Source organism: Phreatobacter aquaticus (genome assembly GCF_005160265.1).
In the GTDB taxonomy this organism is placed as follows: Bacteria; Pseudomonadota; Alphaproteobacteria; order Rhizobiales; family Phreatobacteraceae; genus Phreatobacter; species Phreatobacter aquaticus.
On record NZ_CP039865.1, the window covers coordinates 513,625 to 568,861 of the forward strand.

Sequence of the window (55,237 nt, forward strand, 5' to 3'; positions counted from 1 at the left end):
AGCGATACTGACCCGGCTCCAGATCCTCCGGCAGGTCCAGCCCGCCCACCAGATCCCGGTGCAGCGCCGTCACGTGATTGCCCAAAGCCGCAAACATCCGCCGCACCTGGTGGTAGCGGCCCTCATGCACGGTGACATGGGCGCTCACCGGCGAGATCACCTCGAGTTCGGCCGGGAGCAGCGGCTTGTCCTCTCCCTCCAGCATCAGGGTGCCCGATGCGAAAATCTGGGCTTCGTCGCCCTTCAGCGGCCGGTCCAGCGTCGCCAGATAGCGCTTCGGCACATTGCTTTTCGGCGAGATGATCCGGTGCAGCAGCGCGCCGTCATCAGTCAGCAGGATCAGGCCTGACGTCTCCTTGTCGAGCCGGCCAACCGTCGAGATCGCGGGGTCGCGCCTGCGCCAGCGGTCGGGCAGCAGCGAATAGATCAGCGGCCCGGCCTCCTTGTGCGAACAGGTGACGCCGAGCGGCTTGTGCAGCATCAGCGCCATGCCCGGCGGCGGGTCGAGTGGGCGGCCACGCACCACCATACGGGACGAGAGATCGGGCGTGATGGCGATGCGCTGGTCGGCATCCTGCATCACCACGCCGTCGAGCTTGACCAGGCCGGCATCGACCAGACCCTGCACCTCGCGGCGCGAGCCATAGCCGAGATTGGCCAGGAGCCGGTCGAGCCGGAGATTGGCGGGTCCCTTGCTCATGTCCAAGCCTTGATCATATCTGCGCCTCGTAGACCTTGTAGGCTCCCGTCTCCACCCGCATCGTCACGGTCTTGAACAGGGGCTGCAGCACGCTTTCGTAAGGCAGATGACGGTTGGCGACGAGCAGGCAGCGCCCGCCTCGCCGCAGCAGTTCGGCGGCGCGGCGCACGAACATCTGGCCCAGCGCCTTGTCCTCGGCGCCGCCATCGTGGAAGGGCGGGTTCATCACCACGAAATCGAGGCCGCGCAGATCCGGCAGCGGCTGGCGAAGATCGGCCCAGATGCGGGTGGCGCGTGAGTCCACGACATTGAGCTTGGCGGCCTCCAGCGCGCGGCGGTCGACATCGACCATGGCGAGGCTGGCGACCGGAGCCGAGGTCAGGATCTTGCGCGACAGCACGCCGATGCCGCAGCCGAGATCAGCGCCCCGGCCGGCAAGCTGCGGCAGATGCTCCATCAGGAGCGCGCTGCCCGGGTCGATCCGGTCCCAGGAGAACACGCCCGGCTGCGACCAGAGCCCGATCGCCTCGACAAGCCGCGGGGCGCCCTCGGCGATCGCCTCGTCAAGTCCGGTGACTTCGGCCGGCCGCGCGACCGTGCAGATGCGGTGATGCCTGCGGGCATCCTCCTCCACGCTGCAGCCGAAGGCTTCCAGTTCCTTGCGCAGGCGGGAGCCGCCCTTGTCCTTGGGGGCCAGAATGGTGAGCTCGCCGCCGGCCTTCACCGCGCGCAGCGCGCCGGCAACGACCGAACGCCGTTCGATCGTCGCGGGCGGCGCCAGCACGATCATGCCGGAGAGCGACCCCGCGGCGGCAGACGCCAACACGTCCGATCCGGGGATGACGGGCGAGTACTGGAGGGCGCCTGCCGGGACATCGACGAGTTCGGCAGGCGGTTGGCCATAGAGGCCGAAGGTCGGGGCGGCGGGTTTTGTCATGGCCGCTTCTTATCGTGCCCGGCCCCGCCGCGCCATGCAGGGGCTGCAAAATGAAAACGCTCCCCGCCTGGGGCGGAGAGCGTTCTGATGGAAAGTGGTGAGAGATCAGTGATTGTCCCGCGGAATCCCGCGCTTCTGCGCGATCTTCTGGTATTTCACCGCCGGCTTCAGCACCATGCCGTCGGAGAGCTGGCTCACCATCGAGCGCTGGATCTCCTGCCAGGGCGTCTGGCTCTTCGGCACCTTGTAGCCCCCGTTCTTCTTCAGCTCGGCCATGCGCGCCGCAAATTCCTCCTCCGAGATGAGGATATTGGCAGAGCGCTTGTTGAGGTCGATGCGCACGCGGTCGCCGGTCTTGAGAACCGCCAGACCGCCATTGGCGCCGGCTTCCGGCGAGGCATTGAGGATCGACGGCGAGCCCGACGTGCCGGACTGGCGGCCGTCGCCGATGCACGGCAGATCGCGGATGCCGGCCTTGAGCAGCGCCGAGGGCGGCTGCATGTTGACCACCTCGGCCGAGCCCGGATAGCCGAGCGGGCCGACGCCGCGCACGAACAGCACGCAATGTTCGTCGATCTTCAGCGAGGGGTCGTCGATCCGGTGGTGATAGTCCTCCGGCCCATCGAACACGATGGCGCGGCCCTCGAAGGCGTCCTTGTCCTTGGGGTTCGACAGGTAGCGTTTGCGGAAGTCCGGCGAGATGACGCTGGTCTTCATGATGGCTGAATCGAACAGGTTGCCCTTCAGCACAATGAAGCCGGCATCCTTCACCAGCGGCTTGTCATAGGGCCGGATCACGTCCTCGTCCGAGATCGTCGCATCCTTGACGTTCTCGGCCATGGTCTTGCCATTGGCAGTGATCGCATTGCCGTGGATCTTGCCGGCCTTCAGCAGTTGGTTCATCACGGCGGGCAGGCCACCTGCGCGGAAATATTCCTCGCCGAGATAGGCGCCGGCCGGCTGCATGTTGACCAAGAGCGGCACCTCGTGGCCGACCTTCTCCCAGTCGTCGATGTCGAGCTTCACGCCGATATGCTTGGCGATCGCGTTGATGTGGATCGGCGCATTGGTTGAGCCGCCGATGGCGGAATTGGCGACGATCGTGTTCTCGAAGGCTTCGCGGGTGAGGATGTCGGAGGGTTTCAGATCCTCCCACACCATGTCGACGATCCGCCGGCCCGTCGCATAGGCCATCTGGCCGCGCTCGCGATAGGGCGCTGGGATCGCGGCGCAGGAGGGCAGCGACATGCCGAGCGCCTCGGCGAGCGCGTTCATGGTGGAAGCCGTGCCCATCGTGTTGCAATGGCCGATCGACGGCGCCGACTTGGTCACCACGTCGATGAACTCGTCATAGGTGATCGTGCCGTCGGCCTGCAGCTTGCGGGCCTCCCACACGACCGTGCCGGAGCCGGCACGCTTGCCGTTCCACCAGCCGTTCAGCATCGGGCCGCCGGAGAGCACGATGGAGGGAATGTTGACAGTGGCCGCGCCCATCACCATGGCCGGCATGGTCTTGTCGCAGCCGGTGAGCAGCACGCAGCCATCCAGCGGATAGCCGTAGAGGATCTCGACCAGCGAGAGATATTGCAGGTTGCGGTCGAGCGCGGCGGTCGGGCGCTTGAGCGTTTCCTGGATCTGGTGGACCGGGAATTCCAGCGGAATGCCGCCGGCATCGCGGATGCCGTCCTTCACGCGCTGGGCGAGCTCGATGTGATGGCGGTTGCACGGCGAGATGTCCGAGCCGGTCTGGGCGATGCCGATGATCGGCTTGCCGCAGGTGAGCTCTTCCACCGTCAGGCCCCAGTTGACCGTGCGCTCCAGATAGATCGCGGTCATGCCGGGATTGTCGGGATTGTCGAACCACTGCTTCGAGCGCAGGTTCTGCGGCTTCATCTTCCGGCGGGCCATGTGCATTCCTCCAGTTCGCGCCCTCGGGCTTCAAATCGATTGAATCGGCCTGAGCGTCGTGATTGAAGACAAGATGAACCCGTTGCCGCGGGGAAATCAACGAGGAAACCGGGCAGCGCCCATGCAGGCGTAGAGCCCGTCGCTCAAGGAAACGTCCGCATGGCCCTTCGCACCGTCCCGAACTTCGACCGCATCGGCGAGGAAAACGCCTTCGCTGTGCTCGCCCGCGCCACGGCGCTGATGCGCCAGGGCAAGGACGTGATCAATCTCGGCATCGGCCAGCCGGATTTTGCCACCCCCGCCAACATCACGGAAGCCGCGATCAAGGCGATCCGCGACGGCCATCACGGCTACACGCCGGCGAATGGCATCCTGCCGCTGCGCGAGGCGGTGGCCGCCGATCTCGACCGCCGCTTCAAGGTCTCCGTCTCGCCGGAAGAGGTGATGATCGTGCCGGGCGGCAAGGTCACCATGTTCATGGCGATCCTGATGTTCGGCGAGCCGGGCGCGGAAATCCTCTATCCGGATCCGGGCTTCCCGATCTATCGCTCGATGATCGAATATACCGGCGCGACGCCCATTCCGGTGCCGATCCGCGAAGAGAACGGCTTTGCCTTCTCCGCCGACGAACTCCTGTCCCTGATCACACCGGCGACCCGCCTGGTCATCGTCAATTCGCCCGCCAACCCGACCGGCGGCGTGACGCCCAAGGCGGAGATCGACAAGCTGGTGAAGGGCCTGGAGAAATGGCCCGACGTCGCTATCATGTCGGACGAGATCTACGACCAGATGATCTATGACGGCGAGGAGCATGTCTGCCTCCTCTCCTATCCCTCGATCCGCGACCGGACGATCCTGCTCAACGGCTGGTCCAAGACCTATGCCATGACCGGCTGGCGGCTTGGCTATTCGATCTGGCCGGGCAAGCTCTACGAATATGCCCGCAAGCTCGCGGTGAACTCGTTCTCCTGCGTCAACGCGCCGTCGCAATTCGCAGCGCTGGAAGCCCTCACCGGCCCGCAGGACGAGGTGAAGCGCATGGTCGCCGAGTTCGATAGCCGCCGGAAGCTGGTGGTCGACGGGCTGAACAAGCTGCCGGGCGTCTCCTGCATCGTTCCGAAGGGCGCCTTCTACGCCTTCCCGAACATCAAGGAGACCAAGTGGAAGGCCAAGCCGCTGGCCTCCGCTCTTCTGGAAGATGCGGGCGTCGCGACGATCGGCGGACCGGATTTCGGCGTGTTCGGCGAGGGCTATATCCGGCTGAGCTACGCCAATTCGGCGGAGAACATCCTCAAGGCGCTCGACCGGATGAAGAACTTCCTGGAGCGGCGCAACGCGCCCTGACGTCCGGCCTCAGCGGCCGCCGAGCAGCATGTAGCCCCAGGCCGACAGGAAGGGTAGCGGCAGCGATGCCGCGACCCTGAGCCAGACAACCCGCGCGGGCATGACCGGCAATTCCCAGACGAACAGGCGCTGGACCGCGAACAAGGCCCAGGCCGTGACATAGGCGACAACGGCGGGCGAGCCGGCGCCGCTCTTCAGGGCGGTGGAGCCGATGGCGAACCCGACGACCGGCCCGCCCGGCGTCAGCGCGCCGGCAAGCGAGGCAAGCATCAGGCCCGCCGGCCCCGATTCCGGGCCGAGCCACGAGCGGATGACATCTTCCGGCAGCAGGGCTGCGAGGAAGCCCGAGCCGATGATGCCGATGGCAAGCCGGGGAATGAGATAGACGAAATCGAGCCCGCCCGCCTTCAGGCTTGCCGGCAGCAGGCCGCCGCCGCGGCGCCACGCGATGAAGCCGAGCACGACGACCAGCGCCCAGAGGGCGAAGGTGAGCACCAGGACAATCATCGCGGACCTCCCGGCACATAGCGCGAGAGGAGATGCGCGCCGAGACCCGCCAGGATCGGCAGTGGCAGTGAGGCCAGCGCCCGCACCACCACGAAGTCGATGCCGAAGAACGGCAGTTCCCAGATCACCGCGCGGTTGAAGCCGATCAGCGTCCAGCTCGTCACGAAGGCGACGGCCGGGCCGACACCGGCACCGATCGCCAGGAAGGCGCCGGCCAGAGGATAGATGGTGAAGGGACCGCCCGGCAGGAACGCGCCGATGGCGGTCGCGATGATCAGGCCGACAAGGCCGGAATCCGCCCCGACCCAGCGCGCCACCAGTTCGCGCCGCACGAGGGCCGAGGCAAAGGCGCCGATCAGGCAGCCGGCCAGCACCTTCGGCAAGATGTCGACGAACAGCCAGCTGTCTTCGGCGAGGATATGCCAGACGCCGGCAAGCCCGTCGCGGCGATAGACGAAGCCAGCGCCGATGAGCACGAGCGCCAGAACCACCAGGGTCGAGACATCGACGAAATTGCGGTGCTTTGCGGGAGGATTGGAAGGCGCCAAGGGATATGAGCCGGAGGGCGCGGCGGACGCGCCGCGCAATGTCGGCAACCTAGCGGTCCGGGCGGCCCGGACAACACGGAACCTTGCGGGTCAGTGTTGCGCCGAACCGCGCTTTGGCCGCTCAGGCGGCAGCCGAGGCCTTGGCTTCGGCGGCGGCCTGGTCGAGATGGGCCACCAGCTGGCTGTCGAGCCCGAGCGCCTGGGCGAGATTGCCGAGGAACTGGGCTTCGGCGGCGGTGTCGACATGGATCGCGAGATGGGCGGCGAGATAGGCCTGCGCCTTCAGCTCGTCGGTCTGGCAGAGAGCGGCAATCGAGCTGACATCGTCGGGATGGTTCAAGAGCCCGTCGAGATAGGCACGCTCGTCGGCGCCAAGGCCGAGGCCGTCGAGTTGGCCGACAATCGCGTGACGCTCGTCATCGCTGAGAACGCCGTCAGCGAAGGCCGCCGCCACCATCGAGCGCACGAGAACCTCGGCGGTCGCATCGGCCGAACCGGCGGCCTGGGTGAAGCCCGCGGGCGGCTGCTGGCCGCCGTTGAACAGCGAGGTCACGTCGTTGATCGTCCCCTGCACCACCGGCCTGCCCGCCGTGTAATTGCGCAGCGCGACATAGGCGAGGCCGCTGATCGCGGCGAGCCCGCCAAGGGTCGCCGCCGAACCGGCGATGCGGCGCCCGGCACCGGTGCCGAGCAGCAGACCGGCAAGCGTGCCGGCCGCAGCGCCACCGGCGAAGCCGCCGCTCTGGTTGCGCAGCACATCGGCCGCCTGGCCCAGCAGGCCGCCGAGCCCGCCCTGGGCCGAGCCGCTCTGCAGCGCATTGGTGATCTGCTCCAGGAAGCCACCGCCCTGCCCGGGTGCGATGGGTGCCGCACCGGTCTGAACCGACGGCACGGAACTCGGACCGCCCCGGCTGCCCTGCGCTTGGGCGATCGCCGCCTTGACCTGGTCGATGAGGCTGCCGCCCTGGCCGGACTGGCCGCCGCCAAGGCTGTTCAGGATGGCGCCGATGCCACCGCCCTGTCCGGACTGGGCACCGCCGGCCAATTGTCCAAGCAGGCCGCCCTGGCCGCCGCTCTGCGTGCCGCCCGACAGGACGGCCGTGAGAATCTTGGAAATATCGGTCATGGGGCGCCCCTCGATGTCGGCAGCAGGATAGTGGGAAAGCGCGACTGTCCTGCGACAAGACGGCGGGATTGCGGCCTGCCGCTGCGGCGTCAATGTCGCAGGAGGGCGGCCTCGCGGGCGAGCGTTTCGATCCGGGCGAAGTCGCCGGCCTTCAGCGCGTCATCCGGCACGACCCAGCTGCCACCGACGGCCCCGACATTGGGAAGCGCCAGATAGCCCGGTGCCTTGGCGAGATCGATGCCGCCGGTCGGGCAGAAGAGCAGGTTCGGCAGGGGGCCTGAAAGGCTCTTCAGGAAGGCGATCCCACCCGAGGCTTCGGCCGGAAAGAACTTCAGCGCGGTAAAGCCGCGCGCGGCAAGCTGCATCGCTTCCGTGACGGTGGCGCAGCCCGGCAGGACAGGAATCGCCACTTCCGACAGGTCGCGGGCGAGATCCGGCGGTGTGCCGGGCGAGACGAGAAACCGCGACCCAGCAGCCAGGGCATGGGCGATATCGGCGGGATTGAGGATCGTTCCTGCTCCGACAATCGCATCCGGCACGTCGTGAACGATCGCCTTGATGGCGGCCAGCGCCTGCTCGGTGCGCAGCGTCACCTCGATGACCGGCAGGCCGCCCGCGACCAGCGCCCGGGCCAGCGGCACGGCGCTCGCGACATCGTGGATGGTCAGCACCGGAATGACCGGGCTACGGGCGAGAATGGGACGGCCGTCGTGACGCATGGCAAAGCTCCGCTCGGAGCTTCGGAGCTACCATACAAGCCCTGCGGCGGATAGGGCGTCGGCGCCGGACAAACCGGCGCCGCACTCAGCTCATTCCGAGCCGTGGGTATTGGCAGCCGCCATCCGCTTAGCCTCGTCCGCCGACACCATGCCGTTGAAATAGAGATTGAGCGCCACCGCGCTGATCGCCGACAGCAGGATGCCCGAATGCAGGAGCGGGCTCAGGTCCTTCGGCATCGCCTTGAAGAAGTCGGGTGCCACCAGCGGGATCATGCCGAAACCGATCGAGATCGCCACGATGTAGAGATTGTTGCGGTTGGTCTTGTAGTCGACGCCGGCGAGGATGCGGATGCCGGTGGCGGCCACCATGCCGAACATCACGATCCCTGCGCCGCCCAGCACGAAGAGCGGCACGGATTCGACCAGCGCGCCAAGCTTCGGCACCAGCCCCATCACCAGCATGATGATGCCGCCGGCCACGCAGACGAACCGGCTCTTCACGCCCGTCACCCCGATCAGCCCGACATTCTGCGAGAACGACGTGTAGGGGAACGTGTTGAAGATGCCGCCGATCAACGTGCCGAGACCATCGGTGCGCAGGCCGCGCGTCATGTCGTCCTGGGTGATCTCCTTGTCGGTGATGTCGCCGAGCGCCAGGAACATACCGGCCGATTCGATCATCACCACGATCATCACGATGCACATGGTGATGATGGCGATCGGATCGAATTTCGGCATGCCGAACTGGAACGGCAGGATCAGGCCGAACCAGGCGGCTTCACCCACCTTGGTGAAGCTCATCTTGCCGATGGCAAAGGCAATGACGCAGCCGATGACGATGCCAAGCAGCACCGAGATATTGCCGAAGAAGCCCTTCACATATTTGGTGATGGCGAGGATCAGCACCAGCACGAAGGCGGCCACCGCCAGGTGGGTGAGATCGCCATAGCCGGGCAGGTTCGGCGCGGCGGCCCCCGCGGCCCAGTTGACGCCGACCCGCATCAGCGAAATGCCGATCATCAGGATGATCGTGCCGGTGACGATCGGCGGGAACAGTGGCAAGAGCCGCGAGATGAACGGCGCGACCACGATGGTGAAGATGCCGGCAGCAATGACCGAGCCGAAAATGCCGAGAATGCCGAGCTCCGGATTGTTGGCCATGGCGACCATCGGGGTCACGGCGGCAAAGGTCACGCCCATCATGACCGGCAGGCGGATGCCGAAGCCGGGAATGCCATAGGCCTGGATCAGGGTCGCGATGCCGCAGGCGAAGAGATCGGCATTGATCAGCAGCGCCACCTGTTCCGGCGACAGCTTCAACGCCCGCCCGATGATCAGCGGCACGGCCACCGCACCCGCATACATGACCAGCACATGCTGAAGCCCGAGTGTCACCAGTTGCGGTGCTGGCAGCACCTCATCGACGGGATGGACGGATGGATTCGACATGGGGCCCCCTCAGGCGTGCGCGTAACGTCACCCCTGCATCATCGGGGCCAACCGGGGCGGAACAAGCGAGAGAATCTACGTAAGCAAGGTGGAGTTTCGGCACGCTCTGGAGCGTTCAACGCTCCAGTGGCAGGCGCGGATCGTCCTTCAGAGTGTCGAGCACGATGGACGAGCGCACCCGCGCCACGCTCTCGTGCGGCAGCAGAACGTCATTGACCAGCGCCGACAGGCCTTTGAGATCGCGCACGACCAGCTTCAGCAGGTAATCGGCATCGCCGGTCATCGCATGCGCTTCCTGCACTTCCGGCATCATGCGCACGAGGTCGCGGAACCGCTTGGCATTCAGGCCCGAATGGGTGGCGAGCGACACGAAGATGAACACCACGACCCCGAAGCCCAGCCGCATCGCGTCGAGATCGGCCCGGTAGCGGCGGATCACACCAGTTTCCTCGAGGCGCTGGCGGCGGCGCGACACCTGGGATGGCGACAGCCGTACGAGATCGGCCAGTTGCTGGTTGGTGCGTGCCCCGTCGGCCTGCAAGGCATCAAGCAGGCGCAGGTCGAATTCATCGAGCGTGATCGGTTCGGTCATCAATCAGCATAATCATGCACGAAACATGCGCACAAGAGTCGGTTCAATCAGATTTTCTCACACTCATTGCGCCCGATCTGCACGACACTGGCTTCTCGTCACCTTTGCCAAGGAGCCCCGCCATGGGTCCGTTCCCCCACGATGCCTTGCCCGCCGCCATCAGCCCGGAAAACCCTATGGGCACCGACGGCTTCGAATTCGTCGAATTCGCCCATCCCGATCCGGCAGAACTCAGCCGGGTGCTGGAGCTGATGGGCTTCACGGCGGTCGCCCGCCATCGCTCCAAGGCCGTGACGCTCTATCGCCAGGGCGACGTGAACTATGTCGTCAATGCCGAGCCGGACAGCTTTGCAGCCGCTTTCGCCGCCGAGCACGGCCCCTGCGCCTGCGCCATGGCCTTCCGCGTCACCGACGCCAAGCACGCCTATGAGCGCGCCCTCTCGCTGGGAGCGGAGCCTTACACCACCGCCGTTGGCCCGAACGAACTGGCCATTCCCGCCGTGCGCGGCATTGGCGGCTCGCTGCTCTATTTCGTCGACCGCTACGGTAACAAGGGCTCGATCTGGGATGTCGACTTCGTCTGGACGGGCGAGCGCGATCCCCATCCCGAACAGGCCGGCCTCTACTATCTCGACCACCTCACCCACAACGTTCACCGCGGCCGCATGGACCACTGGGCTGGCTGGTATGAGAAGCTGTTCAATTTCAAGGAAATCCGCTTCTTCAACATCGAGGGCAAGCTGACCGGGCTGATCTCGCGGGCGCTGACATCGCCCTGCGGCAAGATCCGCATCCCGATCAACGAGAGCCTCGACGACAAGAGCCAGATCGAGGAGTATCTCCGCGAATACAAGGGCGAGGGCATCCAGCACATCGCCTGCGGCTCGCGCGATATCTACCAGACTGTCGAGGCCCTTCGCGCCAATGGCCTGCCCTTCATGCCCTCGCCACCCGCCACCTATTACGAGAAGGTCGACGGCCGCGTGCCCGGCCATGGCGAGCCGGTGGACCGCATGAAGCGCGCGGGCATCCTGATCGATGGCGAAGGTGCGGTTGCCGTCGGCGAGAAGGAGGGCCGCATGTCGCGGGTGCTGCTGCAGATCTTCTCCGGCACGGTGTTGGGCCCGATCTTCTTCGAGTTCATCCAGCGCAAGGGCGATGACGGTTTCGGCGAGGGCAATTTCCGCGCCCTGTTCGAATCCATCGAGGAGGATCAGATCCGCCGCGGCGTCATTGGCGAAAAGGCGGCCTGACCGGGAGCCCCGTCAGATCAGCGGATAGACCACGCCGACCCAGGGCAGCGCTCCAGTGGCAAGCGCTGCCACAAGGACCCAGGGCCTGGACGCGTCGATATCGGACGCGTCCTCGATCGGGCCGGTCGTGGCGAGGATCTGCGCGGAGCACAGCAGCAGGAAGCACATCGCCACGTTGCCGAGATGGCGGGCATAGTCGAAGGTGATGAGGTTCGTCACCAGGAAGCCGCCGAGAACGGCGATGGCCACCACCAGATAGGCCTTCGCCAGCGTCGGATTGGCCGCGTGAAGGACGCGCTGGCGCCGCACCAGGAAGGCCAGGACCGGCCAGTGGATCAGCACAATGGCCGCATAGATCGGCAGCCGCGCGACGTGGCCTGGCAGAATGGCGAAGGTGCGCGGCAGTTCATCCGCAATGGTCGCGTACCACATGAAGGACTGGTCTTCCGGCACAGGCTGCAGGGCCCGCCCGCGGACCTGCTCGAGGAAGACATCGACCGGGACGGTCGGGACCGCGAAGCACAGAAGGTAGAAGAACAGCCCGATCAATCCGATGAGCGACGCGCCCATCAAGGCACCGTCGCGCATGGCCAGCCCGCCCGGCTGAGCGACTGCGCGCAGCAGCAGGATGCCGTAGATGGTCGGGATATAGATCGTCGCGTGGAGATGATGGATGAACAGCAGCGCCGCGCTCGCAACGGCGATCAGCACATGGGTCGCGGCACGCAGCGGCATCAGGACGGCCAGCATGGCGACGATGGCGCCGAGCACGTCGAACTTGCCGAGATTGCCGATGAAGTTCTTGAACAAGAGCGGCGAGCCGAACAGGAAGCAGGCGATCACCAGCGTGTCGACCCGTCGCGCGCGGAAGCAACGGCTGAAGATCAGGATGGCGAGGCCCATGCAGACGGCGATCGCAAGGCCGCCCTCGAGCCGCACGACCCAGGGGGCGACCTCTTCGGTGAAGCGCGCATAGATGTTGCCCACCAGTCCCCGGCGGATGAGCCCACTCTCATAGGTCACCAGGCGGTGGATATATTCGGAGTCCGGCACGGGCGTCAGCACGCGGTGCAGGATGATGATCGCGAACGCCAGCACGTTCACCCCGGCAACGCCCAGATAGGCGATTGCCGCGTCCAATCGAGGCAACGTAATCGACGACATGCACCTTCCCTAGCCCGGAAGGTGCGTAACAGTGTGTTTCTGGTATCGCAATACGCACTGCCACTGGGCGCGTGCCGATCGCCAGCGAGACTGCAGATCGGTATTGGCGCGCCGTGACCTGCGTACCGGTCACGTGACTTCAAACTGGTCTTGCGGCGTGCAGGATGGCAGGGTCTGGCCCAGGTGCAGCCCCCTTGTTACAGCAGCCCGATGAAATGTCTTAGCATCACCGAACGCATCGTCTTCGACTGGCCGCGCAGCCGGTTCCTGACCGTCCTCCTTGCAGCAATGCTGGTGAAAACGGGCATCTGGCATATCCCGAATCTCTACTACTCACTCAAAATCGCGCAGAATCCCTTTGCCGTCGCGATCGCCGATCCTGGCGGCCAGTACCTCACGACAAGCTGGCTGGCGCCGGTCATCGCAAGGCTGCTGGGCGCGACATCGGAAGGCCCGTTCCTGCTCGTGAACCTGGGCTTTGCGGTCGCGTTCACGACGCTTTTCCTGTCGCTGACCTTCGCGCGATTGGCGGAGCGCGAGGCTCGCATCGCCATCGTCATCTTTGCGGCGCTCCCCGTTTCCGGGACCGCCTATTTCTGGGTCGGCAATGACGGCCTGACGCTCCTGCTGCTGCTGGCGGTCATGGCTTTGGGCGACCGGGCTCTCGCCGCCGCAGTGATCGGCATTGCGCTCGGCATGCAGCATTTCGAACAGGCCATGGTCAGCCTGACCCTCGTGACAATCGCGATATTCGCGACCGAACGTTGGTATGCAGGCCAGGTCCATTCGTGGCGCACCGGCCTTGCCGCGCTTGCCGGAGTGGCTGCTGGAAAGCTGGCGCTGATCACGATCTTTCACCTGTCAGGGATGGAGGTGGCAGGGCGCGGCGCGTGGTTCCTCGCCTATTTCGGCATCCAGCAGGAGCAGTTCTGGCTGCATACCCAGGTCATCATCTGGTCCATCCTGGGAACTGGCTGGCTCGTGGCGCTGCGCTACGGCGATCGCGGCCGGACCAGCATCCCCTTCTTCATCTGCCTGCTTGGGATCCTGCCCCTGGCCGCCTTCGTTGGCGATCAGACGCGCGTACTGGCGATCGTCACCTTCCCGCTGCTTTACGTCTTCTGGCTCGCCGACCGGGATTTTCTCGCCAGCCTGACGCGGAAGGAAGTGGGAGGCCTCTTCCTGATCTGGCTGCTCGTCCCCTGGATCTGGGTCTGGGGAGGGGAACCGAAATGGTCGGTATTCCCCTATGGCATCGCCTATGCCATCGCGAAGTTCACGCCATTCTACCAGTTGCCGCCTATCGATATCGGCAACTGGCCGTTTGGGCTGAGGTGACCGGCCTCATGCCGCCAGCCGGCCCTCGCTCACCGCGTGGCAGGCGACCGTGCCGAACTGGTCAGTGACGGCTGCCGGCATTTCCGTCTTGCAGCGGCCATTGGCCAAGGGGCAGCGCGGATTGAACGGGCAGCCCGGCGGCGGCGTGATCGGATTGGGAATCTCGCCATCGACCGGCTTGCGGGCGCGGCCGGACATCTCGAGATCCGGCACGGCATCCAGCAGCATCCGCGTATAGGGATGGCGCGGGTTCTGGAACATCTCCTTGGCCGGTGCCACCTCGACGAGGCGGCCGAGATACATGACGCCGATGCGCGTCGCCATGTGCCGGACCACCGCCAGATTGTGCGAGATGAACAGATAGGTCAGGCCGAACTCGTCCTGCAGGTCGCGCATCAGGTTGAGGATCTGCGCCTGCACCGACACGTCGAGCGCCGAGGTCGGCTCGTCGCAGACGATGAATTCCGGCCGCGACGACAGGGCCCGCGCGATCGCGATGCGCTGGCGCTGGCCGCCGGAGAATTCGTGCGGATATTTGCCACCATCGGCGGGATCGAGACCCACCGTCTTCAGGAGTCGGCCGACCTCGGCCTCGATCTCCTGATTGTCGGTGATCAGGCCAAAGGCGCGGATCGGCTCGGCAATGATCCGATCGACCCGCCAGCGCGGATTGAGGGAAGCGAACGGCGACTGGAAGATCATCTGGATCTTCTTGCGCAGCGCCTTGAGCTTCGCCGGATCGTCCTTCTTCGCCATGTCGACGCCATCGATCACGACGGAGCCGGCGGAAGGCTCCAGGAGCCCCACCACCATGTTGGCGACGGTCGACTTGCCCGAGCCGCTCTCGCCCACCAGCGCGAAGGTCTCCTTGCGCCCGATGGTGAAGGACACGTCCTGCACGGCGCGCAGCAGCCGCTTCTCCTCGCGCTCCAGCACGCGGTTCAGCCAGGGCTTCGAGACGTCGAAGGTGCGCGAGAGGTTACGGATGGTGACGAGGGTGTCGGTCACGCCACGGCCTCCTTGTCATAGAGCCAGCAGGCGACCGCACTGTTGTCGACGGCGATGGGGTCGGGGCGCTCGACCAGGCAGCGCTCGAAGACCTTCGGGCAGCGCGGATTGAAAGCGCAGCCCTTCGGAATGGCGGTGAGCCGCGGCATCGAGCCTGGGATCTGCACGAGCCGGTCGGCATGGCCATCGAGCGTCGGGATCGAGCCCATAAGCCCCGACGTGTAGGGATGGCGCGCGCGCTTGATCACGTCCTGCACCGGGCCGATCTCGGCGATGCGGCCGGCATACATCACCGCCACGCGGTCCGCCGTCTCGGCGATCACGCCCATATCGTGGGTGATCAGCATCACGGCGGTGCCGTGATCCTTGCAGAGCTTCTTCAAGAGCGAAATGATCTGCGCCTGCACGGACACGTCGAGCGCGGTCGTCGGTTCGTCCGCAATCACCAGTTCGGGCTCGGCACAGAGCGCCAGCGCCAGCACCACGCGCTGGCGCATGCCGCCGGAAAACTGGTGCGGATAATTGTCGATGCGCTTATCGGGCGCCGAAATGCCGACTTCCGCCAAGAGGTCGATGGCGCGGGCACGGGCCTGCGCGGCGTTGAGCGGCAGATGGGTCTGGATCGTTTCGATCAGCTGCTCGCCCACCTTGTAGAGCGGATTGAGCGAGGTCAGCGGGTCCTGAAACACCATGCCGATGCGCTTGCCGCGGATGCGCCGCATCTGGTCGGGCGGCAGGTTGTCGATCCGCTCGCCCTTCAAGAGGATCTGGCCGCCGGCGATGCGGCCGGGCGGCTCCAGCAGGCCGATCACGGCCGTGCCGGTCATCGATTTGCCGGCGCCCGATTCACCCACCACCCCCAGCACCTCGCCGGGTGCGATGTCGAAGGAGATGTGGTCGACGGCCGTCAGCTTTCCCCGTCGCGTGGGAAATTCGACGACCAGGTCGCGGACAGACAGGACGGGGGTTGTCATCACAGGACTCAACGCAGTTTCGGATTGAGCGCGTCGCGCAGCCAATCACCAAGAAGATTGATCGACAAGGCGACCAGCACCAGGGCGAGAGAAGGGAAGAACAGAATCCACCATTCCCCGGAGAAAAGATATTGCTGTCCGAAGCGGATCAGCGTGCCGAGCGAAGGCTGGGTCGGTGGCACGCCGACGCCGAGGAAGGAGAGCGTGGCTTCCTCGATCACCGCGAGCGCCAGGTTGATGGTCGCGATCACCAGAACCGGGCCGACCACGTTCGGCAGCACATGGCGCAGCATGATGATGAAGGACGGCCGGCCCATGACGCGGGCAGCCTGGACATATTCCTTGTTGCGCTCCACCAGCGTCGAGCCGCGCACGGTGCGGGCATATTGCGCCCAGTGCGACAGGCCGATCGCCGCGATCAGCACCCAGAGTGCCACCTGCTCGTGCTGCGAGGCCGGGATGAGGCCGCGCGCCACGCCAAAGAACAGGAGGGCGATGAGGATGGCCGGGAAGGAGAGCTGGATATCGGCTACGCGCATGATGAAGGCATCGGTTCGGCCGCCGAGATAACCGGCTGTGAGGCCGAGCGCCACCCCCAGGACGACCGAGATCGACACCGCCGCGAAGCCGACGAACAGCGAGACGCGCGAGCCATAGAGAATGGCAGAGAACAGGTCGCGCCCCTGATTGTCGGAGCCGAGCCAATAGACCGTGTTCGAGCCCATGCCGGCATCGCCTGGCCGCGTATAGGCGTCGAGCAGGTTGAGCGCCGAGGGGTCGAAGGCATCCTGCGGTGCCAGAAAATTGGCGAAGACCGAGGCGAGCAGGATGACCAGCGTGGTGAAGGCAGCCACCATCGCCACCGGCGAATGGCGGAAGCTCCAGGAGAGATCCGAGTTCCAGGCCTTGGACAGGCGCTGGCGGAGCGTCGGACGGGCGATGACCGGTTCGGCCATGGTCAGTGCCCCCTCGCTGCGGCACCGCCGCGCAGGCGCGGATCGAGTGCGAAATAGAGAAGATCGACCGCGAGATTGGTCACCACGAAGACGAAGGCGACGAACATCAGATAGGCGGCCATGACCGGGATATCGACGAACTGCACGGCATTGATGAACAGGGCGCCCAGGCCCGGCCACTGGAACACGCTCTCGGTGACGATGGCGAAGGCGATGACGCCGCCGAGCTGCAGGCCAACCACGGTGGTCACCGGCACAAGCGTGTTCTTCAGTGCATGACGGAAGAAGATCGAGCGCTCCGGCACACCGCGAGCACGGGCAAATTTCACATAATCGGTGCGCAGAGCCTCGAGCATCTCGGCTCGCACCAGCCGCATGATCAGCGTCACCTGATAGAAGCCCAGCGTCAGCACCGGCATGATCAGCGACTTGAGGCCGGACACCGTCAGGAGCCCGGTTGTCCACCAGCCCAGATGGACCACCTCGCCGCGCCCGAACGAGGGCAGCCAGCGCAGTTCCACCGCGAACAGCCAGATCAGGCCGATGCCGATCAGGAAGGTCGGCAGCGATACGCCGACCAGCGACAGCGACAGGATCATGTGGGACAGGATTCCGTCACGCCGGATCGCCGTGTAGACGCCAAGCGCCAGTCCCGTCGCGAGTGCGAACAGGGCCGACAGGAGCGCCAGCTCGACGGTTGCCGGCAGCCGCTCCTTCAACAGGTCGATGACCGGCCGGCCCTGCCGGTAGGACACGCCGAACTGCAGCTGCGCGGCATTGGCGACGAAGCGCGCGAACTGCACCGGCACGGGATCGGCGAGGCCGAGGTCCCGCGCCAGCTGTTCCCGGTCAGCAATGGTCGCCTCCTGCCCCACCAGATTGGAGACGGGGTCTCCAACGAAGCGGAACATGGAGAAGGCAACCAGGGCCACGGCGAGCATGACCATGACCGCCTGCGCCAGGCTCTTCACGACATAGGCGATCATGATCGGATCCGTCGGGGAGCGATCACGAGCCCTGGAAGCGGAACAGCTTGAACCAGGCACCCGCGTCCGGATGCACCGCCATGTCGAGCCCGCCGCGCACCGCGTGGCTGATCGACTGGACGTGCAGCGGCACGTAGATCGCCTCGTTCTTGAGCTGGGTCTGGATCGATTCCAGCTCGGCATTGCGCCGGGTGACGTCCGGCATGGTCTGCAGCGCGATCATCCGGGCATCCAGCGCCGGATTGGAATAGCGCGTGCCATTCCAGGTGCCGTTGTTGGCCGAACGCGTGTGGTAGAGGAAGGTCAGCACATATTCCGCGTCATAGGTCGGAATGCCCCAGCCGACGAGGAAGAAGTCGAGCTCCTCGCGCTGCAGCTCAGGGAAGTGCTGCGCCGCCGGCTTGGCAACCAGGTTCACCTTGATGCCGATCTGGCCCATCATGGCGACGACCGCCTGGCAGATGTTCTCGTCCGACACATAGCGGTTGTTGGTGCACTGGAGCGACACCGAGAAGCGGGTGTTGGCCGCATCCGGACGGCGGGGATAGCCCGCATCGTCCAGGGCCTTGTTGGCGGCCTGCACGTCATAGCGCGGCACGGCGCCAAGCGCCGCGTTGTAGCCCGAGATGAACGGCGTCCCGATATAACCGATCGGCTGGCCCTGGCCGCGCATCACCACGCGGGTGATGGCGTCGCGGTTGACGGCGATGTTGATCGCCGCGCGCACGCGCTGGTCGGAGAAGGGATTGCGGCCCTTGAGATCCGACGATTTCAGCTCGGCCGGCGCCACGTTGAAGCCGAGGAAGATCACCCGGTTTTCCGGCCCGGTGACCACCTTGATGCCCTGGCTCTGCTGGAGGCGGGCAATGTCCTGCACCGGCACGTCATGGACGACATCGACCTCGCCCGACAGCAGCGCCGCGATGCGGGTGGCATCCTGCTGGATCGGCACGACGATCAGTTCGGTCACCTGCATCGGGAATTCGGTGCGGCCCCAATAGCCTTCGAAGCGGCGCATGACGGTGCGCACGTCAGGCTCGCGCGAGACCAGCTGGAACGGTCCGGTGCCCATGGCATTGCGGGTGGCGCCATTCTCCTGGCGCTCGCGGATGTTCTGCGGCTGCAGCGCATTGTTCGCGGTCGCCCAGGCCTTCGACATCATGAAGATGTTGGTCAGGTTCTCGAACAGGAGCGGATTGGCCGCCTTGGTCTTGATGCGAATGGTCGTTTCGTCGACCTTGGTGACGCTCTCGATCGAGGTCAGAAGGCCCCGGTAGTCGGAGGTCGGCATCCGCGCCCGCTCGAACGAGAAGACCGCGTCATCGGCGGTGAAGGCCGAGCCGTCGTGGAACTTGACGCCCGCGCGCAGCTTCACTTCCCACATGGTCGCGTCGTCGGGCAGGTTGCGCCAGGAGGTCGCGAGCGTCGGCACCAGCTTGCCGTCATAGCCGCGGATCACCAGCGGCTCGTAGATCTGATGGGCGACATTGGAGGTCGGCCCGATATTGGCCGACATCGGATCGAGTGTCTGGGCGTCGACCGAGCGCGCCCAGCGAACGGTGCGGGCATCGACCGTGGTCGTCGCGAGGCCCGCCACCAGCGCCATGGCGCCGGCCAGCATCAAGGTTCCGATACGCATGAAGTTCCCCTGCAATCTCTGTGACGGCCGGTTGGCTCCGGCCGATCTGAGGGGATCATATCCAGCGTCACACGCGGTGTCATCGACCGCGAGTGGACGAAATGACGCGGATTTGGGCAAGGACAGAAAATGCCCTTCCCCGCGTCAGCCGGTTACGGCTTGATCTCGATCTCGATGAAGGCGAAGTCCTTGCCCGAGGCATTGATGATGTTGTGCTCGGCGCCTTCCTTGCGGAAATAGGGCACGTTGAGCGTCAGCGTGCTTTCCGACTGCTGGCCGCCCGGCAGTTCGGCAATCAGCTTGCCGTCGGCGAGCGGCACCACGACATAATCCCAGCCATGGGTGTGCCAGCCGGTCTCGGCGCCATCGGTGAAGTTCCAGCGCGTCACCTTGACCTTGTCATTGTCGAGAAGGACGTCCGGGGTAGCCGGCGCGCGGCAGGTGAAATGGCTCATGGATCGGTCCTTTCGATGCGGTCGAGCCCGGCCGAGCGGCCGGCGACGAGCCAGTAGACGATGCCGGCGGCAAGACCGGCGATGACGTAGATCAGAAGGCGCTTCGCCGTGAAGGCCGGCTCCTCGCCGAGGAGCGGATCGGGGGGGTCATCACCGGCCTGCACGACCTGCCAGGCGAGCACGCCGCCGGCCACCGCCAGCGCCAGCGCGCCATGCACGAGAACCGAGCGCCAGCGCCGCCACTCAGCGACGCACTCGACAAGGATCAGTGGCCAGAGCACGGCCGCCGCCTGGAAGGTGATGAGCCCGACAATGGCGGCCCCCGCCAGTGCATCGGGAACCCGCCCCTTGTTGAGGTCGAAGACCAGCACGATGGCGGACGCGATGGCGAGCGCGCCGAGAAAGCCGAGCGCGACGCGGAACAGCCGGGTAGCGAGGAAGAGATAGCGATTCATCGTCGGCGACGTTAGCCGTCGGACCATCAACGGGGAAGCGCAAGGCAGGTAAGCGGGGCCGGCTTAGGCATTGTCATAAGTGTCGCGAACCGTACCGCCGGGCGGACCTGAGTCCCCTCCCCCCGCTTGCGGTGGGGAGGGTTAGGGTGGGGGGGTGGCTCCACCAAGCTCAAATGGCCCCCCACCCCCACCCCCACATGCCGCTTTCGAGAAGCGCACTGGCCTGTCGTCAGAATGACGCGCTGACAAGACCAGCGCGCGGCATGACACCCCTCACCGCACCACCGCGCCGTAGATCAGGTTCTTGAACAGCATGCGCGTGTGCCCGCGGTTCGACGGGCCCTGCGCCATCAGGATGCCGACGATCTGCTCGGTCGGATCGATGGTGAAGCTGGTGCCCCAGGCGCCCGCCCACATGGCGTCACCCGTCGAGCCCGGAGCCACTGCGAAGCCCTGCTGCAGGCGCACCGCGAAGCCGAGGCCGAAGCCATAGCCTGGTCCCGTCGAGGCCGCCGTGGTGCCGCCCATGCCGATCGTGTGGTTCGACAGCATGAACTCCACCCACTTCTTGGAGAGGTAGCGCCGGCCCTGGAACTCGCCGCCGTTCAGGATCATCTGGGCGAACTTGAAATAGTCCTCGGCAGTCGAGACCATGCCGGCGCCGCCCTTGAAATACTGGCCGTGATCCGCCGGGTTCTCGAAGATCCGGTAGGATTTCAGCATGGCCGCCTTCAAGGGATCGGCGTCCAGCGCCTCGGCCAGCCGCGAGCGGCGGCCCTCCGGCACGAACCAGCCCGAGTCGGCCATGCCGAGGGGATCGAGCAGCATTTCCTTGACCAGGACGTCGAGCCGCTTGCCGGTGACCCGCTCGAGCAGCAGGCCGAGCACATCGACCGAGATCGAATATTCGAAGGCCGTGCCCGGCTGATGGGCCAGCGGGATCTGGCCGAGCCGCCGCAGCATCTCGTCGCCCGTGATGTTCTGCTCACGCGCCTCGATGTTCTGGCTGTCGTAGAGCTCCTTGATCGCCGACGAGCGCACCGAGCCCGCATAGGAGAAGCCGGATGTGTGGCGCAGCAGGTCCTGCACGGTGATCGGACGCGCCAGCGCCACGTTCTCCGTGGTGGTGGTACCGTCCGCATTGGTCCGCCGCACCTCGACCTTGAGGTCGCGCAGTTCCGTGAGCCAGGTGGTGATCGGATCGGAGAGCTTCATTTTGCCCTCCTCGATCAGCATGACCGCCACCGTCGAGACGATCGGCTTGGTCATCGACGCCAGCATGAACACCGTGTCGCGGGTCATCGGCACGGTCTTGGCGGCGTCGCGGAAGCCATGGGCCTCGAAATGCACGATGCGTCCGCCCCGCGCGATCAGCGTCACGGCGCCGGGGAACATGCCGCGGTCAACCTGCTGGGTCATGGCAGGAGCGATGCGGCCGAGCCGCGCGCGGTCCATGCCCATGATCTGGCCACCGCCGCGCTGGTCCGGGCCGCGCCGGCCGTCCGGACCGCGCCGGTCTTCGAAGCCGCGCCCACCCTCCGAACCCTGTCGCGGGTCGAAGCCACGGGGATCATCGGGACCGCGGCCGCGCTCGAAGCCTGGGCTCGGCTGGGCGGACGCGGCGATCGGCAGGATGGCTAGGGTGGAGACGGCAAGACAGAGCGCAGCCGCGCTCGGGCGCCAGAACGTCATGGGATCCTCCCGGGATCGTTGGGTGTCGGTCAGGCCGGTCTTGGTGCCGGCATGGACCCAAGCTGACACCCGCGAGGGCGGAAGGGTCAAGCGCAGCCTATGCAGGACAGCGCATCGCGAAGGCTCGACCGCAGGGCGGCTGTCCCCACTGTCATGGCCGGCCTTGTGCCGGCCATCCACGACTTTGCCTCTGCACGCAGGGCCTCAAGACGTGGATGCCCGCCAAAAGGGCGGGCATGACGCGGGGAGTTTGGGAATGAAACCCCTGAACCAGGATCGCCCCTGAGGCACCGCCTCAATCGACGAAGGCCATCGCCCTGAAGGCGTCCTGTTCGGATTTCGACATCAGCTCGGCGCGATCCTTGGCGCGCAGGCGCTCGGTCTCGCTCTTCAGCTGGCCGCAGGCGGCGAGGATGTCGCGACCGCGCGGCGTGCGCACCGGCGAGGAATAGCCAGCCTCGAACACCACTTCCGAGAACTTCTCGATCTGCTCCCAATCCGAGCACTCATATTGCGTGCCGGGCCAGGGATTGAACGGGATCAGATTGATCTTGGCGGGAACGCCCTTGAGCAGGCGCACCAGACGCCTGGCATCGTCGATCGAGTCGTTGACGCCCTTCAGCATCACATATTCGAACGTGATGCGCCGCGCATTGGAGGCCGCCGGATAGTGCCGGCAGGCATCGAGCAGTTCGGCGATGCCGTACTTCTTGTTGATCGGCACCAGCTCGTCGCGCAGGTCGTCGCGCACGGCATGGAGCGAGATCGCCAGCGACACGCCGGTCTCGTGGCCGACGCGCTCGATCTCCGGCACCACGCCCGAGGTCGACAGCGTGATGCGCCGCTTGGAGAGCTGCAGGCCGTCCTGGTCGAGCAGGACGCGGATGCCCTGGACGACATTGTCGACATTGTAGAGCGGCTCGCCCATGCCCATCAGCACGATGTTGGAGACGAAGCGCCCGCCATCCTTCGGCACGAAGGCGCCTTCCGGTGCGCTCTGCCCCGGCCAGTCGCCGAGCTGGTCGCGCGCCACCACGATCTGGGCGACGATCTCGGCCGAGGTCAGGTTGCGCACCAGCTTCTGCGTGCCAGTGTGGCAGAACGAGCAGGTGAGCGTGCAGCCGACCTGGCTGGAAATGCACAGCGTGCCGCGGTCGCGCGTCGGAATGTAGACGGTCTCGATCTCGTGCCACTTCTCGCCGGCAACCGAGGGCGGGATGCGGATCAGCCACTTGCGCGTGCCGTCGGCTGAAACCTGTTCCACCACCACTTCCGGGCGATCCAGCGTGTAATTCTCTTCGAGCACGGTGCGCAGCGTCTTGGAGACGTTGGACATCTCCGAAAAGCTCTTCGCGCCCTTCTGGTAAAGCCAGAGCCAGACCTGGCCGACGCGCATGCGCATCTCCTTCGGCTCGATGCCGATGGCGGCCAGCGCCTCGGCGATCTCGGCGCGATCGAGGCCGACCAGCGAGCGCTTGGCCGGCAGCGGGCGCGGCGCCTCGGCGGGCGGGGCGACGGCGGCGGCAGGCTTGGCTTTGGACAGATCGAGCGTCGGCATGGCTTTGGGGGTTCCCGGCAAGGCGCGGCCTATAACACGAAAGGCCGCCCGAAGGCAGCCTTTCGACATCTTGGCCATGACGACGGCGTGAGCCGTCGGGGATCAGGCGATCAGGCGCATGCGCTCAACGGCATTCCTGGGCGACGCGATCGAGCGCCTGGCCAAGGCCGTTGAGCGAATAGGTGTCGGTGGTGGTGTTGCCGCGCCCCGAGGTGGAGCGCACGGTGAGCTGGGAACCGCCGCGCATGGCGGTGATCATACGGCCCTCTTCCGCGGCGTTCTTGATCCAGGCGCCCTTCTCCTGGGTGTAGAGCGCGAAACTGGTGGTGCCGACGGTGGCGGTGGCGTCGCCGCGCAGCGCGAAGCCGAGGGTCAGCGAGATCTCGTTGCGGACATTCTCACCGGGACGCGAGGTGATGAAGAAGAAGGCCGGATCGCGCTGCAGATTGCCGGGCGCGCGGGTTTTCGGCTGGGAGGCCGCGTAGCAGACCTTGCCGCGGGCCGTGGTGGAGGTGAACACACCCCAATCACCGAACTGGGCGACAGCGGCGCCCTGCTGGCCACCGGCCGCCGAGGCGGCGGGCCTGGCCGCAGTGCCGGCGGCTGGGCGGGCTGCAGCCGCAGCGGGCCGCGCGGGCTGGGTCGCCTGCGCTGGCTGTCGCGGCTGGGTCTGCGCCTGGGCCGAGGCCTCGGTGGCAATCCCGAGGGCGAAAGCCGGAACGGCGAGAAGGGCAAGAAGACGGATTGGGCGCATCGCGTGACTCGGCATGATCATGGGGCGCGGCAGCTCGAGGGCGCCAGAAAGGCGGCTCCGCCGGTAACACCCCGTAAGCTTTCGGAGATCAAGGTAAACATGCGGTAAAGAACGGCCTGATTCCTGACGAACGGGCGCGCAAAAGGCAAGACGGCAAAGCCTCGATCCAGCGCGTTGGATGCGCTAATCACCAGCCAAAGCGGGCAAGACGATGGCGGAACCGGTTCCCTAACGACAAACGCCCGGCCAGGGACCGGGCGCTTGCAGGAATAACGCGGCAACCAGGGATGCTGGAAGGTCAGCCCCAGCTGCGGATGTCGACGAAATGACCTTCGACCGCCGCCGCCGCCGCCATGATCGGCGAGACGAGGTGGGTGCGGCCCTTGTAGCCCTGACGGCCCTCGAAATTGCGGTTCGAGGTCGAGGCGCAACGCTCGCCCGGCTTCAGCTTGTCGGGGTTCATGGCGAGGCACATCGAGCAACCGGCCTCCCGCCACTCGAATCCGGCGGCGATGAATATCTTGTCGAGGCCTTCCTGCTCGGCCTGTTCCTTGATCAGGCCGGAGCCCGGCACGATCATCGCCGAGACGGTGGAGGCCACCTTCTTGTCGCGCACGACGCGAGCAACCTCGCGCAGATCCTCGATCCGCGAATTGGTGCAGGAACCGATGAACACCTTGTCCAGGCGGATGTCGGTGATCTTGGTGCCCGGCTTCAGGTCCATATAGTCGAGCGCGCGCCACTTGGAGCTGCGCTTGTTCTCGTCCTGGATGTCGTCGGGGTTCGGCACGGCGCCGCTGATCGAGATGACGTCCTCAGGCGAGGTGCCCCAGGTGACGATCGGCGGCAGGGCGTTGGCGTCGAGCACCACGGTGCGATCGAAATGGGCGCCCTCTTCGGTGAAGAGCGTCTCCCAGTACTTCTGCGCCATGTCCCAGGCCATGCCCTTGGGCGCCTTCGGCTTGCCCTTGAGATAGGCGTAGGTCTTCTCGTCCGGCGCGATCAGGCCGGCGCGGGCGCCACCCTCGATCGACATGTTGCAGACGGTCATGCGGCCTTCCATCGACAGCGCACGAATGGCCTCGCCCGCATATTCGATGACCGAGCCGGTGCCGCCGGCGGTGCCGATCTCGCCGATGATGGCGAGGATGATGTCCTTGGCGGTGACGCCGTCCTTCAGCTGGCCGTCGACGCGCACCAGCATGTTCTTGGCCTTGCCCTGGATCAGCGTCTGGGTGGCGAGCACATGCTCGACCTCCGACGTGCCGATGCCGTGGGCGAGCGCACCGAAGGCGCCGTGGGTGGACGTGTGGCTGTCGCCGCAGACGATCGTCGTGCCCGGCAGGGTGAAGCCCTGCTCCGGGCCGATGACATGGACGATGCCCTGGCGGATGTCGGCGGCGTCATAGTACTCGATGCCGAACTCGAGGGCGTTCTGGGCGAGCGCCTCCACCTGGGTGCGGCTTTCCTCGTCCTTGATGCCGAACTTGCGGTCGGGCGTGGTCGCGATGTTGTGGTCGACGACGGCGAGCGTCTTCTGCGGCGCGCGGACCTTGCGGCCGGTGGTGCGCAGCCCCTCGAACGCCTGCGGGCTCGTCACTTCATGGACGAGGTGGCGGTCGATATAGAGCAGCGCGGTGCCGTCTTCCTGGGTCTCGACGACATGGTCGTCCCAGATCTTGTCGTAGAGCGTGCGGGCCTTGGCCATGGATTGGGCCTCCGGATCAGCAAAAGGTGGCGGGTCTCATAGCCTTGAATGGTTCTCGAGAGAAGAGGCCTCAAGACCGATGCATGGCAGAGCCGATGTGGAACAGGAGCGAGGGCTCGCTCTGGCTGCTGGCGGCTGTGACGGGGAGATGAAAGAACCTCACCCCGACCCTCCCCTCACGAGGGGAGGGGGAAGGTCGCCCCTCACCGCGACCCGACGCGCTCGCAACGGCGGCGCACTGAGCCCCCTCCCCGCTTGCGGGGAGGGTTGGGGTGGGGTGAACCCCGTGAGATCAGACCCCGAAGCACCAGGCGAGCACGCCCTTCTGCGCGTGCAGACGGTTCTCGGCCTCGTCGAACACCACGGATTGTGGGCCGTCCATCACCTCGTCGGTGACTTCCTCGCCGCGATGGGCCGGCAGGCAGTGCATGAACAGCGCATCCGAATTCGCCGCGCTCATCAGCTGCTTGTTGACCTGATAGGCCTTGAGGAGATTGTGCCGACGGCCGGCATCCTCGTCGCCCATCGACACCCAGCAATCCGTCACCACGCAATCGGCCGCCGCCGCCGCATGATAGGGATCGGCTGACCAGGTTACGTCGGCGCCCTCGCGCTGGGCGGCCGCGATGATCTCGCGGCGCGGGGCCAGTTCCTCGGGCGTCGCGATGTTCAGCTTGAAGCCGAAGCGCGGCGCGGCCTGGATCCAGGATCCGAGCACGTTGTTGGCGTCACCCGTCCAGGCAATGGTCTTGCCACGGATGGGGCCCCGGTGCTCCTCGAAGGTCATGATGTCGGCCATGATCTGGCAGGGATGCGACATCTTGGTGAGGCCGTTGATCACCGGCACGGTGGCCGCATCAGCCAGCTCGCGCACCGCATTGTGGTCGAGCATGCGGATCATGATCGCATCGACATAGCGCGACAGGACCCGCGCCGTGTCCGAAATCGTCTCGCCACGGCCGAGCTGCATTTCGGCGCCCGTCAGCGTGATCGTCTCGCCGCCAAGCTCGCGCATGCCGACATCGAACGACACGCGGGTGCGCGTCGAGGGCCGCTCGAAGATCATCGCCAGCACCTTGCCAGCGAGCGGCTTCTCCGCCTCCGGGGTACGGCGCGTGCGCTTCAGGTTGCGGGCGCGCTCCAGGATCGCCTTGAGCTCGCCGGCATTGAAGTCACCGATATCGATGAAATGCTTGGGGGTTCCGGTGCCGGCGCTTCCGCCGACAACGGAGAGGGACTTGGCGGGGCTGGTCATTCGGCCGCTCCCCTGACAAGGCCGGCCTCGAGATGGCGCGCGGCGGTCTCCAGCCGATCGACAGCGAGTCCGATTTCCTCGTCGGTCACGGTCAGCGGCGGGATGAGGCGCAGCGCATTGTCGCCGGCCGGAACCGACAACAGGTTCTCCTTGCGCAGTTCCGCCGCGACCTCGGTATTGGCCACGACGCAATGTAGGCCGGTCAGCAGACCGAAACCGCGGACTTCGTCGAAGATCTTCGGATGGCGGTCGGCGACGCTGGCAAGCTTCTGCTTCAGAAGCAGCGACTTGCGCTGGACGTCGTCGAGGAAGCCGGGCGCCAGGACAATGTCCAGCACGGCATTGCCGACGGCCATGGCCAGCGGATTGCCGCCGAAGGTCGTGCCGTGGGTGCCGGGCGTGAAATTCGCCGCGCATTTCTCGACAGCCAGCACGGCGCCGAGCGGGAAGCCGCCGCCAATGCCCTTGGCGATCGACATGATGTCCGGCTCGATGCCGGCCCATTCATGGGCGAACAGTTTGCCGGTGCGGCCGACGCCGGACTGCACCTCATCGAGGATCAGGAGCAGGCCGTGCTTGTCGCAGAGCTCGCGCAGATAGCGCAGCTCCTCGTTGGACACGACGCGCAAGCCGCCCTCGCCCTGGATCGGCTCGATCATCAGGGCGGCGGTGTCCGGCCCGATCATCGCCTCCAGCGCCTCATGGTCGCCGAAGGGCACCTGGTCGAAGCCCTCGACCTTCGGGCCGAAGCCTTCCAGGTACTTCTTCTGGCCGCCGGCCGCGATGGTCGCGAGCGTGCGGCCGTGGAAGGCGCCCTCGAACGTGATGATGCGGAAGCGGTTCTCCTCGCCGCGCACGGCGTGGTACTTGCGCGCCATCTTGATGGCGCCCTCGTTGGCTTCCGCACCGGAATTGCAGAACAGCACGCTGTCGGCAAAGGTCGCGTCCACCAGCCGACGGGCCAGCCGGTCGCCATCGGGCACCTGATGCAGGTTGGAGACGTGCCAGAGCTTCTTGGCCTGCTCGGTCAGCACCTCGACGAGATGGGGATGGGCATGACCCAACGAATTGACCGCGATGCCGGAGCCGAAATCGAGCACTCGTCGCCCGTCCGCCGTCACCAGCCAGCTACCCTCGCCCCGCTCGAAAGCAAGTTCGGACCGCGCATAGTTCGGCATCAACGGGCTAATCACGTCGACCTCCTGTCGAAACTCCCGGGAGCTTCCAGATCAAACCGGTCGCCTGGAAAACCAGACTTCCAGAAACAATACGGCCGCCCTCAAGGGCGGCTCGGCACTGAAATTTATGCGGTCGAGACTGGTTAAAGTCAAGATTGGCGCGGGCTGCGAACGGCTGTCAGCCGCGGCGCCCCACCACCTCGCCGTCTTCCTTGACGAAGGTCTCGGGCGCCCCGTCGAGCAGTGCCAGCACCTCCTCCGAAGGCCGGCAGAGACGGGTCCCCTTCGGACTCTCGACGATGGGCCGGTTGATCAGGATCGGATGCGCCATCATGGCGTCGATCAGCTGGTCATCGGTCAGATCGGCCGCATCGAGGCCCAGTTCGGCATAGGGCGTGCCCTTTTCACGCAGAAGCGCGCGCGGCGTGAGGCCCATGGCCGCGATCAGCGACACGAGCTTCTCCCGGCTCGGCGGGGTCTTCAGATATTCGATCACCACCGGCTCCTCGCCCGCAGCCCGGATCATGGCGAGCGTGTTGCGCGAGGTGCCGCAGGAGGGGTTGTGATAGATCGTGATGGTCATGATGACACCTTTTCATGGGTGTTCCGGGAGCCAAGAAGCCAGCCCATCACGGCAAGACCGATGAGCGCGCCGGCAAGCTCGGCGCCGATGAACCCCGGCAGATCGACCGGCCGGATGCCGGAGAACGTGTTGGTCAGCGACCGGGCGATCGCCACCGCCGGATTGGCGAAGGATGTCGAGGCGGTGAACCAGTAGGCGGCGGTGATGTAAAGGCCGACCAGCCAGGGCACCGCATGGGACGCGAAGCGGATCCCGCCCAGGATCGTCATGACCAGGCCAAAGGCGGCGACACTTTCCGCGAACCATTGGGCCCCGCCGGTGCGCACCTTGGTGGAGAATTCGAACAGCGGCAGCGCGAACATCAGGTGGGCGATGAGAGTTCCAGCGACGCCGCCTGCGATCTGCGCCAGCACATAAAGCCCGGCCTCGCGGACCGGCAATTCGCCCCGGACGGCGAAGACCATCGACACGGCCGGATTGAAATGGGCGCCCGAGATCGGACCGAGCAGGGTGATCAGCACCACCAGGATCGCACCGGTTGGCAGCGTATTGGCGAGGAGCGCCAGCGCCACATCGCGCGTCAGGGTCTCGGCCATGATGCCGGAGCCGACCACGGTGGCAACCAGCACCGCGGTGCCCAGCGCCTCGGCGGCGAGCCGGCGCGGCAGATCGAACACACTCACGACCGGTCCCCACCCATGGGAGAGGTCGCACCCTCAAGCCGCCCGATCTCGTCGAGCCGGCTCTTCAGCACCATGCGATCGAGGGTGTCGAGCGGCAGCGCCACGAAGACCGAGATCCGGTTCTTCAGGTAGCGGAACGCTTCGTTGAAGGCCCGCTCCTTCTCCACCTCGCTGCCCTCGACCGCTGCCGGATCGGGAATGCCCCAATGGGCGGTCATCGGCTGGCCCGGCCAGACCGGACAGGCCTCGCCGGCGGCATTGTCGCAGACGGTGAAGACGAAATCGAACTTCGGACCATCCTGATTGGCGAACTCGTTCCAGCTCTTCGAGCGCATGCCCTCGGTTGGATAGCCAAAGGCCTCCAGCGTCTTAAGAGCCAGGGGATTGACCACGCCCTTCGGCTGGCTGCCGGCCGAGTAGGAACGGAACCTGCCCATGCCTTCCTTGCGCAGAATGCTCTCGGCCAGGACCGACCGGGCAGTGTTGCCGGTGCAGAGAAACAGGACGTTGAAGATGCGTGTTGTCATGAGCTTGGTTCCGTGACGGCGCAGCAGGGCGACAATTCGTTGATCAGCGGCATGCACAGGTCCGCCCGTCCCTGGCAGCAGTCCCGGAACAGGTAGACCGTCACGGCGCGCAGCGTGTCGATCTCGGCGTGATAGACGATCGATCGGCTATGCCGCTGCGACCGGGCAAGCCCCGCCTGAACAAGAATGGCGAGATGGGCGGACAACGTGTTCTGCGGCACGCCGGCAAGCCTGGCGAGATCACCCGCGGCGATACCATTGGGCTCGGCCGCCACCAGATGGCGGAACGCATCAAGCCTGGTCGGCTGGGCGAGGGCTGCCAGAACCTTGATGGCTTCGGATTTTTCCATATATCCAGATAAGCCGATCCATATGACGAGCCCATGACACCAAGCCGACGCTGAACCGGCGTCGCGTGCAGACTCCAAGCTGTCTCATCAAATTCGGGGAATGTGACTCAAAAAGCACACCCTCGCTAACACATTGGTAAGACTCTCGCTTCGAGTCCCGCATGCCCGACCACCCCTGTGGATGGATTCGCCGACAGCCCGAACCCCTTGGGGAAAACGGCTGTTCCCGACCCCGGACTCTTGCACCAGATTCAATCGATAGCGTAGTGTCCGGCCGTCGGCATACGACATCTCGTGTGGCGGCCACATCATTCACGTAACGGCGTCTTCAGTGACGGCACCATTGGTGCCGGCGCGCGTTGTTCGATTCAAAGCCACCCGGGCGTATGCCCAGTGAGGAGACAGCATATGCAGCTGCAGTGGACCGACGACCGGGTTGAGCTCCTGAAGAAGCTCTGGAACGACGGCCTGAGCGCCAGCCAGATCGCTGGCGAGCTGGGCTCGGTCACCCGCAACGCCGTCATCGGCAAGGTTCACCGGCTCGGCCTCTCGGGCAGGGCGAAGACACCCTCCTCGTCGGCCCCGCGCCCCCGCAAGACCGTCCGATCGGCGCCCTCGGCGCCGCCGCGCCCGTCCATGCCGGCCTCGCGCGGCAACACCGCGCTGAAGCCGCGGCCCGCACCCGACATGATGCCCGACCTTCACGTCGAGCCGCTGCCCGAGTTCGACAATGTCGTGCCGATGGGTGAGCGCTGCACGATCATGGAGCTGAAGGAATCCTCCTGCCGCTGGCCGATCGGCGATCCGGGCAAGGACGAGTTCCGCTATTGCGGCGCGCGCTCGTCGACCGGAATGCCCTATTGCGCCTACCACGCGCGCATCGCCTACCAGCCGGTCGTCGACCGCAGGCGCGACCGCCGGGCCATGGGCGCCCGCTGATCGTCATCGACTGTCGGAATGAACAGGGCGCGCCTCGGCAAGGGGCGCGCCCTTTTTTATTGGGCGCTCAGAACGGCCCCATCCGCTCGACCACCAGATAGCCGGCGAGCAGCGCGAGGCCGAAGATCACCACCACCAGAGCTGCCGCCACTTCGGCGAGGCTCATGGCAACAGTGAGCGCGCCGGGCCTGGCCGAGGCAAGCCTGACGGCGAGCGCCTTGGCGCTGGAGGCGATCGAGGCGATCACCGCGACCGTGATGGCGGTCCCCACCGCCATGGCGAAAGCCGAGGCGACCCCGGCATAGACGATGCCCTGCGCCATCGAGAAGACCAGCACCAGCACGGCGCCGGTGCAGGGCCTGAGGCCCACGCTCAGCACGATGGCCAGCGTCTCGCGCCAGCTCGACAGGCGCTCCACCTGTTCGGCGGCGGGCAGATGGACGCAATTGTCGTCGCAGGCGAGCCCGGAGACCGGTCGGCCCTGCCGCCAGGCCTGGAAGCGCACCCAGAAGGCCGAGGCCTTGGACCAGAGCAGCCTGAGACCGATGGCGGCGATCAGCCCGTAGGAGAAGATCTCGATCCAGTTGACCACCTGCCCCATCGTGCGGGCGGTTGCGCCGAGCACGAGCGCCAGGATTCCAACCAGCGCAATGGCGGTGACAGCCTGCACCAGCGAGGACAGGGCGGCCAGGATCACGCCCCGGCGTATCGTTTCGCCGGTCGCCACGATATAGGACGAGATCACCGCCTTGCCGTGGCCGGGGCCAGCGGCATGGAACACGCCATAGACGAAGGACAACCCGACAAGGGAGGCGAAGGCGCCGGAATTGCCCTGCCGGATCGCCCGGACCGTGCCGGAGAGCTGGCGATAGAACATCGCCTGCTGCTCGATGATCCAGCCGACCAGGCCGCCGGGGCCTGGCGCTGGCGGCGCACCGCCGAAAGCCGAGCGGGGCGCCTGCGCCAGAGCCGGATCGATGAGTGCGAGGACGCAGACCGCAAGAACGAGGCATGCGGCACCCCGGCCGAAGGCACGAGCCATCACGGGCACAGCACCGTGAATTTGCCGGCGAATTGCTGGCCGAAATTGGCACTGGAATTCAGCGACTGGAAGAAGCTCTCCGACAGGGTACCGGGATTGGCGGCACCGCCGCGCGGAGCGGTATAGTCGATCCGGCATTCGGCCGGCGCCGAGACCAGCCGCATCGGCTCGCCCTCGGCCGGCGTGAACGCGACGAAGAAGTCGGGATCGTAGATCTCGACTGTCATCGGCCGCCCTGCGCCCTTGAACGGGGTTGCGATCGGCGCGGTGAAATGCAGGACCAGCTTGCCGTCCTTCACCTCGCCCCAGGCATCGCGCGGCGTACCGAAGGACACGAACCGCCGCTCATGGCGCATCACCGTGAAGAACTTCTGCTGGGCGAGGTTCTCGACATTGATCTTGGTGAGCTCGGCCAGTTCCTCGCGGGAATATTGCCCGTCACGGTTGGTATCGAGCCCCTGCAGCGCGAAGCTCGAATACATCTCGTCGAAGGTCCAGGCATGCTCCAGGCCGACGACCTGACCCTGGGCGTCAAACACCAGATGCGCCTCGGTCTCCACCGTGACATGCGGATGGGCGCTGACCGGCTGCCACCACAGGACGGTGGCAAGAGCGGCAAGGGCCAGCGTGATCGGCTGGAATCGCGGCACGGGATGTCCTCGGCAGTGAAGCGCCAGACAAAGGCGCTGAACACGGCCAAGATATGGCGAATGTCGCGCCCCGTGACCAGCGGCGATGCCGTCGCACCGAAAGGTGAGCAGCCTCAGGCCGGATTGTCCTTGGTGACGAGGCGTCCCTCCTCGGCCTTGAAGAAGAATTGCGACGCCACCAGCCAGCCTTTCAGCGGCCGGAGCGGCGGAATGCAGGTCAGCAGGCCGAACGGCAGGGTGGTGACGAGATGCACCCAGACCGGGGCCTGGAAGCTCACCTCCAGCCAGAGCGCCAGGATCACGCAGGGCACGCAGGCGAACATCATGACGAAGAAGGCCGGACCATCGGCCGGATCGGCGAAGCTGTAGTCCAGCCCGCAGACCTCGCAGCTCGGTGCGATCTTCAGGAAGCCGTCGAACAGATGCCCCTCACCGCAGCGCGGACACCGTCCGAAAGGCCCGGTCTTCATCGGCGACAGCGGCGGCCATTCATGCTCGGTCATGGTGGAAACTCCCTGCATGGATAAAATCCATACAAACTCTTGACTTGCAGTATTTTGTATGTATTTCGATTGCAGACAATGTCAAGGAGAACAGCCGCGATGGCGGACTGGATGCCGTCGCTCGCCGGCAGGCGCGGCCCGAAATATCTGGCGCTGGCGGCAGCACTGGCCGAAGACATCGCGTCCGGCCGGCTCGCACCGGGCGCCCCCTTGCCGCCGCAGCGCGAACTGGCAGCCCGCCTCGGCATCGACCTCACCACGGTGACGCGCGCGCTGAACGAGGTGAGACGCGACGGTCTGATCGAGGCGGCCGGTCGGCGCGGCAGCTTTGTCCGCGATACGAAGACCCGCAGCCCTGCGCCCGCCATCGGTGCCGCTGTCGACCTCTCCATGAATCTGACGCCCCACCCGGCGAGCCTGCATCTCTGCGAACGCCTGCGGGACGGCTATCGCACCGTGCTGGAGGCACCCGATGCGGCGGCCCGCCTGCACTATCAGGAACCCGGCGGCGCGCTGACTGACCGATCGGCCGCCGCCGAGTGGCTCAGGCCGAGGCTCGGTGCGATCGAGGAAGATCGCGTGATGGTGGCCGGTGGCGCGCAGGCCGCGCTGTCGGCGATCTGCCATCAGATCCTGGCACCGAACAGCACGGTGATCGTCGGTCGCGCCACATTCCCCGGCATGAAGGCGCTGATCGAGGCGCGCGGCTACCGGGCGGTGGCCTGTGAAGCCGATGGCACCGGGCTCGATCCCGACCATCTCGAACAGCTCTGCAGAACGGAGCGACCCGCGGCGCTCTATTGCGTGCCGACCCTCGACAACCCGACGACCGCGACGCTGCCGGTCGAACGCCGGCAGGCCATTGCCAAGATCGCCCGCGCTCATGACCTGACGATCATCGAGGACGATGCCTATGGCGCCCTTGTCCCCGACCCGCTTGCCGCGATCGCCACGCTGGCACCGGAGCGCACCTGGCACATCGCGAGCCTCGCCAAATGCGCGACCCCCGCCTTGCGGATCGCCTATGTCGTGGCGCCCACGGCCGGCAGCGCGCTGCGGCTGTCTTCGGAGATCCACGCGTCCTCGATCATGGCGCCGCCGCTCAATGCGGCGCTGGCAACGCTCTGGCTGAAGACAGGCACGCTGGCGGAGATCACCCAGGCGATCCTGCGGGAAACGGCGGCGCGACATGCCATTCTTGTCGAGGTCCTTGGCGGGCACGACCTTCGCGCCGATCCGCATTGTCCGCATGCCTGGCTCTCCCTGCCGCAGAGCTGGACGCCGATGGCTCTCGCCGCCGCCATTGGAACGGGCGGTCTGTCGGTCGTACCGGCCGAGGCGTTCGCCGCCACGCCGGACGCACCCCGTGCCGCGCGGCTGTCGCTGGGCGCTTTCGACGATCTGGGCTCGCTCCGCCGCAGCGCCCGCCGCATCGACGCGCTGCTTGCCGGGCCGCCCGGCCCCGCCGCCTTGATCTGACATCGGGACCGCTGCGCACGGCTCCCTTGATCCAGGCCCCTTGCCTGCTCCCATCGCCGGTGAAATGGTCGGCCCACCTGACCTAGCGCGACCTCATGAGGATTCCATGCCCAGCCCGACCATCGGCAACCTGACCATCGACAGCCGCCGTCTCTGGGACATGCTCATGGACACCGCCAAGATTGGCGGCACGCCGAAGGGCGGCATCAAGCGCCTGACCTTGACCGACGAGGACCGCCAGATCCGCGACTGGTTCAAGACCGAGTGCGAGGCTCTCGGCTGCACCATCCACATCGACACCGTCGGCAACATGACGGCGATCCGGCCGGGCAAGGATGCCTCGCTCAAGCCGATCGCCATGGGGAGCCATCTCGACACCCAGCCGACCGGCGGCAAGTTCGACGGCTGTCTCGGCGTGATCGGCGGGCTTGAAGTGCTGAAGACGCTGCACCAGGCCGGCTACGAGACCAACCACCCGATAGCCCTCGTCAACTGGACCGACGAGGAAGGCTCGCGCTTCTCGCCCGCCATGGTCGGCTCCGGCGTCTATGCCGGCACGTTCACCCAGGCCCATGCCGACGCGATCAAGGACCGCGACGGCGTCACCCTGGGCGAGGCGCTCGACGCCATCGGCTATCGCGGCAAGGTCGCCCCGGGCTCGCTGGAATTCGCCGCCTATTTCGAGCTGCATATCGAACAGGGGCCGATCCTCGAGGAGGAGAAGCTGCCCATCGGCGTGGTCAAGGGCGTGCAGGGCATGCGCTGGTTCAACGTCTCGATCACCTGTCGCGAGAGCCATGCCGGCACCACGCCCATGCCCTATCGCCGCGATGCGCTGGCGGCCTTCGCTGAAGCCGCTGTGGCGCTGCGCCAGATCGCCCTCGACCATGCGCCCTATGGGCTTGCCACCATCGGCATCGTCGAGGCGAAGCCCGCCTCGATCAACATCATCCCCGGCCAGATCGATTTCACCCTCGACCTCCGCCACCCCGACGCGTCCCAGCTGCAGACCATGAAGGTGAAGGCGCTGACCGTCATCGAGAAGGCGGCCGAGCGTCACCATGGAACGGCCGTGGTCAGCGAGTTCTGGGATTCCCCGCCTGTGGTGTTCGATGCCGGCTGCGTCGCAGCCGTCAAGGCCGCTGCCGACAAGCTCGGCCTGCCGACCCGCGACATGGTCTCGGGCGCCGGCCATGATGCCGCCTACACGGCGCGCGTCTGCCCGACCGCGATGATCTTCGTGCCCTGCAAGGACGGCCTCTCCCACAACGAGGAGGAGAGCTCGACGCAGGACGAATGCGCCAATGGCACGCAGGTTCTGCTGGAAGCGCTGATCGCCTACGACGCGAGGTGAGGCTGACGTAATCCTTCGAGGCTCGGCTTCGCCTCGCACCTCAGGATGAGGTGGGGAGAGGGCCGAGCCCAGGTTTCAGCCGACAGGGGAGCGGACACGATCCCGTCCTCATCCTGAGGTGCGAGCGTAAGCGAGCCTCGAAGGACCTCTTGCAGCCGTCGGAACGCGGCTTATCGGTTGCAACCTCTCCACCGTCATGGCCGGCCTTGTGCCGGCCATCCACGCCTTCTTTGCGAACGGCCCCAAGGGCAGACGTGGATGCCCGCCACAAGGGCGGGCATGACGTTCGGGAGTGCTGGCCTGACCATCCCCCCCTCTCCCACCCGCTTCCCATCGCTCTCCCCGGCTGCTAGACCGCGCTGCCGAGCGTTGCCGCGGAGGAATCCATGTCCGATATGCGCCTTGTCATTGCCGGAGCCGCCGGCCGCATGGGCCGCGTGCTGGTCCGTCTCATCCAGGAGACGCCGGGGCTGAAACTGTCGGGCGCGATCGAGCCCGAGGGGCATGTCGCGATCGGCGAGGATGCCGGACTGCTGGCCGGCGCCGGCCGCGCGCTGGTGCAGATCTCGTCCAATGCCGATCTGGCCCTCGGCCAGGCCGACGGCATCATCGATTTCACCATTCCCGCCGTCTCGGTGGAGCTTGCCGGCCTCGCCGCCAAGCACCGCAAGGTCCATGTCATCGGCACGACCGGTTTCTCGGTCGCCGAGGAAGAGGCGATCGCCTCCTCGGCGCGCATGGCGACCATCATGAAGTCGGGCAATTACTCGCTCGGCGTGAACCTGCTGCAGGCGCTGGTGAAGAAGGCCGCCGCCGCCCTCGACGAGGATTTCGACATCGAGATCGTCGAGATGCACCACAACAAGAAGATCGATGCGCCCTCCGGCACCGCGCTGATGTTCGGCGAGGCCGCCGCCGCCGGCCGCGGCATCGATCTCGCCCAACAGTCGGAACGCGGCCGCGACGGCCATACCGGTCCGCGCAAGCGCGGCGCCATCGGCTTTGCGGCGCTCCGCGGCGGCACCGTGGTCGGCGACCACACCGTCACCTTCGCCGGCCCCGCCGAGCGCATTTCGCTCTCCCATTTCGCCGAGGACCGCGGCCTGTTCGCCCGCGGCGCGCTCAAGGCCGCGATCTGGGCCAAGGGCAAGCCCGCCGGTCTCTATTCCATGGCCGACGTTCTCGGCCTCACTGATCTCTGAAGGACATCCAGCATGACCGAGCGGCTTCTCGTGCTCTCCCGCCATGGCGAGAGCGAGTGGAACCTGAAGAACCTGTTCACCGGCTGGAAGGACCCGGGCCTGACCGACAAGGGCGTCGAGGAAGCCAAGGCCGGTGGGCGCCGTCTGAAGGCGCTCGGCATCTCCTTCGACATCGCGTTTACCTCCGACCTGTCGCGGGCGCAGCGCACCTGCGACCTGATCCTCAGCGAGATCGGCCAGCCGAACCTCGAGACCATCCGCGACTGGCGGCTGAACGAGCGCGACTACGGCGACCTCTCCGGCCTCAACAAGAAGGAGACGGCGGATAAATATGGCGACGAGCAGGTGCACATCTGGCGCCGCTCCTATGACGTGCCGCCGCCGGGTGGCGAGAGCCTGAAGGACACGGTGGCCCGCGTGCTGCCCTATTATGTCGAGACGATCCTGCCGCGGGTGATGCGCGGCGAGCGAGTGCTGGTGGCAGCCCACGGCAATTCGCTGCGCGCACTGATCATGGTGCTCGACCATCTCGACAGCACGACGATCCCCTCACTGGAACTGAAGACCGGCGTGCCGCTGGTCTACCGGCTGAACGCCGATACGACGGTGGCGTCGAAGCAGGTGCTGGAGGGGTAAGCGAGCGCTTTTCCCTCACCTCTCGCAGGCACCCCACCCCAACCCTCCCCGCAATCGGGGAGGGGGCGGATGCCGCCAGCGGATGGTTCGGTCCTGTATGCGATAGGGATTTGCGGTGGGCGACAGGGACCAACGAGCGCGCTAGCCCCCCCTCCCCGCTTGCGGGGAGGGCTGGGGCGGGGTTCCCCTTCGAACCAAGCCGTCAGAAATACCGCTTCAGGTTCGCCCGGATCCGCTCGATCACCGGGCCGGTCTCTTCCGCCGGATCGAACCTCTTCCCGGTGATCGTCTCGAACGCCTCGATATAGACCGCCGCCGTCGCCACGATCACATCCTGCGGGATAGCCGGCACCGGATCCTTGTAGGGGTCGCAGCGCGCCACCACCCAGTTGCGCACGAAGTCCTTGTCGAAACTGTCTGGCTTCTCGCCACGTTCGAACCGCTCGGGATAGGTCGAGGCGCGCCAGTAGCGGCTGGAATCCGGCGTGTGGATCTCGTCCGCCAGCACGATGCGGCCGTCGGCATCGGTGCCGAACTCATATTTCGTGTCGACCAGGATCAGCCCCCGCTCGGCCGCCTTCTGCTGCCCGCGCGCAAACAGCGCGAAGGCGTAAGTCTGCAGCGTCTCCCACTGCTGTTTCGTCAGCAGGCCCTTGGCCAGGATCTCGTCGGGCGTCAGCGGCTCGTCGTGGCCGCCATCGAAGGCCTTGGAGGTCGGCGTGATGATCGGCGCGGGGAGCTTCTGGTTGGCCTTCATGCCGTCGGGCAGTGTGATGCCGTACATCTGCCGCTGCCCCTTGTTGTACATGGTCAGCACCGAGGTGCCGGTGGTCCCGGCCAGATAGCCGCGCACCACGATCTCCACCGGCAGGATGTCGAGCCGCTTGCCCACCACCACATTCGGATCGGGATAGGCGATGACGTGGTTCGGACAGATGTCGGCCGTCTGCTCGAACCAGTAGCGCGCCGTCTGGGTCAGTACGTGGCCCTTGAAGGGAATGGCGGCGAGGATGATGTCGAAGGCCGAGATGCGGTCGGTCGCGATGATGATCCGGCTGCCGTCGGCGAGGTCGTAATTGTCGCGCACCTTGCCACGGTAATGGTTCGGCAGTTCGGGGATCGTCGCGTCGTTGAGCACTTCGCCCGCGCGCCGCTTGAGGTCCGCCAGATCCATGTCCGTCTCCCGTCGCGGCGGATCATGCTCTGTCCGCCGCCGCGGCCCTCATAGAGCCTGATGGTCCCGGAGGACAAGGCCGCGACCTCATGCCACCGCGAAATCCACGCGGCTTGCGGGCGCGTTGCGGTCGAAACGCTTGACCAGCAGGCTCGAACCGTCTTCGCTCCGGCACCCTCACACGCGAGAGCCCAATGGATACGCTCGTCGGCCCCTTCATCGAGTTCGTCAAGGCCAACCAGGCCTGGGCCCCCGCCATCATCTTCGCGCTGTGCTTTGCCGAATCCCTCGCCGTGCTGTCGCTGATCGTGCCCGCCTGGGCGATGATCGTCGCCTTCGGCCCGCTGATGGGCACGGCCGGAATTCCCTTCACGCCGATCCTGATCGCGGCCGCCCTCGGCGCCGCAGCCGGCGACTGGATCTCCTACTGGTTCGGCTACGTGTTCAAGGACAAGGTCGGCCAGATCTGGCCCTTGTCGAAATATCCGGACATGCTGCCCAAGGGCCATGCCTTCTTCGAGAAATGGGGCGTCTGGGCGATCTTCCTCGGCCGTTTCTCGGGGCCGCTCCGCGCCTCCGTGCCGCTGATCGCCGGCATGGTCGCCATGCCGCAGGTGAAGTTCCAGATCGCCAATGTCGTCTCGGCCTTCATCTGGGCCGGCGCGCTGTTGCTGCCTGGCAATTATCTCGGCCAGTACCTGCCGTTCCTGCACAAATAGGCCGGATTGGAAGAGGTCCGTTCAGCCCAGCGAGCCGCTGCCGAGCTTGTCCACCGGGAACCGCCGGACATCCTCCAGCAGCGCCACGAAGGCCTTCGCCACGTGCTCGGTCAGGAGCCGCCCGTCCGCCGGCGTGGCTGCCGCCGCATTGCCGATGGCACCCGCAACAGAGAGATCCTCGCTCATCCAGCCGAAGCTGATCGGGCCGGTTGCCCGCAGGCGCTCGTAGCGCGCCTCCATCGCCACCGCCGCCGAGACGAAATCGCGCGCCTTCGCCATGTGGACGAGGTCGCGCCGGAAATGCAGCATCTGCGACGTCTCGATGGCGCCGCCATGGATGCCGTGGCGGGTCTCCGCGTCCGCGAACAGCCCGTCGGGCTGGCCGAGCCTTGTCCACGAACATTGCACCACCAGCATGGAATGGCGCTGGCGCAGCTCCCGCGCGACGATCTCCATCACCGCGACATTGCCGCCATGGGAATTGGCGATGATCAGCTTCTTCACGCCGGCCCGCGCCACGCTGTCGCCAAGCTCGGTCAGGAGCCGGATCTGGGTCTCGGCCGAAATGGTCAGCGTGCCGGGAAACGACAGATGCTCGTCCGACTTGCCCATCCAGACGACAGGCAGGAACGTGACTGGCAGCCCTTTCGGCAGGATGTCGCGGACAGCCTGAAGATTGCCCTCGGCGATCACCGTATCGACGGCGACAGCCAGATGCGGCCCATGCTGCTCGACAGCCGCGATCGGCAGCACCGCGATCCATTGCGACGTGTCGGAGGTCCGGAACTCCTCCGTCGTCATCTCGGCCCAGAGCTGTCGCGGCAACATGGCCCTCAGTCCTTCTTCGCCGCGACGATTTCGATCTCCACCTTGAACTCGGGCCGCGTGAAACCCGACACGATCATCAGGGTGGAGGCCGGCGGCGGGGTCGGCATGTGCCGGTCACGCGAGGCCATGTAGCCGGCCATCTCGGAGCGGTCGGTGACGAAGGCATTGATCCGGACGATATCGGCGAAGCCCATGCCGGCATCGGCGAGCAGGTGACCGATCGCCTGGAAGCAGAGATCGGCCTGCGCCTCCGAACCCTCCGGCACGGTCGCGTCGGCAGCAATGCCGAGCTGACCCGAGCAGAACAGCATGCGCGTGCCGGCCGGCACGATCACCGAATGGGAATATTTGGCGAAGGGCGCGGGCAGCGCCGCGGGCGTGCGCTTGTCGAGCATGGTCATTTGACAATCGGCTGGAGCGGCAGGGCGGTGGTCTGCTTGATGCGCTCCATGGCGAAGCGCGACGTGACATTCTTCAGCGGCGCCTGGGCGATCAGCCGCTTGTAGAAGGCATCATAGGCATCCATGTCGGCCACGACCACGCGCAGCATGTAATCGACATCGCCGGCCATCCGGTAGAATTCCATCACCTCCGGCATGGCCGAGACGAGTTCCGCAAAGCGGGCAAGCCAGCCCTCGGAATGATCGGACGTCTCCACCGAGACGAAGACGGTAAGGCCGAGGCCAAGCTTCTTCGGATCGAGCAACGCAACCCGGCCCCGGATGATGCCTTCTGCCTCGAGCTTCTGGATGCGCTTCCAGGCCGGCGTGGTCGACAGGCCGGCGCGCGACGCGATCTCCGCGATCGACAGCGAGGCGTCCTGCTGGAGGACCTGGAGGATGCGGCGGTCGGTATCGTCCATGACGGGCCCATGATCCCAAAGTTTGACCGAAACGGTGCGGCTGCCCTCAGATTTAGACCGTCGCCCGGCCAATGGCGAGAGCGGCCATCGGCTGACCATCATCTCCGGGGCCGGCGGCAACCAGCGGTCCATTGTGCGCCGCAACAGATCGGCTAGTCTGTCAGGATTCCTCATGTCTGGAGGCACTCCCCCATGGCCACCCGCCGCACCTTCCTTGCCGGCCTCGCATCGACGCTCGCCGCGCCGCGCATCGGCCTTGGCCAGCCGCTGGAGAAAGTGACGTTCGGCACCAACTGGGTCGCGCAGGCGGAACATGGCGGCTTCTACCAGGCCGTCGCCGACGGCACCTATGCCCGCCACGGCCTGGACGTGACGATCGTTCCAGGCGGGCCGCAGGTGAACAATCGGCTCTTGCTCTCCGCCGGCCGCCTCGACTTCTTCATGGGCGGCAACCTGATCCAGACCGTCTCGGCGGTGGAGCAGAACGTGCCGACGCTGGCGGTGGCCGCCATGTTCCAGAAGGAGCCGCAATGTTTCCTGGCTCACCCCGGCCAGGGCATCGAGCGCTTCGCCGACCTGAAGACGCTGCCGACCCTGTTCGTCGCGCAAGCGGGTGTCGCCACCTTCTGGCGCTGGATGAAGGCCGAGCATGGCTTCCGCGACGAACAGGTGAAGCCCTACACCTACAATTCGCAGCCCTTCCTCGTCGACAAGCGCTCAGCCATGCAGGGCTATGTGACCTCGGAACCCTATTCGATCGAGAAGGCGGCAGGCTTCGCGCCCAAGGTATTCCTGCTCGCCGATGCAGGCTTCGATCCCTATGCGACGACCATCGAGACGCGGCGGGACACGCTGGCCAACAAGCCCTCGACGGTGCAGCGCTTCGTCGAGGCGTCGATCCTCGGCTGGTACGCCTATCTCTATGGCGATGCGTCGTCGGCAAATCAGCTGATCATGAAGCAGAACCCCGACATGACCGCTGACCGGATCGCCTATGCGACCTCCCGGATGCGGGACTTTGGCATTGCCGATTCCGGCGACACGCTGTCACTCGGCATCGGCGCCATGACGGAGGCCCGGGTGAAGGGCTTCTTCGACATGATGGTGCGGGTCGGGATCGCCAAGCCCGCGACCGACTGGCGGCAGGCCTTCGACGCGCGCTTCGTCAACAAGGGCCTGGGCCGGGAACTGCGCCGGACGTGAGCCGGCCCGGAACGATGTGACAAGAGGTCATTCCAACAAAAAAGCCGGCCCAAAGGCCGGCTCTTTCGAAATCCTGTTCGTCGAGGCTCAGTTGTTGCTGCCATAGAAGGCGGCCGGCCACGGCCACTGAACCGTGTAGCCCGGGGCGCCCCAGAAGCGATCGCGACCGACCTTGCCACGCATGCTCGATGACAGCGCGACCGGATCGCCATTGACCGTGTAGGGCGAGTAGAGAATGTCGGGCCGCATCGACATGCTGTCGCCCGGGAAGGCGACCTTCGGCGTCACCAGCCAGCTCGGACGGTTGACACGCACTTCGGGAACCGCCCGCCGGCGCTGCTGCGCCTCGGCCTGTTGGGTCGCGGCCTCAACGGTGAGGGCGGCGATAGCTGCGAAAAGGCCGGCGGCCAGCTTGGCGTTCATGAACGACTCCCGATGCGTCGCGGCAAGCTTAACCCTGCCGCGTGTCCCGGTCGAGAGCATGGACACCACTCGTTGACGATGTGTGACCGAAAGGCCGCGCTTTCACGCGGCCATCCGGACATCGCCCCGCTCGCCCCGGCCGAAGATCTCGACATCCGGCCAACGTACCGCCGCCCTGCCCGTTGCACCGACCAGGCCATGGGCACCGGCAAGCGCGCCGGGTGCCAGTTCCAGGCCGAGAAACCGCGCGCGATCGAGCGGTCCCGGCATCCACAGCCGGTCCATGCCCTGGGCCGAGAAACCGAACCGGCGATAATAGGCCTCGTCACCGACCAGGATCACCGCGCGATGGCCAAGATCGGCTGCACGGGCCAGCGCCTCGCGCATCAGGACAGCGCCGATGCCAGCCGACCGGATCTGCCCATCGACCGCGATGGGGCCGAGCAGCAGCGCCGGCCGGCCAGCGCCGAGCGTGACGTTCCACAGGCGCACCGTGCCGACGAGCCGCTCGGCCGAGAGCGCGACAAGGGCCAGTCCCTCGGCCGGCAGACGATCCTCACGCAGGCGCTCGGACGTCTTGGCAGAGCGGTCCGGACCGAAGGCCTGATCGAGCAGCGCGTCGCGGGCCGAGACATGGCGGGCCTGCTCGTCGGCGACGACGATGGCGGCGGGGGTGAAATCGGAGACATGCAGGCTCATGGCCGCGGTCCTTCTCTGGGCAAGAGACAGACGACAGCCCTCGTACCAAGACGCGCTTGGCCGGTCGGGACTTTTTGATTGTGAGGAAAACCCGCCCGGCATCACCGGGCGGGAAAAGTCTTCAGATGCAGATACTGTCCAGCGGCGGGAAGCCGTTGAAGCCGACCGTCGAATAGGTCGTCGTATAGGCACCCGTCGCTTCGATCAGCACCTTGTCGCCGATCGAGAGCGAGAAGGGCAGCATGTAGGGCGACTTCTCGTACATCACGTCGACGGAATCGCAGGTCGGCCCGGCCAGCACGCAGGGGACCTTGGCGTCCTCGTCGTGGATGGTGCGGATCGGATAGCGGATCGCCTCGTCCATGGTCTCGGCGAGCCCCTGGAACTTGCCGATGTCGAGATAGACCCAGCGCACCTCGTCGGTGTCCGACTTCTTCGAGATGAGGACGACCTCAGCCTCGATGATGCCGGCATTGCCGACCATGCCGCGACCCGGCTCGATGATCGTTTCCGGGATGCGGTTGCCGAAATGCTTGGTCAGCGCATCGAAGATGGATGCGCCATAGGCTTCCGCCGCCGGCACGTCCTTCAGGTACTTGGTCGGGAAGCCGCCGCCCATATTGACCATCTTCAGCTCGATGCCGCGCTCGGCGAGCGTGCGGAAGATCGACGAAGCGGTGGTCAGGGCCTGATCCCAGGCGCCGAGATTGGTCTGCTGCGATCCGACATGGAACGACAGGCCATAGGCGGTGAGGCCGAGACGATGGGCATGCTCCAGCACCTGCGGCGCCATCTCGGCAGCGCAGCCGAACTTGCGCGACAGCGGCCATTCCGCGCCTTCGCAATCCTGCAGGAAGCGGCAGAACACCTTGACGTCCTGGGCACCGATCAGCTTGGCCTGGCGGGCGATCTTCTCGACCTCCGGCTCGCAATCGACCGCGAAGAGGCGCACGCCATAGGCAAGCGCCCGGGCGATGTCCTTTTCCTTCTTGATCGTGTTGCCGAACGACACGCGGTCGGCGGCAACGCCGGTGGCAAGCGCCTGCTCGATTTCCACCACGGAGGCGCAATCGAAGCAGGAACCCATCTCGGCGAGCAGGTTGAGGATTTCGGGCGCAGGGTTGGCCTTCACGGCGTAGAACACGCGCGTGTCGGGCAGAGCCTTGGCGAAAGTCGCGAAGTTTTCGGCGACGACCTCAAGGTCGACGACGAGAATCGGGCCGTCCTCACGTCGGTTGCGGAGGAACTCGCGGATGCGGTCGGTCATGATAGCCTCCCCACAGGTCCCTTCAAGGACCCGAAAAGGGTTGAACCCATGGGCAAATCGCGCTTCCCGGGGCCGCTTTGGAGACGGAACACCGGTAACGGTCATCACCCGATGACGTTCGCCGAGACGTGATCACCGCTGGACCAGGCTGATGCCTGCCACCGGGTGAAACGCCTTCGTTTGGCTAGGGGGGAACCCTGACCGCACGGCCGGCAAGAAGAACAAGCCTCTTCAGTCGCCGGCTCTGGACACCGGCTGAGACCAAAAAAGCCCGATCGTCGTTGCTTCAAGTCGCGTCCTCTGCGGAGGGCAGAGTTCGCCGGTTTGCCTCCGGCTGCCGGTTAGGTATCGAAGACCCCGCGTCTTGCGACGCCCCTGGAACACGGCCCGGCAGATCTCCGGCGCATTCCCAAGTCTTCGGGCGGCTGTTCGGCCTCTTGTCCGAATGCCCACCAACCGGCACGCAACCACAGGCACGTGCGAAATTGGGCAAGGGGTAGATAGCAGATTCCGCCCCCCGTGCAAGACCTTTCATGCCTCCCGGAACAAGATTTTTTGTGTGGCCGATCATCGGCTTAACGAAGGTTCAGAAAGGCATCGCCGGTGGACAGGACAATCCGTCGCAGGCTACCGTCTGACGGTGTGATCCCCCCTCCAGTTCGAAGGCCCTCCCCCGCATGGCAGCAACCGTCGACCTCAGCGCGTACAAGGATGTTGTCCTGATCCTCGGCACGACTGCGGTCGCCGTTCCCATCCTCGGGCGGCTCGGCATTTCCTCCGCCCTCGGCTTCCTCGGCATCGGTGCCATCATTGGCCCCCATGGGCTCGGCCAGCTCGTTTCCGCACTGCCCTGGCTCCGCTATATCGCCGTGACGGACGAGGCCACCTTCGCCATGCTCGGCGAGCTCGGCGTCGTCTTCCTCCTGTTTCTCATCGGCATCGAGCTGTCCTACGAGCGCCTCACCCGCATGAAGAAGCTGGTGCTCGGCCTCGGCTCGGCACAGATCGTCGGCGCCATGACGGTCATTGGACTTGTCGCCTGGTGGGCGGGGGCAAGCGGCGCCGCCGCCATCATCATCGGCGGCGCGCTGGCCTTGTCGTCCACCGCCATCGTGGTCGAGCACCTCGCCGCCAAGCGCAGGCTGTCCAGTGCTTCCGGGCGCGCCACATTCGCTGTCCTGCTGATGCAGGATCTGGCGGTCATTCCGCTCTTGTTTCTGGTCGGTGCACTGGCGACCCGTGGCGGCGGCTCGGTGCTCGGCGGCCTCGCCATCGCGATGCTGCAGGGCGTGGTGGCCATCGCGGTCGTCGTCCTGGTCGGCCGCCTCATGCTGCGCCCGCTGCTGAAACATGTCGCATCCGTCGACGAACCGCAGGCCTTCATGGCCGCCGCCGTTCTCATCGTGGTCGGAACCGGCATGGTCACGGCCGCCTTCGGCGTCTCCATGGCGCTCGGCGCCTTCGTGGCCGGTCTCATCCTTGCGGAGACGGAATACCGCCGCGCGATCGAAGCGACGCTCGAGCCCTTCAAGACGCTGCTGCTCGGCGCGTTCTTTCTCTCTGTCGGCCTGTCCATCGATATCGCCATCATCATCAAGATGCCGCTGCTGTTCGCAGCCGCCTTCATTGGGCTGATTGCCGCGAAGATCGCTCTCCTCGTTCCGCTGGTGCGGCTGTTCGGACAGAGCTGGACGGTGTCGCTGCGCACCGCGCTGCTGCTGGCGCCAGCCGGAGAGTTCGCCTTCGTCATCATGGGGCAGGCCACTGGCTCAGGAATCATCTCCCAACCGCTGGCCGCCTTCATCACCACGCTGACCGCCTTTTCGATGGCGACCGTGCCCTTGCTCGACAAGCTCGGCCAGCTCTATGCCGACCGGATGAAAAGCGCCGTGCCTGTCGATCCGGCTCTGCTGGAAAGGCCGCCGACCAGTGCCGAAAAGCGCGTGATCGTGGTCGGCTACGGCCGGGTCGGCCAGCTCGTCTGCGAGATGCTCAAGGCCCACAAGGTGCCCTTTGTCGCGGTCGACCGCGATGCCCGCGAGATCAGCGACCTCCGCCGCCACGGTCACCCCGTCTATTATGGCGATGCCAACAACCAGGCCTTCCTCGAATCCTGCGGCATCAGGGAGGCCGCAGCCCTGGTCCTCACGCTGCACACTGCCGGCGCTCTGGACGAGATTGCCAGCCTTGCCCGCGCAATCCGCCCCGACCTGACGATCGTTGCCCGCGCCCGCGATGCCGACCACGCCAAGGCGCTCTACAAGCTCGGCGTCACCGATGCGGTTCCGGAGACGATCGAGGCGAGCCTGCAGCTCTCCGAAGCCGTGCTGTTCGACCTCGGCGTACCCGCTGGCCTCGTCATCGCCTCGGTCCACGAACGCCGCGACGTCTTCCGCAAGGAGTTGCAGGCGGCCGGCGCCGACCCGGGCCGGGTCAGCAAGGCGGTGCGCTCGAGGCTGGGCAGCTAGCCGCCTGTCTGACCGCGCGGCTGCCGGAGCATCGACCGGAGCAGGGTCATCTCGTCAACTCCCGGCCCGGTCCGCTGGAGCAGCGGTTTCAGTCGGCCATCGATCATCAGCATAGCGAAGCCGTGAACGAGCGACCACGCGCCCGCGATCTGCGCCGCCTGATCGAGGTCCAGGACCGAGGCGGGATTCGGCCGGCGATCGGCTGACTGGGCCAGCTGGACGAAGGATGCGTCAATGGCAGCCTTGAGCGCCGGGCGTTCGAGATCCAGCCGCTCGCCCCGGAACATCAGCAGGAACAGATCCGGCTGCGCCGTGGCGAATTCGACATAGGCTTCGCCGAACGCCAGGCCGCGCTCGGCCGGCGTTGCGGCGCCCTTGGCCTTGGCTTCCAGCGCGTCGTGGAAGCGGACGAAGCCCACGGCGGCCAGTTCGCTGAGCAAGCCCCGGATATCGCCGAAATGGTTGGTCGGCGCCGCATGGGAAACGCCCGCGGCGCGCGCCGCCGCCCTCAGCGTCAGGCCCTGAAGCCCTTCGGTGCGCAGGATGTCTTCAGCTGCCTTGATCAGTGCCTCATGCAGAGACCCGTGGTGATAGGGCGCCGCCCGCTCCTTTGCAGCAGCAGGGGCCGCGCCCTTGGCCTTCTTGGCTTCTATCATGACGCCCTTCAAAAAATGTTGTCACTGTAAATATTTTTGTTGACGCCCTGTCGGGTCATCGCTACAAGCATATTTACAGTGACAACATACAGACAAGGACAGCCATTGACAACCACGTCCCAAGGGATCGCCTCGCCAGCCTGACCTGATCCCGTTCCCTGTCATTCCAGTCCCTGACTTTCCCTTTCGCGGCCGGCACCCCGGTCCGCGCACGCCCTCCGCTTGCCGTCTCCGACCGAGGACGCCCAGCGGCAACCCAACAATCGGTCTGAAGGAGTAAGACCATGACCAAGACCCTCACCCAGTCCCTGCTCGCCCTCGCCGTCACTGCTCTTGTCTCGGCTGGCCCCGCCCTCGCCGAAGGCGGCATCGACAACGGTTTCGCCGGCACGCCGGAGCGCGACATCAGCCTGCAGGCTTCGCCCCGCGAGTTCCGCGGTCCCCATGCCCGCCCGCAGGCCTTCACCACCATCCAGGCGCCTGCCGCCCAGAGCCAGCTGAGCCAGCGCGACCGCAGCGATCTCGACCTGCTGCGCAACAATTGAGCCGGCTTCTTGTCCGGAACAGCCAAGACGCCGGGGGCGCTCCCCGGCGTCTTTGACATGCGCCTTCCCACGATCCACCCCACCCGCACGTAAAAACACCGCTTGCCGAGCCCCTGAACCTTTGCCATCATCAAGTGCTTATCGACGGCCCTCCGCCACACCGGGGGGCCGTGTCCGTTCCAAGGCCGTGAGGGCAATCGAGGACAGGATGAGCGTCAACAAGTCAGGCCATATCCGGATCACCTCGCATCCAGGAGCCGGGCAGGCCTCGCGCTTCGCCATTCACTGGGGCGCGGGCACGGCGGAACAGCGCGGACCGGTGGTCGCCACAGTCAATGCCGGCGCCGACCGCAACGCCATCGGCACCCATGGCGGCTCCTACGCGCTCTATCGCGCGCTCGCGGTCTCCGCCGGCGCGCTCAACCCGATCCAGCGGCCGGACCTCACCAATACCCATCCGGTGGTCGAGATCGGCCCCTTCCCGCAATGGTCGGAGCCCGGCCGCATCGTCTCCATCGACCCCTGGGGCCACCTGGTCGGCGAGAAATTCGGCAAGGACATTGCCGAGGGCGTCGATATCCGCCCGTCCATCGCCATCACCAAGGCGCGTCTGACCCTTCCCGAGCTGCAGCACGATATCGGCAAGCGGCTGAAGCCCGACGGTCAGATCGTCCGCGAGAGCGGCGACATCGCTTGCACCAAGATTGCCATCGATCCCGTCTGGTACCTGCCGGGCATTGCCGAGCGCTTCAAGACGACCGAGACGAACCTGCGCCGCACGCTCTTCGAACAGACCGGCGGCATGTATCCGGAACTGGTGACCAGGCCCGACATCTCGGTCTTCCTGCCGCCGATCGGCAACACCACGGTCTATCTGTTCGGCGATGTCTCGAAGCTCGGCGATCCCAGGACCTTCATCTCCGGCCGCCTGCACGACGAATGCAACGGCTCCGATGTGTTCGGCTCCGACATCTGCACCTGCCGGCCCTATCTCGTCCACGGCATCGAGGAAGCCGCCCGCGATGCACAGAAGGGCGGCGTCGGTTTCGTCGCCTATAACCGCAAGGAAGGCCGGGCCTTGGGCGAGGTCACAAAGTTCCTCGTCTACAATGCCCGCAAGCGCCAGGAAGGCGGCGACCAGGCAGCCACCTATTTCGAGCGCACCGAATGTGTGGCCGGCGTGCAGGATGCCCGCTTCCAGCAGCTCATGCCCGACGTCATCCACTGGCTGGGCATTCGCCGCATCGACCGTTTCATGTCCATGTCGAACATGAAGCATGACGCGCTGGTGGAGGCCGGCATCGACATTGTCGAGCGCGTGCCGATCCCCGCCGACCTCATCCCGCAGGATGCCTCGGTGGAGATGGAGGCCAAGAAGGCCGCCGGTTATTTCACGCCCGAGCTTCCGCCCTCGAAGGACGACCTCACCAGGGTGGTCGGCCGCAAGATCGAAGACTTCTGAGCGAAAAAGACATCATGGCCTTCGCCCAACTGGACGCGCCACGCGCCGCCCGCTCCCTCATGACCGCTTCCGCCGTGCGGGAGCGCGCGCAGAAGATGCTGACGCTCGGCCTCGACGACAAACTCTCTGCCTTCACGGTCGACATGGATCGCCTGCCCGCGACGGCCGACCTGGTGGTCGAGGTGATCCGCGCCAATTATCCCGACCTGAACATCCCCTTCCATGCCCGCTGGCGCCATTTCGTCGCCGGCGGCCGGGATCTCGGCCAGGAGGTGCTGGCCGGCATCGCCGATCCCGCAGCCCGCGGCCGCGCCGCCTTCGACCTCGCGATCGTCTCGGTGCTGCTCGATGCTGGTGCCGGCATGGGCTGGCGCTATCGCGATGCTGGGACAGGGCTGGAATTCTCGAAATCCGAAGGTCTCGCCATCGCCTCGCTGCGCATGGCGCAAGCGGGTGCCTTCGCCGACGACGGCCTGAGCCTGCGTGCAGACGCAGCCCGGCTCTCGAGCCTGACTGCCGCCGACATCGCCACCGGTTTTCAGGTGAGCGATGCCAATCCCCTCGTGGGCCTTGAAGGCCGCGCGTCGCTGCTGAGCCGGCTCGGTTCCGTCGTCGCCGCCAATCCCGCTGTCTTCGCCTCTGCCGATACGCCACGGCCCGGCGGCCTGTTCGACCACCTCGTGGCACAGGTGGAATCGGGCGCGTTGCCGGCAACGAAGATCCTGGCCGCTGTCCTCGCCCATCTTGGACCCATCTGGCCAAGCCGGGTGGTGCTGGGCGGCGTGCCGCTCGGTGATTGCTGGCATTATCCGCTGATCCGCGCGGGCGATGCCTCGGACGGGCTGATCCCGTTCCACAAGCTCTCGCAATGGCTGTCCTATTCGCTGATCGAGCCGCTGGAACAGGCGGGTATCACCGTCACCCATGTCGATGGCCTCACCGGCCTGCCGGAATATCGCAATGGCGGGCTCTTCGTGGACATGGGCGTGCTGGCTCTGCGCGATCCGGCCTCGGCAGCTGCCGCCAACAGTGTCGAATCCCTTCTGGTCGTCGAGTGGCGCGGCCTGACGGTTGCCCTGCTCGACGCCATTGCGCCGCTGGTGCGCGACCGGCTGGGGCTCTCGGCCGAAGCCTTCCCCCTTGCCCGCGTGCTGGAAGGCGGGACATGGTCGGCGGGGCGCAGGCTTGCACGCGAAGCCAGAGCCGATGGCGGGCCACCGATCCGGGTCGTCAGCGACGGTACCGTGTTCTGAGACGCGATAGTGATTCCACAAAGCCGGCAAAGCACCGGAGGGGCAGCATGAAGAACGTGACCGTGGTCGACCACCCGCTGGTCCAGCACAAGCTGTCGCTGATGCGCGACAAGACCCGCTCGACCAAGGGCTTCCGGCAGCTGCTGCACGAGATCGGCATGCTGCTCTGCTACGAGGTGACGCGCGACTTGCCCCTGGAAATGGTCGAGATCGAGACGCCGCTTCAGAAGATGATGGCGCCTCAGATCGGCGGCAAGAAACTGGTCTTCGCACCCATCCTGCGCGCCGGGCTCGGCTTCGTCGATGGCATGCTGGAGCTCGTGCCCTCCGCCCGCGTCGCCCATATCGGCCTCTACCGCGATCCCGCCACCCTCACCGCGGTCGAATATTATTTCAAGGCGCCTGAGGATGTCGCCGACCGTCTGGTCATCGTCATGGATCCGATGCTTGCCACCGCCAATTCGGCGATCGCTGCCGTCGAGCGCCTGAAGGAACGCGGCGTCAACAACCTCCGCTTCGTCTGCTTGCTGGCGGCGCCCGAGGGCATCGCCAAGTTCCACGACCATTATCCGGACGTGCCAATCTGGACCGCCTCTATCGACAGCCATCTCAATGATCACGGCTATATCGTGCCGGGCCTGGGTGACGCCGGCGACCGGATGTTCGGCACGAAATAAGATGGCTTGGGCGAATGCGCGTCAGGCCAAGCCTGGCGCTTTGCCGCTGCCGGCCGCGCAAACCACCAGCGACCGTTCACCTGATTGATGTCACCAGCCCCCCCAAACGCCAAAAGCCCGCCAGCTTTGGGGCTGACGGGCTTTCTGGATTGGTTGCGGGGGCCAGATTTGAACTGACGACCTTCAGGTTATGAGCCTGACGAGCTACCGGGCTGCTCCACCCCGCGCCACCATGGGAGGGACGGGCGCGTGGGCCGGTCCCTCAAACGCGAAGACCGCGCCTTGGGGGCGCGGTCTGTTGTCTGAACGAACGTGATGGTGTGTGAGTCTTGTCCTTTGCAGGCCTGGCAGCGACCTACTCTCCCGCGTCTTGAGACGAAGTACCATTGGCGCTGAGGAGTTTAACGGCCGAGTTCGGGATGGGATCGGGTTCAGGCTCCTCGCAACAACCACCAGGCCGGCGAAGGACAAGAGAAGCAAGCTGGTTTTTTGACGTAAATTCCGTTCGACCAATCCTCCAATAGGGAGGGCATTGGTCATGAGAGCGTTCAAGCCTATCGAACGATTAGTACCGGTAAGCTACACACATTGCTGCGCTTCCACACCCGGCCTATCAACGTGGTGGTCTACCACGGTTCTCAAGGAAGACCTCGTTTTGAGGTTAGTTTCCCGCTTAGATGCATTCAGCGGTTATCTATTCCACACATAGCTACGCTGCACTGCCGCTGGCGCGACAACAGCTCCACCAGAGGTGTGTCCATCCCGGTCCTCTCGTACTAGGGACAGATCCTCTCAAGTCTTCAACACCCACGGCAGATAGGGACCGAACTGTCTCACGACGTTCTGAACCCAGCTCACGTACCACTTTAATCGGCGAACAGCCGAACCCTTGGGACCTTCTCCAGCCCCAGGATGTGATGAGCCGACATCGAGGTGCCAAACGACGGCGTCGATATGGACTCTTGGCCGTCATCAGCCTGTTATCCCCAGAGTACCTTTTATCCGTTGAGCGATGGCCCGTCCACGTGGAACCACCGGATCACTATGACCGACTTTCGTCTCTGCTCGACTTGTCAGTCTTGCAGTCAGGCAGGCTTATGCCATTGCACTCAACGACCGATTTCCGACCGGTCTGAGCCTACCTTCGCGCGCCTCCGTTACTCTTTGGGAGGCGACCGCCCCAGTCAAACTGCCCACCATGCACTGTCCCGGACCCCGTTGAAGGGCCGCGGTTAGATATCCATGTCTACAAGGGTGGTATTTCAAGGATGGCTCCACTCAGGCTGGCGCCCAAGCTTCAAAGCCTACCACCTATCCTACACATGCCAACACGAATACCAGTGCAAAGCTACAGTAAAGGTTCATGGGGTCTTTCCGTCTGACCGCGGGAACCCCGCATCTTCACGGGGAATTCAATTTCACTGAGTCTATGCTGGAGACAGCGGGGAAGTCGTTACGCCATTCGTGCAGGTCGGAACTTACCCGACAAGGAATTTCGCTACCTTAGGACCGTTATAGTTACGGCCGCCGTTTACCGGGGCTTCGATTCAGAGCTTGCACCCCTCCTCTTAACCTTCCGGCACCGGGCAGGCGTCAGACCCTATACGTCGTCTTTAGACTTCGCAGAGCCCTGTGTTTTAGGTAAACAGTCGCCACCCCCTGGTCTGTGCCCCCACATACTGCTTGCGCAGCACATGGGCCTCCTTATCCCGAAGTTACGGAGGTAATTTGCCGAGTTCCTTCAGCATAGTTCTCTCAAGCGCCTTGGTATACTCTACCAGTCCACCTGTGTCGGTTTCGGGTACGGTCTAATGTGGGAGCTATTTCCTGGGACATCGCGGCCGCCCGAGAAATCCAATAATCCCGAACGACGGTAAACATCCGTCACTACCCACTGGCCCACGAATATTAACGTGGTTCCCATCGACTACGCCTCTCGGCCTCGCCTTAGGGACCGGCTAACCCTGCGCAGATTAACTTTACGCAGGAACCCTTGGACTTACGGCGACAGTGTCTCTCACACTGTTTGTCGTTACTTATGCCAGCATTCTCACTTCCGATACCTCCAGGCGCCCTCACGGGTCGCCCTTCACAGGCTTACGGAACGCTCCGCTACCACGCGTCTTGCGACGCATCCTAAGCTTCGGCTCGTGGCTTGAGCCCCGTTACATCTTCGGCGCAGGAACCCTTATTTAGACCAGTGAGCTGTTACGCTTTCTTTAAAGGATGGCTGCTTCTAAGCCAACCTCCTGGTTGTTTTGGGATTCCCACATCCTTTCCCACTTAGCCACGAATTAGGGGCCTTAGCTGTAGGTCCGGGTTGTTTCCCTCTCGACGACGGACGTTAGCACCCGCCGTCTGTCTCCCGAGTATTACTCCTGGGTATTCGGAGTTTGGTTAGGTTTGGTAGGTCTGTAGGACCCCCTAGCCCATCCAGTGCTCTACCCCCCAGGGTATTCACTCGAGGCACTACCTAAATAGTTTTCGCGGAGAACCAGCTATCTCCTAGTTTGATTGGCCTTTCACCCCTAGCCACACGTCATCCGAGTCTTTTTCAACAGACACCGGTTCGGCCCTCCAGTGAGTGTTACCTCACCTTCAGCCTGCACATGGCTAGATCACTAGGTTTCGGGTCTAACGCGACGAACTGAACGCCCTATTCAGACTCGCTTTCGCTGCGCCTTCGCCTATCGGCTTAAGCTTGCTCGTCACGCTAAGTCGCTGGCCCATAATACAAAAGGTACGGTGTCACCCTTGCGGGCCTCACCTGTTTGTAAGCGTCCGGTTTCAGGAACTATTTCACTCCCCTCGTCGGGGTGCTTTTCACCTTTCCCTCACGGTACTTGTTCG

53 protein-coding genes, 1 tRNA gene and 2 rRNA genes (2 of these 56 running past the window's edge) are annotated in these 55,237 nt (G+C 65.5%); 15 read left to right on the top strand and 41 right to left on the bottom strand.

What is annotated here, in order from left to right; genetic code table 11:
- From E8L99_RS02275 to E8L99_RS02285, 3 genes are all read right to left on the bottom strand, one after another.
- Positions 1-700, bottom strand: partial view of a pseudouridine synthase gene (locus E8L99_RS02275; protein WP_137098024.1) — the 5' portion only. The gene continues 44 nt to the left of window position 1, outside the view; only the first 700 of its 744 coding nucleotides appear in the window; its start codon is at positions 698-700; its stop codon lies beyond the left edge, outside the window.
- Positions 701-713: 13 nt separating this feature from the next.
- A complete protein-coding gene (locus E8L99_RS02280) occupies positions 714-1,637 on the bottom strand; it encodes a class I SAM-dependent methyltransferase (RefSeq protein ID WP_137098025.1) in 924 nt (307 codons plus the stop codon).
- Between the two features lie 105 nt (positions 1,638-1,742).
- Positions 1,743-3,545 (bottom strand): IlvD/Edd family dehydratase, encoded by a 1,803-nt coding sequence (locus tag E8L99_RS02285; protein ID WP_137098026.1) that lies wholly within the window; start codon positions 3,543-3,545, stop codon positions 1,743-1,745.
- 159 nt (positions 3,546-3,704) lie between these two features.
- Here E8L99_RS02285 and E8L99_RS02290 point away from each other — a divergent pair, with 159 nt between their 5' ends.
- Positions 3,705-4,889: a pyridoxal phosphate-dependent aminotransferase gene (locus E8L99_RS02290; protein ID WP_137098027.1), complete on the top strand. Its 1,185-nt coding sequence runs from the start codon at positions 3,705-3,707 to the stop codon at positions 4,887-4,889.
- Positions 4,890-4,898: 9 nt separating this feature from the next.
- On the opposite strand, the gene E8L99_RS02295 is transcribed toward E8L99_RS02290, so the two are convergent.
- The 6 genes from E8L99_RS02295 to E8L99_RS02320 form a co-directional block, all read right to left on the bottom strand.
- Positions 4,899-5,396: a hypothetical protein gene (locus tag E8L99_RS02295; protein WP_137098028.1), complete on the bottom strand. Its 498-nt coding sequence runs from the start codon at positions 5,394-5,396 to the stop codon at positions 4,899-4,901.
- Positions 5,393-5,944, bottom strand: a complete 552-nt coding sequence (locus E8L99_RS02300) for a permease (protein ID WP_168201526.1) — start codon at positions 5,942-5,944, stop codon at positions 5,393-5,395. Before E8L99_RS02300 ends, E8L99_RS02295 begins: the two co-directional genes overlap by 4 nt.
- 121 nt (positions 5,945-6,065) lie before the next feature.
- Positions 6,066-7,070 (bottom strand): tellurite resistance TerB family protein, encoded by a 1,005-nt coding sequence (locus E8L99_RS02305; protein WP_137098030.1) that lies wholly within the window; start codon positions 7,068-7,070, stop codon positions 6,066-6,068.
- A gap of 89 nt (positions 7,071-7,159) precedes the next feature.
- Entirely contained in the window at positions 7,160-7,789 is a 630-nt protein-coding gene (eda, locus tag E8L99_RS02310) for a bifunctional 4-hydroxy-2-oxoglutarate aldolase/2-dehydro-3-deoxy-phosphogluconate aldolase (RefSeq protein WP_137098031.1), read from the bottom strand.
- Between the two features lie 90 nt (positions 7,790-7,879).
- On the bottom strand, positions 7,880-9,238 hold the full coding sequence (locus tag E8L99_RS02315) for a nucleobase:cation symporter-2 family protein (protein WP_137098032.1): 1,359 nt from the start codon (positions 9,236-9,238) through the stop codon (positions 7,880-7,882).
- A gap of 115 nt (positions 9,239-9,353) precedes the next feature.
- Complete coding sequence (locus E8L99_RS02320) at positions 9,354-9,830, bottom strand: Lrp/AsnC family transcriptional regulator (RefSeq protein ID WP_137098033.1); 477 nt, start codon at positions 9,828-9,830, stop codon at positions 9,354-9,356.
- A 122-nt stretch (positions 9,831-9,952) separates the two neighbouring features.
- Here E8L99_RS02320 and hppD point away from each other — a divergent pair, with 122 nt between their 5' ends.
- On the top strand, positions 9,953-11,083 hold the full coding sequence (gene hppD / locus E8L99_RS02325) for a 4-hydroxyphenylpyruvate dioxygenase (RefSeq protein WP_137098034.1): 1,131 nt from the start codon (positions 9,953-9,955) through the stop codon (positions 11,081-11,083).
- 12 nt (positions 11,084-11,095) lie between these two features.
- Here the strand turns inward: hppD and E8L99_RS02330 are convergent, their stop codons facing one another.
- Positions 11,096-12,247 (bottom strand): hypothetical protein, encoded by a 1,152-nt coding sequence (locus E8L99_RS02330; RefSeq protein WP_137098035.1) that lies wholly within the window; start codon positions 12,245-12,247, stop codon positions 11,096-11,098.
- Positions 12,248-12,397: 150 nt separating this feature from the next.
- Between E8L99_RS02330 and E8L99_RS02335 the strand changes: the two genes are divergently transcribed.
- Complete coding sequence (locus tag E8L99_RS02335) at positions 12,398-13,585, top strand: hypothetical protein (RefSeq protein WP_137098036.1); 1,188 nt, start codon at positions 12,398-12,400, stop codon at positions 13,583-13,585.
- A 6-nt stretch (positions 13,586-13,591) separates the two neighbouring features.
- Here E8L99_RS02335 and E8L99_RS02340 read toward each other — a convergent pair whose 3' ends face one another.
- The 17 genes from E8L99_RS02340 to E8L99_RS02420 all read right to left on the bottom strand — a co-directional run bounded on the left by E8L99_RS02340 (position 13,592) and on the right by E8L99_RS02420 (position 30,346).
- Positions 13,592-14,593 carry an ABC transporter ATP-binding protein gene (locus E8L99_RS02340; protein WP_137098037.1) on the bottom strand — a complete coding sequence of 334 codons (1,002 nt, stop codon included), beginning with the start codon at positions 14,591-14,593 and terminating at the stop codon, positions 13,592-13,594.
- Complete coding sequence (locus tag E8L99_RS02345) at positions 14,590-15,567, bottom strand: ABC transporter ATP-binding protein (RefSeq protein WP_137098038.1); 978 nt, start codon at positions 15,565-15,567, stop codon at positions 14,590-14,592. Before E8L99_RS02345 ends, E8L99_RS02340 begins: the two co-directional genes overlap by 4 nt.
- A gap of 8 nt (positions 15,568-15,575) precedes the next feature.
- Positions 15,576-16,523 carry an ABC transporter permease gene (locus tag E8L99_RS02350; protein WP_137098039.1) on the bottom strand — a complete coding sequence of 316 codons (948 nt, stop codon included), beginning with the start codon at positions 16,521-16,523 and terminating at the stop codon, positions 15,576-15,578.
- A 2-nt stretch (positions 16,524-16,525) separates the two neighbouring features.
- Positions 16,526-17,509 carry an ABC transporter permease gene (locus E8L99_RS02355; RefSeq protein WP_137098040.1) on the bottom strand — a complete coding sequence of 328 codons (984 nt, stop codon included), beginning with the start codon at positions 17,507-17,509 and terminating at the stop codon, positions 16,526-16,528.
- Between the two features lie 22 nt (positions 17,510-17,531).
- Positions 17,532-19,148 (bottom strand): ABC transporter substrate-binding protein, encoded by a 1,617-nt coding sequence (locus E8L99_RS02360; protein ID WP_137098041.1) that lies wholly within the window; start codon positions 19,146-19,148, stop codon positions 17,532-17,534.
- Between the two features lie 152 nt (positions 19,149-19,300).
- The gene (locus E8L99_RS02365) at positions 19,301-19,603 is read right to left on the bottom strand and encodes a cupin domain-containing protein (protein ID WP_137098042.1); all 303 of its coding nucleotides are present in this window, start codon (positions 19,601-19,603) and stop codon (positions 19,301-19,303) included.
- Positions 19,600-20,058: a hypothetical protein gene (locus E8L99_RS02370; protein WP_137098043.1), complete on the bottom strand. Its 459-nt coding sequence runs from the start codon at positions 20,056-20,058 to the stop codon at positions 19,600-19,602. The genes E8L99_RS02365 and E8L99_RS02370 overlap by 4 nt, the downstream gene beginning before the upstream one ends.
- 273 nt (positions 20,059-20,331) lie before the next feature.
- The gene (locus E8L99_RS02375; protein WP_137098044.1) at positions 20,332-21,750 is read right to left on the bottom strand and encodes a serine hydrolase domain-containing protein; all 1,419 of its coding nucleotides are present in this window, start codon (positions 21,748-21,750) and stop codon (positions 20,332-20,334) included.
- 295 nt (positions 21,751-22,045) lie between these two features.
- Entirely contained in the window at positions 22,046-23,308 is a 1,263-nt protein-coding gene (rlmN, locus tag E8L99_RS02380) for a 23S rRNA (adenine(2503)-C(2))-methyltransferase RlmN (RefSeq protein ID WP_137098045.1), read from the bottom strand.
- Positions 23,309-23,432: 124 nt separating this feature from the next.
- Entirely contained in the window at positions 23,433-24,062 is a 630-nt protein-coding gene (locus E8L99_RS02385; protein WP_210421790.1) for an invasion associated locus B family protein, read from the bottom strand.
- 298 nt (positions 24,063-24,360) lie between these two features.
- Complete coding sequence (leuC, locus tag E8L99_RS02390; protein ID WP_137098046.1) at positions 24,361-25,770, bottom strand: 3-isopropylmalate dehydratase large subunit; 1,410 nt, start codon at positions 25,768-25,770, stop codon at positions 24,361-24,363.
- Positions 25,771-26,062: 292 nt separating this feature from the next.
- Positions 26,063-27,025 carry an ornithine carbamoyltransferase gene (gene argF, locus E8L99_RS02395; RefSeq protein ID WP_137098047.1) on the bottom strand — a complete coding sequence of 321 codons (963 nt, stop codon included), beginning with the start codon at positions 27,023-27,025 and terminating at the stop codon, positions 26,063-26,065.
- A complete protein-coding gene (locus E8L99_RS02400; protein ID WP_137098048.1) occupies positions 27,022-28,218 on the bottom strand; it encodes an aspartate aminotransferase family protein in 1,197 nt (398 codons plus the stop codon). The genes argF and E8L99_RS02400 overlap by 4 nt, the downstream gene beginning before the upstream one ends.
- Positions 28,219-28,381: 163 nt before the next feature.
- Positions 28,382-28,786, bottom strand: coding sequence for an arsenate reductase (glutaredoxin) (gene arsC, locus E8L99_RS02405; RefSeq protein ID WP_137098049.1), 405 nt, complete (start codon positions 28,784-28,786; stop codon positions 28,382-28,384).
- Positions 28,783-29,469, bottom strand: coding sequence for an aquaporin (locus E8L99_RS02410; RefSeq protein WP_137098050.1), 687 nt, complete (start codon positions 29,467-29,469; stop codon positions 28,783-28,785). Before E8L99_RS02410 ends, arsC begins: the two co-directional genes overlap by 4 nt.
- Complete coding sequence (locus E8L99_RS02415) at positions 29,466-29,996, bottom strand: arsenate reductase ArsC (protein WP_137098051.1); 531 nt, start codon at positions 29,994-29,996, stop codon at positions 29,466-29,468. Before E8L99_RS02415 ends, E8L99_RS02410 begins: the two co-directional genes overlap by 4 nt.
- Positions 29,993-30,346, bottom strand: a complete 354-nt coding sequence (locus E8L99_RS02420; RefSeq protein ID WP_137098052.1) for an ArsR/SmtB family transcription factor — start codon at positions 30,344-30,346, stop codon at positions 29,993-29,995. Before E8L99_RS02420 ends, E8L99_RS02415 begins: the two co-directional genes overlap by 4 nt.
- A 408-nt stretch (positions 30,347-30,754) precedes the next feature.
- Between E8L99_RS02420 and E8L99_RS02425 the strand changes: the two genes are divergently transcribed.
- Positions 30,755-31,285, top strand: coding sequence for a GcrA family cell cycle regulator (locus tag E8L99_RS02425; RefSeq protein ID WP_137098053.1), 531 nt, complete (start codon positions 30,755-30,757; stop codon positions 31,283-31,285).
- A gap of 67 nt (positions 31,286-31,352) precedes the next feature.
- Here the strand turns inward: E8L99_RS02425 and E8L99_RS02430 are convergent, their stop codons facing one another.
- From E8L99_RS02430 to E8L99_RS02440, 3 genes are all read right to left on the bottom strand, one after another.
- On the bottom strand, positions 31,353-32,327 hold the full coding sequence (locus E8L99_RS02430) for a nickel/cobalt transporter (RefSeq protein ID WP_137098054.1): 975 nt from the start codon (positions 32,325-32,327) through the stop codon (positions 31,353-31,355).
- Positions 32,327-32,977 carry a DUF1007 family protein gene (locus E8L99_RS02435; protein ID WP_168201527.1) on the bottom strand — a complete coding sequence of 217 codons (651 nt, stop codon included), beginning with the start codon at positions 32,975-32,977 and terminating at the stop codon, positions 32,327-32,329. Before E8L99_RS02435 ends, E8L99_RS02430 begins: the two co-directional genes overlap by 1 nt.
- A gap of 113 nt (positions 32,978-33,090) precedes the next feature.
- Positions 33,091-33,480 carry a DUF983 domain-containing protein gene (locus E8L99_RS02440; protein ID WP_137098056.1) on the bottom strand — a complete coding sequence of 130 codons (390 nt, stop codon included), beginning with the start codon at positions 33,478-33,480 and terminating at the stop codon, positions 33,091-33,093.
- Positions 33,481-33,579: 99 nt separating this feature from the next.
- Here E8L99_RS02440 and E8L99_RS02445 point away from each other — a divergent pair, with 99 nt between their 5' ends.
- The 4 genes from E8L99_RS02445 (at position 33,580) to E8L99_RS02460 (ending at position 38,151) form a co-directional block, all read left to right on the top strand.
- The gene (locus tag E8L99_RS02445) at positions 33,580-34,959 is read left to right on the top strand and encodes an aminotransferase-like domain-containing protein (RefSeq protein ID WP_168201528.1); all 1,380 of its coding nucleotides are present in this window, start codon (positions 33,580-33,582) and stop codon (positions 34,957-34,959) included.
- A gap of 106 nt (positions 34,960-35,065) precedes the next feature.
- Positions 35,066-36,313 carry a M20 family metallo-hydrolase gene (locus E8L99_RS02450; protein ID WP_137098058.1) on the top strand — a complete coding sequence of 416 codons (1,248 nt, stop codon included), beginning with the start codon at positions 35,066-35,068 and terminating at the stop codon, positions 36,311-36,313.
- 386 nt (positions 36,314-36,699) lie between these two features.
- A complete protein-coding gene (gene dapB / locus E8L99_RS02455; protein WP_137098059.1) occupies positions 36,700-37,515 on the top strand; it encodes a 4-hydroxy-tetrahydrodipicolinate reductase in 816 nt (271 codons plus the stop codon).
- 12 nt (positions 37,516-37,527) lie between these two features.
- Positions 37,528-38,151 (top strand): 2,3-bisphosphoglycerate-dependent phosphoglycerate mutase, encoded by a 624-nt coding sequence (locus tag E8L99_RS02460; RefSeq protein ID WP_137098060.1) that lies wholly within the window; start codon positions 37,528-37,530, stop codon positions 38,149-38,151.
- Positions 38,152-38,353: 202 nt separating this feature from the next.
- Here E8L99_RS02460 and E8L99_RS02465 read toward each other — a convergent pair whose 3' ends face one another.
- Positions 38,354-39,325, bottom strand: coding sequence for a phosphoribosylaminoimidazolesuccinocarboxamide synthase (locus E8L99_RS02465; RefSeq protein WP_137098061.1), 972 nt, complete (start codon positions 39,323-39,325; stop codon positions 38,354-38,356).
- A 194-nt stretch (positions 39,326-39,519) separates the two neighbouring features.
- Here E8L99_RS02465 and E8L99_RS02470 point away from each other — a divergent pair, with 194 nt between their 5' ends.
- Entirely contained in the window at positions 39,520-40,044 is a 525-nt protein-coding gene (locus E8L99_RS02470) for a DedA family protein (RefSeq protein ID WP_137098062.1), read from the top strand.
- A gap of 21 nt (positions 40,045-40,065) precedes the next feature.
- On the opposite strand, the gene E8L99_RS02475 is transcribed toward E8L99_RS02470, so the two are convergent.
- The 3 genes from E8L99_RS02475 to E8L99_RS02485 are packed head-to-tail and all read right to left on the bottom strand — an operon-like array spanning position 40,066 to position 41,734.
- Entirely contained in the window at positions 40,066-40,872 is an 807-nt protein-coding gene (locus tag E8L99_RS02475) for a creatininase family protein (protein WP_137098063.1), read from the bottom strand.
- A gap of 5 nt (positions 40,873-40,877) precedes the next feature.
- Positions 40,878-41,267 (bottom strand): RidA family protein, encoded by a 390-nt coding sequence (locus E8L99_RS02480; protein ID WP_137101918.1) that lies wholly within the window; start codon positions 41,265-41,267, stop codon positions 40,878-40,880.
- A 2-nt stretch (positions 41,268-41,269) separates the two neighbouring features.
- Positions 41,270-41,734, bottom strand: coding sequence for an Lrp/AsnC family transcriptional regulator (locus E8L99_RS02485; RefSeq protein ID WP_137098064.1), 465 nt, complete (start codon positions 41,732-41,734; stop codon positions 41,270-41,272).
- 192 nt (positions 41,735-41,926) lie between these two features.
- Between E8L99_RS02485 and E8L99_RS02490 the strand changes: the two genes are divergently transcribed.
- Positions 41,927-42,937: an ABC transporter substrate-binding protein gene (locus E8L99_RS02490; RefSeq protein WP_137098065.1), complete on the top strand. Its 1,011-nt coding sequence runs from the start codon at positions 41,927-41,929 to the stop codon at positions 42,935-42,937.
- 87 nt (positions 42,938-43,024) lie between these two features.
- Here E8L99_RS02490 and E8L99_RS02495 read toward each other — a convergent pair whose 3' ends face one another.
- From E8L99_RS02495 to E8L99_RS02505, 3 genes are all read right to left on the bottom strand, one after another.
- Positions 43,025-43,360, bottom strand: coding sequence for a hypothetical protein (locus E8L99_RS02495; RefSeq protein ID WP_137098066.1), 336 nt, complete (start codon positions 43,358-43,360; stop codon positions 43,025-43,027).
- Positions 43,361-43,462: 102 nt separating this feature from the next.
- Positions 43,463-44,059: a GNAT family N-acetyltransferase gene (locus E8L99_RS02500; RefSeq protein ID WP_137098067.1), complete on the bottom strand. Its 597-nt coding sequence runs from the start codon at positions 44,057-44,059 to the stop codon at positions 43,463-43,465.
- 121 nt (positions 44,060-44,180) lie between these two features.
- On the bottom strand, positions 44,181-45,326 hold the full coding sequence (locus tag E8L99_RS02505) for a type III PLP-dependent enzyme (RefSeq protein WP_137098068.1): 1,146 nt from the start codon (positions 45,324-45,326) through the stop codon (positions 44,181-44,183).
- 677 nt (positions 45,327-46,003) lie between these two features.
- Between E8L99_RS02505 and E8L99_RS02510 the strand changes: the two genes are divergently transcribed.
- Positions 46,004-47,794 (top strand): cation:proton antiporter domain-containing protein, encoded by a 1,791-nt coding sequence (locus tag E8L99_RS02510; protein ID WP_137098069.1) that lies wholly within the window; start codon positions 46,004-46,006, stop codon positions 47,792-47,794.
- On the opposite strand, the gene E8L99_RS02515 is transcribed toward E8L99_RS02510, so the two are convergent.
- On the bottom strand, positions 47,791-48,450 hold the full coding sequence (locus tag E8L99_RS02515) for a TetR/AcrR family transcriptional regulator (RefSeq protein ID WP_137098070.1): 660 nt from the start codon (positions 48,448-48,450) through the stop codon (positions 47,791-47,793). The two genes, E8L99_RS02510 and E8L99_RS02515, sit on opposite strands and share 4 nt — an antisense overlap.
- Before the next feature lie 284 nt (positions 48,451-48,734).
- On the opposite strand from E8L99_RS02515, the gene E8L99_RS02520 reads away from it, so the two are divergent.
- From E8L99_RS02520 to upp, 4 genes are all read left to right on the top strand, one after another.
- Positions 48,735-48,995, top strand: coding sequence for a hypothetical protein (locus tag E8L99_RS02520; protein ID WP_137098071.1), 261 nt, complete (start codon positions 48,735-48,737; stop codon positions 48,993-48,995).
- A gap of 208 nt (positions 48,996-49,203) precedes the next feature.
- On the top strand, positions 49,204-50,457 hold the full coding sequence (locus E8L99_RS02525) for a GTP cyclohydrolase II (protein ID WP_137098072.1): 1,254 nt from the start codon (positions 49,204-49,206) through the stop codon (positions 50,455-50,457).
- A 14-nt stretch (positions 50,458-50,471) separates the two neighbouring features.
- Positions 50,472-51,710, top strand: coding sequence for a URC4/urg3 family protein (locus E8L99_RS02530; protein ID WP_137098073.1), 1,239 nt, complete (start codon positions 50,472-50,474; stop codon positions 51,708-51,710).
- A 47-nt stretch (positions 51,711-51,757) separates the two neighbouring features.
- The gene (gene upp / locus E8L99_RS02535; protein ID WP_137098074.1) at positions 51,758-52,387 is read left to right on the top strand and encodes a uracil phosphoribosyltransferase; all 630 of its coding nucleotides are present in this window, start codon (positions 51,758-51,760) and stop codon (positions 52,385-52,387) included.
- 150 nt (positions 52,388-52,537) lie between these two features.
- Here the strand turns inward: upp and E8L99_RS02540 are convergent.
- From E8L99_RS02540 to E8L99_RS02550, 3 genes are all read right to left on the bottom strand, one after another.
- Positions 52,538-52,614, bottom strand: a tRNA-Met gene (locus tag E8L99_RS02540).
- A gap of 115 nt (positions 52,615-52,729) precedes the next feature.
- A 5S ribosomal RNA gene (rrf, locus tag E8L99_RS02545) occupies positions 52,730-52,844 on the bottom strand.
- 87 nt (positions 52,845-52,931) lie between these two features.
- Positions 52,932-55,237, bottom strand: a 23S ribosomal RNA gene (locus E8L99_RS02550); it runs 500 nt beyond the window's last position.

What these genes read in the sequence shown, in the direction of transcription:
- E8L99_RS02460 (WP_137098060.1), top strand. Translation starts at nt 37,528, where the DNA reads ATGACCGAGCGGCTTCTCGTGCTCTCCCGCCATGGCGAGAGCGAGTGG.
- E8L99_RS02445 (WP_168201528.1), top strand. Translation starts at nt 33,580, where the DNA reads ATGGCGGACTGGATGCCGTCGCTCGCCGGCAGGCGCGGCCCGAAATAT.
- E8L99_RS02495 (WP_137098066.1), bottom strand. Translation starts at nt 43,360, where the DNA reads ATGAACGCCAAGCTGGCCGCCGGCCTTTTCGCAGCTATCGCCGCCCTC.
- E8L99_RS02475 (WP_137098063.1), bottom strand. Translation starts at nt 40,872, where the DNA reads ATGTTGCCGCGACAGCTCTGGGCCGAGATGACGACGGAGGAGTTCCGG.
- dapB (WP_137098059.1), top strand. Translation starts at nt 36,700, where the DNA reads ATGTCCGATATGCGCCTTGTCATTGCCGGAGCCGCCGGCCGCATGGGC.
- E8L99_RS02355 (WP_137098040.1), bottom strand. Translation starts at nt 17,509, where the DNA reads ATGATCGCCTATGTCGTGAAGAGCCTGGCGCAGGCGGTCATGGTCATG.
- E8L99_RS02345 (WP_137098038.1), bottom strand. Translation starts at nt 15,567, where the DNA reads ATGACAACCCCCGTCCTGTCTGTCCGCGACCTGGTCGTCGAATTTCCC.
- E8L99_RS02530 (WP_137098073.1), top strand. Translation starts at nt 50,472, where the DNA reads ATGGCCTTCGCCCAACTGGACGCGCCACGCGCCGCCCGCTCCCTCATG.
- hppD (WP_137098034.1), top strand. Translation starts at nt 9,953, where the DNA reads ATGGGTCCGTTCCCCCACGATGCCTTGCCCGCCGCCATCAGCCCGGAA.
- E8L99_RS02315 (WP_137098032.1), bottom strand. Translation starts at nt 9,238, where the DNA reads ATGTCGAATCCATCCGTCCATCCCGTCGATGAGGTGCTGCCAGCACCG.
- E8L99_RS02365 (WP_137098042.1), bottom strand. Translation starts at nt 19,603, where the DNA reads ATGAGCCATTTCACCTGCCGCGCGCCGGCTACCCCGGACGTCCTTCTC.
- E8L99_RS02440 (WP_137098056.1), bottom strand. Translation starts at nt 33,480, where the DNA reads ATGACCGAGCATGAATGGCCGCCGCTGTCGCCGATGAAGACCGGGCCT.
- E8L99_RS02350 (WP_137098039.1), bottom strand. Translation starts at nt 16,523, where the DNA reads ATGGCCGAACCGGTCATCGCCCGTCCGACGCTCCGCCAGCGCCTGTCC.
- E8L99_RS02520 (WP_137098071.1), top strand. Translation starts at nt 48,735, where the DNA reads ATGACCAAGACCCTCACCCAGTCCCTGCTCGCCCTCGCCGTCACTGCT.
- E8L99_RS02420 (WP_137098052.1), bottom strand. Translation starts at nt 30,346, where the DNA reads ATGGAAAAATCCGAAGCCATCAAGGTTCTGGCAGCCCTCGCCCAGCCG.
- E8L99_RS02450 (WP_137098058.1), top strand. Translation starts at nt 35,066, where the DNA reads ATGCCCAGCCCGACCATCGGCAACCTGACCATCGACAGCCGCCGTCTC.
- E8L99_RS02430 (WP_137098054.1), bottom strand. Translation starts at nt 32,327, where the DNA reads ATGGCTCGTGCCTTCGGCCGGGGTGCCGCATGCCTCGTTCTTGCGGTC.
- E8L99_RS02505 (WP_137098068.1), bottom strand. Translation starts at nt 45,326, where the DNA reads ATGACCGACCGCATCCGCGAGTTCCTCCGCAACCGACGTGAGGACGGC.
- E8L99_RS02360 (WP_137098041.1), bottom strand. Translation starts at nt 19,148, where the DNA reads ATGCGTATCGGAACCTTGATGCTGGCCGGCGCCATGGCGCTGGTGGCG.
- E8L99_RS02510 (WP_137098069.1), top strand. Translation starts at nt 46,004, where the DNA reads ATGGCAGCAACCGTCGACCTCAGCGCGTACAAGGATGTTGTCCTGATC.
- E8L99_RS02525 (WP_137098072.1), top strand. Translation starts at nt 49,204, where the DNA reads ATGAGCGTCAACAAGTCAGGCCATATCCGGATCACCTCGCATCCAGGA.
- E8L99_RS02415 (WP_137098051.1), bottom strand. Translation starts at nt 29,996, where the DNA reads ATGACAACACGCATCTTCAACGTCCTGTTTCTCTGCACCGGCAACACT.
- E8L99_RS02425 (WP_137098053.1), top strand. Translation starts at nt 30,755, where the DNA reads ATGCAGCTGCAGTGGACCGACGACCGGGTTGAGCTCCTGAAGAAGCTC.
- E8L99_RS02465 (WP_137098061.1), bottom strand. Translation starts at nt 39,325, where the DNA reads ATGGATCTGGCGGACCTCAAGCGGCGCGCGGGCGAAGTGCTCAACGAC.
- leuC (WP_137098046.1), bottom strand. Translation starts at nt 25,770, where the DNA reads ATGGCCAAGGCCCGCACGCTCTACGACAAGATCTGGGACGACCATGTC.
- E8L99_RS02480 (WP_137101918.1), bottom strand. Translation starts at nt 41,267, where the DNA reads ATGCTCGACAAGCGCACGCCCGCGGCGCTGCCCGCGCCCTTCGCCAAA.
- E8L99_RS02515 (WP_137098070.1), bottom strand. Translation starts at nt 48,450, where the DNA reads ATGATAGAAGCCAAGAAGGCCAAGGGCGCGGCCCCTGCTGCTGCAAAG.
- E8L99_RS02500 (WP_137098067.1), bottom strand. Translation starts at nt 44,059, where the DNA reads ATGAGCCTGCATGTCTCCGATTTCACCCCCGCCGCCATCGTCGTCGCC.
- eda (WP_137098031.1), bottom strand. Translation starts at nt 7,789, where the DNA reads ATGCGTCACGACGGCCGTCCCATTCTCGCCCGTAGCCCGGTCATTCCG.
- E8L99_RS02370 (WP_137098043.1), bottom strand. Translation starts at nt 20,058, where the DNA reads ATGAATCGCTATCTCTTCCTCGCTACCCGGCTGTTCCGCGTCGCGCTC.
- E8L99_RS02280 (WP_137098025.1), bottom strand. Translation starts at nt 1,637, where the DNA reads ATGACAAAACCCGCCGCCCCGACCTTCGGCCTCTATGGCCAACCGCCT.
- rlmN (WP_137098045.1), bottom strand. Translation starts at nt 23,308, where the DNA reads ATGCCGACGCTCGATCTGTCCAAAGCCAAGCCTGCCGCCGCCGTCGCC.
- E8L99_RS02330 (WP_137098035.1), bottom strand. Translation starts at nt 12,247, where the DNA reads ATGTCGTCGATTACGTTGCCTCGATTGGACGCGGCAATCGCCTATCTG.
- E8L99_RS02290 (WP_137098027.1), top strand. Translation starts at nt 3,705, where the DNA reads ATGGCCCTTCGCACCGTCCCGAACTTCGACCGCATCGGCGAGGAAAAC.
- E8L99_RS02485 (WP_137098064.1), bottom strand. Translation starts at nt 41,734, where the DNA reads ATGGACGATACCGACCGCCGCATCCTCCAGGTCCTCCAGCAGGACGCC.
- argF (WP_137098047.1), bottom strand. Translation starts at nt 27,025, where the DNA reads ATGACCAGCCCCGCCAAGTCCCTCTCCGTTGTCGGCGGAAGCGCCGGC.
- E8L99_RS02285 (WP_137098026.1), bottom strand. Translation starts at nt 3,545, where the DNA reads ATGGCCCGCCGGAAGATGAAGCCGCAGAACCTGCGCTCGAAGCAGTGG.
- E8L99_RS02385 (WP_210421790.1), bottom strand. Translation starts at nt 24,062, where the DNA reads ATGCGCCCAATCCGTCTTCTTGCCCTTCTCGCCGTTCCGGCTTTCGCC.
- E8L99_RS02305 (WP_137098030.1), bottom strand. Translation starts at nt 7,070, where the DNA reads ATGACCGATATTTCCAAGATTCTCACGGCCGTCCTGTCGGGCGGCACG.
- E8L99_RS02375 (WP_137098044.1), bottom strand. Translation starts at nt 21,750, where the DNA reads ATGACGTTCTGGCGCCCGAGCGCGGCTGCGCTCTGTCTTGCCGTCTCC.
- arsC (WP_137098049.1), bottom strand. Translation starts at nt 28,786, where the DNA reads ATGACCATCACGATCTATCACAACCCCTCCTGCGGCACCTCGCGCAAC.
- E8L99_RS02490 (WP_137098065.1), top strand. Translation starts at nt 41,927, where the DNA reads ATGGCCACCCGCCGCACCTTCCTTGCCGGCCTCGCATCGACGCTCGCC.
- upp (WP_137098074.1), top strand. Translation starts at nt 51,758, where the DNA reads ATGAAGAACGTGACCGTGGTCGACCACCCGCTGGTCCAGCACAAGCTG.
- E8L99_RS02470 (WP_137098062.1), top strand. Translation starts at nt 39,520, where the DNA reads ATGGATACGCTCGTCGGCCCCTTCATCGAGTTCGTCAAGGCCAACCAG.
- E8L99_RS02295 (WP_137098028.1), bottom strand. Translation starts at nt 5,396, where the DNA reads ATGATTGTCCTGGTGCTCACCTTCGCCCTCTGGGCGCTGGTCGTCGTG.
- E8L99_RS02320 (WP_137098033.1), bottom strand. Translation starts at nt 9,830, where the DNA reads ATGACCGAACCGATCACGCTCGATGAATTCGACCTGCGCCTGCTTGAT.